The organism is Candidatus Magasanikbacteria bacterium RIFOXYB2_FULL_38_10 (assembly GCA_001783145.1).
GTDB lineage: Bacteria > Patescibacteriota > Patescibacteriia > Magasanikbacterales > UBA10003 > GWC2-40-17.
In genome coordinates, this window is record MFQT01000010.1 from 1 (window position 1) to 47,449 (window position 47,449).

At 41.4% G+C, this 47,449-nt stretch carries 42 protein-coding genes; 8 read left to right on the plus strand and 34 right to left on the minus strand.

Annotated elements, in window-relative coordinates:
- The 12 genes from A2294_03605 to A2294_03660 form a co-directional block, all read right to left on the minus strand.
- A partial coding sequence (locus A2294_03605; protein ID OGH85687.1) for a hypothetical protein occupies positions 1 to 758 on the minus strand: 758 nt, incomplete at its 3' end.
- Positions 759 to 800: 42 nt separating this feature from the next.
- Positions 801 to 1,376, minus strand: a complete 576-nt coding sequence (locus A2294_03610) for a LemA family protein (protein ID OGH85688.1) — start codon at positions 1,374 to 1,376, stop codon at positions 801 to 803.
- A 16-nt stretch (positions 1,377 to 1,392) separates the two neighbouring features.
- Positions 1,393 to 2,754, minus strand: coding sequence for a glycine--tRNA ligase (locus A2294_03615; protein OGH85742.1), 1,362 nt, complete (start codon positions 2,752 to 2,754; stop codon positions 1,393 to 1,395).
- Between the two features lie 29 nt (positions 2,755 to 2,783).
- Positions 2,784 to 3,335 (minus strand): ribosome recycling factor, encoded by a 552-nt coding sequence (locus A2294_03620; GenBank protein ID OGH85689.1) that lies wholly within the window; start codon positions 3,333 to 3,335, stop codon positions 2,784 to 2,786.
- A 9-nt stretch (positions 3,336 to 3,344) separates the two neighbouring features.
- A complete protein-coding gene (locus tag A2294_03625; protein ID OGH85690.1) occupies positions 3,345 to 4,409 on the minus strand; it encodes a hypothetical protein in 1,065 nt (354 codons plus the stop codon).
- A 50-nt stretch (positions 4,410 to 4,459) separates the two neighbouring features.
- Positions 4,460 to 5,428, minus strand: a complete 969-nt coding sequence (locus tag A2294_03630; GenBank protein OGH85691.1) for a hypothetical protein — start codon at positions 5,426 to 5,428, stop codon at positions 4,460 to 4,462.
- Between the two features lie 44 nt (positions 5,429 to 5,472).
- A complete protein-coding gene (locus A2294_03635; GenBank protein ID OGH85692.1) occupies positions 5,473 to 6,591 on the minus strand; it encodes a hypothetical protein in 1,119 nt (372 codons plus the stop codon).
- A gap of 133 nt (positions 6,592 to 6,724) precedes the next feature.
- Positions 6,725 to 7,732 (minus strand): rod shape-determining protein, encoded by a 1,008-nt coding sequence (locus A2294_03640; protein ID OGH85693.1) that lies wholly within the window; start codon positions 7,730 to 7,732, stop codon positions 6,725 to 6,727.
- A gap of 27 nt (positions 7,733 to 7,759) precedes the next feature.
- The gene (locus A2294_03645) at positions 7,760 to 9,196 is read right to left on the minus strand and encodes a hypothetical protein (GenBank protein ID OGH85694.1); all 1,437 of its coding nucleotides are present in this window, start codon (positions 9,194 to 9,196) and stop codon (positions 7,760 to 7,762) included.
- A gap of 27 nt (positions 9,197 to 9,223) precedes the next feature.
- Entirely contained in the window at positions 9,224 to 10,696 is a 1,473-nt protein-coding gene (locus tag A2294_03650) for a hypothetical protein (protein OGH85695.1), read from the minus strand.
- 3 nt (positions 10,697 to 10,699) lie between these two features.
- On the minus strand, positions 10,700 to 11,107 hold the full coding sequence (locus A2294_03655; GenBank protein OGH85696.1) for a hypothetical protein: 408 nt from the start codon (positions 11,105 to 11,107) through the stop codon (positions 10,700 to 10,702).
- Positions 11,108 to 11,109: 2 nt separating this feature from the next.
- Complete coding sequence (locus A2294_03660) at positions 11,110 to 11,715, minus strand: hypothetical protein (protein OGH85697.1); 606 nt, start codon at positions 11,713 to 11,715, stop codon at positions 11,110 to 11,112.
- Positions 11,716 to 11,824: 109 nt separating this feature from the next.
- Between A2294_03660 and A2294_03665 the strand changes: the two genes are divergently transcribed.
- Positions 11,825 to 14,047: a hypothetical protein gene (locus tag A2294_03665; GenBank protein ID OGH85698.1), complete on the plus strand. Its 2,223-nt coding sequence runs from the start codon at positions 11,825 to 11,827 to the stop codon at positions 14,045 to 14,047.
- A gap of 39 nt (positions 14,048 to 14,086) precedes the next feature.
- Here A2294_03665 and A2294_03670 read toward each other — a convergent pair whose 3' ends face one another.
- The 6 genes from A2294_03670 to A2294_03695 all read right to left on the minus strand — a co-directional run bounded on the left by A2294_03670 (position 14,087) and on the right by A2294_03695 (position 18,261).
- The gene (locus A2294_03670) at positions 14,087 to 14,488 is read right to left on the minus strand and encodes a 50S ribosomal protein L7/L12 (protein OGH85699.1); all 402 of its coding nucleotides are present in this window, start codon (positions 14,486 to 14,488) and stop codon (positions 14,087 to 14,089) included.
- A 12-nt stretch (positions 14,489 to 14,500) separates the two neighbouring features.
- Positions 14,501 to 15,031, minus strand: a complete 531-nt coding sequence (locus tag A2294_03675) for a 50S ribosomal protein L10 (GenBank protein ID OGH85700.1) — start codon at positions 15,029 to 15,031, stop codon at positions 14,501 to 14,503.
- Positions 15,032 to 15,199: 168 nt separating this feature from the next.
- A complete protein-coding gene (locus A2294_03680; GenBank protein OGH85701.1) occupies positions 15,200 to 15,886 on the minus strand; it encodes a hypothetical protein in 687 nt (228 codons plus the stop codon).
- A 183-nt stretch (positions 15,887 to 16,069) separates the two neighbouring features.
- A complete protein-coding gene (locus A2294_03685; protein ID OGH85702.1) occupies positions 16,070 to 16,330 on the minus strand; it encodes an exodeoxyribonuclease VII small subunit in 261 nt (86 codons plus the stop codon).
- Positions 16,331 to 16,336: 6 nt separating this feature from the next.
- The gene (locus A2294_03690) at positions 16,337 to 17,518 is read right to left on the minus strand and encodes an exodeoxyribonuclease VII large subunit (protein OGH85703.1); all 1,182 of its coding nucleotides are present in this window, start codon (positions 17,516 to 17,518) and stop codon (positions 16,337 to 16,339) included.
- A 5-nt stretch (positions 17,519 to 17,523) separates the two neighbouring features.
- Complete coding sequence (locus A2294_03695; protein ID OGH85704.1) at positions 17,524 to 18,261, minus strand: hypothetical protein; 738 nt, start codon at positions 18,259 to 18,261, stop codon at positions 17,524 to 17,526.
- An 88-nt stretch (positions 18,262 to 18,349) separates the two neighbouring features.
- On the opposite strand from A2294_03695, the gene A2294_03700 reads away from it, so the two are divergent.
- Positions 18,350 to 18,703, plus strand: coding sequence for a hypothetical protein (locus A2294_03700; protein ID OGH85705.1), 354 nt, complete (start codon positions 18,350 to 18,352; stop codon positions 18,701 to 18,703).
- Between the two features lie 78 nt (positions 18,704 to 18,781).
- On the opposite strand, the gene A2294_03705 is transcribed toward A2294_03700, so the two are convergent.
- The 11 genes from A2294_03705 to A2294_03755 all read right to left on the minus strand — a co-directional run bounded on the left by A2294_03705 (position 18,782) and on the right by A2294_03755 (position 34,840).
- Positions 18,782 to 19,672, minus strand: a complete 891-nt coding sequence (locus A2294_03705) for a hypothetical protein (protein ID OGH85743.1) — start codon at positions 19,670 to 19,672, stop codon at positions 18,782 to 18,784.
- Positions 19,673 to 19,715: 43 nt separating this feature from the next.
- Positions 19,716 to 21,227 (minus strand): hypothetical protein, encoded by a 1,512-nt coding sequence (locus A2294_03710; GenBank protein OGH85706.1) that lies wholly within the window; start codon positions 21,225 to 21,227, stop codon positions 19,716 to 19,718.
- 21 nt (positions 21,228 to 21,248) lie between these two features.
- Positions 21,249 to 24,092, minus strand: a complete 2,844-nt coding sequence (locus A2294_03715) for a leucine--tRNA ligase (protein OGH85707.1) — start codon at positions 24,090 to 24,092, stop codon at positions 21,249 to 21,251.
- Between the two features lie 24 nt (positions 24,093 to 24,116).
- Entirely contained in the window at positions 24,117 to 25,118 is a 1,002-nt protein-coding gene (locus A2294_03720) for a hypothetical protein (protein OGH85708.1), read from the minus strand.
- Positions 25,115 to 25,999 (minus strand): hypothetical protein, encoded by an 885-nt coding sequence (locus tag A2294_03725; GenBank protein ID OGH85709.1) that lies wholly within the window; start codon positions 25,997 to 25,999, stop codon positions 25,115 to 25,117. Before A2294_03725 ends, A2294_03720 begins: the two co-directional genes overlap by 4 nt.
- Before the next feature lie 243 nt (positions 26,000 to 26,242).
- Positions 26,243 to 26,698 carry a hypothetical protein gene (locus A2294_03730; GenBank protein OGH85710.1) on the minus strand — a complete coding sequence of 152 codons (456 nt, stop codon included), beginning with the start codon at positions 26,696 to 26,698 and terminating at the stop codon, positions 26,243 to 26,245.
- Between the two features lie 176 nt (positions 26,699 to 26,874).
- A complete protein-coding gene (locus tag A2294_03735; GenBank protein ID OGH85711.1) occupies positions 26,875 to 27,714 on the minus strand; it encodes a hypothetical protein in 840 nt (279 codons plus the stop codon).
- A gap of 24 nt (positions 27,715 to 27,738) precedes the next feature.
- Complete coding sequence (locus A2294_03740; protein ID OGH85712.1) at positions 27,739 to 30,087, minus strand: hypothetical protein; 2,349 nt, start codon at positions 30,085 to 30,087, stop codon at positions 27,739 to 27,741.
- A 1,271-nt stretch (positions 30,088 to 31,358) separates the two neighbouring features.
- Positions 31,359 to 32,627: a hypothetical protein gene (locus A2294_03745; GenBank protein OGH85713.1), complete on the minus strand. Its 1,269-nt coding sequence runs from the start codon at positions 32,625 to 32,627 to the stop codon at positions 31,359 to 31,361.
- 38 nt (positions 32,628 to 32,665) lie between these two features.
- Complete coding sequence (locus A2294_03750; GenBank protein ID OGH85714.1) at positions 32,666 to 32,980, minus strand: thioredoxin; 315 nt, start codon at positions 32,978 to 32,980, stop codon at positions 32,666 to 32,668.
- Positions 32,981 to 33,004: 24 nt separating this feature from the next.
- On the minus strand, positions 33,005 to 34,840 hold the full coding sequence (locus A2294_03755) for a translation initiation factor IF-2 (protein OGH85744.1): 1,836 nt from the start codon (positions 34,838 to 34,840) through the stop codon (positions 33,005 to 33,007).
- 362 nt (positions 34,841 to 35,202) lie between these two features.
- Here A2294_03755 and A2294_03760 point away from each other — a divergent pair, with 362 nt between their 5' ends.
- The 3 genes from A2294_03760 to A2294_03770 all read left to right on the plus strand — a co-directional run bounded on the left by A2294_03760 (position 35,203) and on the right by A2294_03770 (position 38,237).
- Complete coding sequence (locus tag A2294_03760) at positions 35,203 to 36,030, plus strand: hypothetical protein (GenBank protein ID OGH85715.1); 828 nt, start codon at positions 35,203 to 35,205, stop codon at positions 36,028 to 36,030.
- Between the two features lie 13 nt (positions 36,031 to 36,043).
- Entirely contained in the window at positions 36,044 to 36,781 is a 738-nt protein-coding gene (locus A2294_03765) for a hypothetical protein (protein OGH85716.1), read from the plus strand.
- Positions 36,782 to 36,986: 205 nt separating this feature from the next.
- On the plus strand, positions 36,987 to 38,237 hold the full coding sequence (locus tag A2294_03770; GenBank protein OGH85717.1) for a hypothetical protein: 1,251 nt from the start codon (positions 36,987 to 36,989) through the stop codon (positions 38,235 to 38,237).
- A 213-nt stretch (positions 38,238 to 38,450) separates the two neighbouring features.
- Here A2294_03770 and A2294_03775 read toward each other — a convergent pair whose 3' ends face one another.
- The 4 genes from A2294_03775 to A2294_03790 all read right to left on the minus strand — a co-directional run bounded on the left by A2294_03775 (position 38,451) and on the right by A2294_03790 (position 43,802).
- Entirely contained in the window at positions 38,451 to 39,884 is a 1,434-nt protein-coding gene (locus tag A2294_03775) for an IMP dehydrogenase (GenBank protein OGH85718.1), read from the minus strand.
- A 10-nt stretch (positions 39,885 to 39,894) separates the two neighbouring features.
- Complete coding sequence (locus A2294_03780; protein OGH85719.1) at positions 39,895 to 40,638, minus strand: hypothetical protein; 744 nt, start codon at positions 40,636 to 40,638, stop codon at positions 39,895 to 39,897.
- 178 nt (positions 40,639 to 40,816) lie between these two features.
- Positions 40,817 to 41,491, minus strand: a complete 675-nt coding sequence (locus A2294_03785; protein ID OGH85720.1) for a hypothetical protein — start codon at positions 41,489 to 41,491, stop codon at positions 40,817 to 40,819.
- 268 nt (positions 41,492 to 41,759) lie between these two features.
- The gene (locus tag A2294_03790; GenBank protein OGH85721.1) at positions 41,760 to 43,802 is read right to left on the minus strand and encodes a hypothetical protein; all 2,043 of its coding nucleotides are present in this window, start codon (positions 43,800 to 43,802) and stop codon (positions 41,760 to 41,762) included.
- A 446-nt stretch (positions 43,803 to 44,248) separates the two neighbouring features.
- On the opposite strand from A2294_03790, the gene A2294_03795 reads away from it, so the two are divergent.
- The 3 genes from A2294_03795 to A2294_03805 are packed head-to-tail and all read left to right on the plus strand — an operon-like array spanning position 44,249 to position 46,920.
- Positions 44,249 to 45,775, plus strand: coding sequence for a ribonuclease Y (locus tag A2294_03795; GenBank protein OGH85722.1), 1,527 nt, complete (start codon positions 44,249 to 44,251; stop codon positions 45,773 to 45,775).
- 11 nt (positions 45,776 to 45,786) lie between these two features.
- Complete coding sequence (locus A2294_03800) at positions 45,787 to 46,602, plus strand: hypothetical protein (GenBank protein ID OGH85723.1); 816 nt, start codon at positions 45,787 to 45,789, stop codon at positions 46,600 to 46,602.
- 39 nt (positions 46,603 to 46,641) lie between these two features.
- Complete coding sequence (locus A2294_03805) at positions 46,642 to 46,920, plus strand: hypothetical protein (GenBank protein OGH85724.1); 279 nt, start codon at positions 46,642 to 46,644, stop codon at positions 46,918 to 46,920.
- A 72-nt stretch (positions 46,921 to 46,992) separates the two neighbouring features.
- Here A2294_03805 and A2294_03810 read toward each other — a convergent pair whose 3' ends face one another.
- Positions 46,993 to 47,253 (minus strand): hypothetical protein, encoded by a 261-nt coding sequence (locus A2294_03810; protein ID OGH85725.1) that lies wholly within the window; start codon positions 47,251 to 47,253, stop codon positions 46,993 to 46,995.
- Positions 47,254 to 47,449: the final 196 nt, after the last annotated feature.

Genomic DNA, 47,449 nt, shown 5'->3' on the forward strand with positions numbered 1-47,449 from the left:
TTAGGCCCAACTTTGGAGACTCCATAATCTAAACCTAATCCAAAAAAACCTAAAATCACCACAAACCAAATTATTTTAAGAGTTAGACCAACGACCAATAAACCAAACAATAAACCAAAAACACCTCCCCACACACCTCCGGGCCACCAGCGCTTGCTACGCGCGAAGATTGAAAAAAATATACGTAAAACAAAAAACAAAAAAAACAAAATTAAATAACCATATTGATCAAATTTTTGTTGAAAATTTTTGTTGCCGGGTCTTAGTTTGTCGGAAACATCTTCATTTTTTATAACTGATTCTATTGTTTTAATTGTTTCCACCACGCCTTTGTCGTAATCACCCAGTTTAAAATAATGTGCGGTTATCTGATCAATAATATTGTGAGCTGTGGCATCGGGCAAAGCGCCCTCTAAGCCATAACCAACCTCCAAACGCATTTTTCTGTCGTCCCTTGCAACTAAAAATAAAACGCCATTATCAGCACCCTTTTTGCCAATTTGCCAATCTTCAAACAATTTTACGGCAAAATTTTCTATAGTATCTCCTTCTAAACTGGGAATGGTTATCACCGCTATTTCGTGTTTTGTTTGATTCTCAAAAGCACTAAGCTCTTGTTCTAAATTTGCCTTATTTTCTTGGCTTAACATTCCGGCAAAATCGCTAACAAACCCGGTTGGTTTACCGGGATTATAATAGGCGAAGACGATTTGTGGAAAAAACAAAAATGTAAAAATTACTAAAATTAATCGCCTCATATTTTGAAACAAAATTGGGAGAGGTTTCCTTTTCTTAGATTCCTATTTAACTTCTAAATTAACCTTAGGTGCTGTAGCGGCTTCTTGTACTGCCGCAAACATGGTGCGTGGAGAAAAACCAAACCAACCGGCAACAATATTGCGAGGGAATATTTTAACGGAAACATTGTAGATCTGCACGGCGTCATTATATCTTCCTCTTTCCACACTAACGCGATTTTCCGTACCTTCTAATTGCGCCATGAGCGTTTGCACAGCTTCTACAGATTTTAATTGCGGATAGTTTTCCATAATTACCAGCAATCGAGCCAAAGCACCCTCTACTTGATTAACCGCTCCCACTTTTTCTTCTGTGGTGGCAGCTCCGGCATATTTAGTTCTGGCTTCGGCCAAGTCTCCAAAAACTTGCTGTTCTTGTTTCATTGCCCCTTTAACAGATTCCACCAAATTAGGAATCAAATCAAAACGTCTTTGATACTGATTTTCTACTTGCGCCCAAGATTTGTTTACATTTTCGCGACCGCCAACCAAACCATTATAAATACCAACTAAGGAAATGATGATAATGATTATCACTGCCACCACCGCCCCTAAAACAATCTTTGTTGTTTTGGACATAAAATATAATTAAGAATTAATTAAGTAATTTATTTCTAAAATATTCTCTTAATTCACTCACCGCAATTCTCTCTTGCTCCATGGTATCACGGTCGCGCACTGTGACTTTATTATCTTCCGGGGTTTCAAAATCCACTGTCAAACAATAGGGCGTGCCAATTTCATCTTGGCGTCTATAACGCTTGCCAATAGAACCGGTTTCATCATATTGAGTCATAAATTCACCCCACAGATCAGCTTGAATTTTGCGCGACAGTTCAATTAAAGGCTCTTTTTTAGATAAAGGCAGAATAGCTACTTTAATTGGCGCGAGTGTTTTATGCAGACGCAGTACTACTTCTGTTTCGTGTTTGCCCTCGCTTTCTCCGCTTCTGGTTTCCACCTCTTCAAAAGCATCCAATAAAAACAATAGTGCGGCCCTGTCACACCCCATAGACACTTCGGCAATCCACGGGATAAATTCTTCCCCTGTTTCCTGATCCTTATAGTTCATATCCATCTTGCTGTATTCGCCGTGACGAGATAAATCCCAACTCCCTCGGTTATGCACACCGGCAAACTCTTTCCAGCCCATGGGAGTGTTATATTCAATATCCCAAGCATCCTTGGCATAATGAGCCCTTTCATTTTCTTCATGCTGGCGCCAACGTAAATTTTCTTGATTGTTAACTAATCTTTTATACCAATCCATACTCCACATTCTCCATTCCTGATAAATTTTATCCACTTCTTTGGGATTAACAAAATACTGCATTTCCATTTGTTCAAATTCACGCATGCGAAAAATAAAATTCTTCACAGTGATTTCATTGCGAAAGGCTTTGCCTATTTGAGCAATACCAAAAGGCAATTTTTTTCTCATGGAGTCTTTAACACTTAGATAATCAAGATAAATCCCTTGACAAGTTTCGCCGCGCAAATAAGCTTCACTTTTTTCATCTTCCACAGCGCCTAGCTCTGTTTTCATTAATAAATTAAAATTCTTGGGTGCGGTTAATTCTCCGCCACAATCAGGACAATTAATGTTCTTTATGTCTAAAGGCTCTTCTTTAACATAACCCGGCTCCGCCTGTCTTTCTTCTAACAAATGATCCGCCCTAAAACGATGATGGCATGTTTTACATTCTACCAACGGATCGTGAAAACTGGCTATGTGACCGCTGGCCTCCCAAACAATTCTAGGAGTCAAAATAGAAGAATCCAAACCAATTACATCGTTGCGCTTTTGCACTAATGCTTTCCACCATGATTTTTTAATATTATTTTTAAATTCCACGCCCAGCGGGCCGTAATCATAACTGGCTGAAAAACCGCCATAAATTTCCGAGGAAGGAAAAATAAATCCGCGTCGTTTGCAAAGGGAAATCAATTTGTCCATTTTAGATTGTTCCGCCATAAATTTTAAAATTAAATCGTCATTACTTCTTTTTCTTTTTCGTCAGCTAATTGTTTTAAAAAATCATTTTGCTCTTTCATCGTTTTTTCCAATTTTTCCTGCAAAGCAAAACGCTGATCCTCACTTAATAATTTGGATTTTTCTTGTTCAGATATTTCGTCTCTTATTTTATCGCGCAGTTGACGCAAGGAAATCCTAGAAGCCTCCAATTTTTGATTAACTACTTTTAAAAGTTCCTTTCTAAATTCTTCGGTCATAGGAGGCATTACCAAACGTACCATTTTACCGTCATTTACGGGATTTAAACCAATATTAGAAACCAAAATAGCTTTTTCAATTTCCTTAAGCATGGTTTTATCCCAAGGTTCAATAGTTATGGTTTTAGGGTCAGGAACCGCAATAGAGGCCACGCCCTTTAAATTCATTTTAGTACCATAAGATTCTACCAGAACAGAATCCAAAATGGCGGAATTAGCGCGACCGGTGCGCAAATGGCTTAATTCTTCTTTTAAGTGTTCCTGAATTTTTTTAAATTCCGGTAAAAAATTTTCTATTGTTAGCATAATTGATAATTATTTTTTAATTGCTTGCCCAAAACCCAGATACATTATTTTGGGATCGTTAGAATCGATAAGTAAAAAAGTTGGCGGACGAGAACTGGGCAATTTAGAAGTCATCCACTTTACACCGCCGTCAACCGATTTGTAGAAGGTAGAGGCGGTAGCATAATAGATCTCATTAGAATTTTGCGGATTAACCGCCACTACTTTAATATCCGCACCATTAGGAGGGGTTAGCAATGTCAAAGCCTGCCAACTCACACCAGCGTCCCCGGTTTTAATTAAACCATATTGCGAGGCCAAAAGTAAACCTTCTGCTTTAGGATCAAACAAAATTAAATCATGATAAACATACGCTCCGCCATACTGTTTTAATCCTTGATTTAAATCGGTCCAGGAAACCCCGCCGTCTCCGCTTCTATAAAGTCCTTTTTCTTGTGTGGCCAAATAAATGATCTTGCTATTTAAAGGATTAACAATCATTTTAACGATTGGATTTTCAAATCTGTTTAAAACCACCCAGTTTTTTCCAAAATCAGTGCTTTTAAGAAAATCCCCCACACTGTTGCCGGCATATAAGATGGCGCTGGAAAAATTATCAGTTGCAACGGTGGTTAATCTAACCTCCGGACGCCCTTCTTGATAAATAGGAACATAAGTGCGACTACAATCTTCCGTTTTTAAAATTAAATTGCCCAAAGCCATGTAAACCCAGCATTTATTTTTATAATCAATAGCCACCCCGCTAACCGTTCCAGCCTTAATTTGTTCTGGTTTTTGCCAACCATTGCCACCATTATAACTAAAAAGTAAGCCGGTATTAACGCCGGTCGCGTAAAGAGCGGCGTGATCCTGCGGATCAAATGAAAGGCTTAATACCGCTTCTTTAGAAAAATTCAAAACTTGTCCGCCAATTGTTAAAAATTGTGATCTGGAAACCCAAGTTGCACCCTTATCACCGCTTTTAAAAATCCCACCATCGGTCACGGCTGGCGCAGAACCAATTTGTACGCAACCAACGCCAACTAAAACTAAGGTGGCTATTAAGAAAAAAGAAAAAAGAAAAAATTTACGCATACTGATAAAATTTTCTGCCAGACTTAACCGGCGCAAAAATATGATTTAAATTAATAATAAAAAAGGATTAAATTTTCTAAAATTAAACGCGGATGAATATTCTGTCTTAACATAACCTGGGCTTCTTCTATTTTTTTAATTATTTCTCTTATTTCACCAATTTTTCTTTTTCCTGACTGCGCTCTTAAATCCGGTAAAAAGGAAATATTTTTAATCAAGTCCTCTTTGTTATCTAACTTAAGTAAAAACAAGTCGCGCCAAAAACTTAGCCAAATATCCAAAATGTTTATCAAATTATCCCTAGCCTCTATATGGTCTTCTTTATCTTTAAAAAAACTTTCTAGTATTCGCCATCTTTCTTTTAAAGTCCCTTTTAGTGATTTTAAAAAACGTTCAGCTTCCGTTTTATAAAAATCATAAGTGGCTATATCAATTAATAAATTTTCGGCTTTAGCCGGACGATTAAAAGATAAACCGGCAATTTCTAAAGCCTTTTTTTGATCCACCCCTTCTTTAAGGAGGGATTGATAAATGGTTTTTGTGGCCACGGGTAAAAAACGAATTATTTGGCAACGTGATTTAATAGTAGGCAAAAGTAAACTTTCATCACTAGTCAAAAGTATAAGTAAGGCCTCCTTAGCCCGGGGTTCTTCCAAAGTTTTTAAAAGAGCATTAGCGGCTCCTTTGCTTAAAAATTCCGCCTCATCTACTACTACAATTTGCCGCCCGCCAACCAAAGAAAAATGATTAAGATAATCTCTAATTTTCCGAACACCATCAATAGAGATGTCTTTATGTTTTTTGCCACTTTTTAAATCAATTTCCCTTTTAACTAAAAGCCATTCGGCTCCCCCGCCATCTTCTAAACTAATTTTTCCTTTCTTAAACCAGCCAAGCAATTCTTTGGTCATTTCCCTCGTTCCTGATCCAACAGCTCCTACAAACAAGTAAGCGTGAGATAAATTTCCTTTTTCCCAAGCTCGGTGCAAAAACTCCCTTTGTGCTTCATTTCCTACCATATTTTTAATTCTAGCCAAATATTTTAAATCACTGGTCCATTATATCATTTTATCAGCCTTAAGACAACCTCAAAAACTCCTTTAGCTGTCGCCTTCCAGCTAAAATCTTTAGCCCTAATAAAACCTTTTAAAATAATCTCTCTTTTTAAATTTTCATCTTTAATTAATTCTTCCAAAGCCGTGGCAATTTCTATTGGTTGATAAGGATTAACTAATAAGGCGGCACCATGAGAAATTTCTGGCATAGAAGCTAGATTAGAAGTGATAACCGGGGTTCCTACGGCAAAAGATTCAACAATTGGTATACCAAAACCTTCATAAAAACTGGGAAAGACAAAAGCCTCGGCTCCGGCCATAAGATAAGGCACGTCTTTTTCCTCCACCCAACCAGGAAAAATAATATCTTCTTTCCACGGGGAATTTTCCGCCTCTTGTTTAACTCTGGCAAAACCAAAACCCGGTTTACCTAAAAGTAATAACTGAAAATTAGGGTTGTCTTTTTTAAAAATATTAAAAGACTGAATGATACCGTTGGTGTTCTTTTTTTCTTCCAACCGCCCAATGGTTAAAAAATATTTTTTCCGCAAGCCATATTTTTTCTTTGTGTTCTCAATTAAATTTTTGTCCAGATTTTCTTTAAAAGAAATATTATCAAAGCCATTATAAATTGTTTCCACTTTCCCTTTTTTAAAAATATACTTAATTTCTTCCTTAACAAAATTAGATGGCGTAATAATGGTGGCCCTCTTAAGAGCAAATCGGCTGGCAAAGCGGGAATAAAACCTTTCAAAAAAAGAATAGCCTCGGGGGAAACGCAAGCCGCCCAAATCATGAATGGTGATTAAAGTTTTGATCGGGCAAAAAAGGGGTAAAACATGAGCCGGCACAAATAAAACAACATCACTATGCCGATTAAATCTAAGCATTTCCAAGGAAAGACGCACCTGCGTCCAAAGACGCCGCGGCGGCCAACTTAAAACTTTTTCCTGCCAATTAGGCGGTAAATTGGCTAATTCACCTTTTAATTTTTCACGGCTGTAAAGAATTACTTGCCAGTCGCCAGGGATAATCTTCTTTAGTTCTTGGATGACAAAATAAGCATACCATTCTACGCCGGTTTTTTGTTCATTATTGGCACGGGAGGCATCTATTAAAAATAGCATAATAATATCTTTGTTTAGTGGTACTGAAAATAAACAAACTTGTTATCAGAATAACCTTTTTAGATACCTTTTGGCAAGAGCTAAATAAAAAACCAACACTCACAATTGAGCGCCGGTTTTTTATTTTTTACTTTTATCTTGTAGCTAAAATGGAACGTTTATAGGCGTCTAAATTTTCCAGAGCAATACCCGCCCCTTTGACCACGCAAAGCACCGGATCGTCGGCTACAAAAGCCGCCACACCAATGGCTTTGGAAAAAAGTTGATCAATATTTCTTAATTGCGATGTTCCGCCGGATAGAACCATGCCTTTATTCATTATATCTGCGGAAAGCTCGGGGGGCGTATCAAACAAAACTTCTTTTAAGGCCGACACCATTCCCAGCAAATCATCTTGGATAGCTTCGGTAATATCGTCAGAAGACAAAACAATAGTGCGAGGCAGACCATTTATCATATCACGACCCTTTACTTCCATGGTCAATTTTTTATCTAAGTACGTTGCTGAACCCACTTCTATTTTAGCTTCTTCAGCCGTACGTTCGCCAATTGCCAAATTATATTTACGGCGTGTAAATTCCTGAATTGATTTATCTAATTTATTGCCACCGATTCTGACTGAGCGGCTACAAACAATGCCACCCAAAGAAAGTACGGCCATTTCCGCTGTGCCGCCACCAATATCAATGATCAAATGACCGGAAGCGCTACCAATGGGAATATCGGCGCCAATAGCCGCAACGATTGGTTCTTTAATAATATAAGCAGCGCGAGCTCCGGCAGCAATAGTGGCATCAATTACGGCGCGTCTTTCAGTGGAAGTAATACCACCGGGCACCGCCACCATAACTTCCGGCCTAAAAAGATGCACCCCGCCTAAGGCCTTATTGATAAAATAACGCAGTAAGGCTTCGGTGGCTTTGTAATCAGCAATGACACCGTCTTTTAAAGGACGGCTGGCCACTATAGTATCAGGTGTCCTACCAAGCATATCATGCGCTTCTATGCCCACTGCCAAAATTTTATTATCATTTTTAGAAATAGCAACAACCGAGGGTTCGTTTATTACCACGCCTCTTCCCGGCACATAAACCAAAATACTGGTTGTGCCTAAATCAATGGCCAATTTCTTTAAAAACATAAATTAAGTGAGAGCGGCTAAAACTTCCTATTTAATCTCATTTATTTTAAACTCTCTGTCTACGGTTAAATCCGTATCTTGAGAAAAACTCTTCTCCTCCCCTTCTGTCTTATCAAAATTCAAATCTACTGTCAACGCCGATCCGATAGAACCCAATTGCTTTTGAACAAATAATGTGTACGAACCATTTTTAATTTGTTCGGCAACTCTTGGAGGCAAAAAATATTCAATAGTTAAAGTTTTCTTGGTTTTTGGTTCCACACTTAAAAAACCGCCAAAAAAAACTTTATCCAAATCATTACTCACATCTGCTTCAACTTTTTTATTCTGCTCATTTATAAAACCATCGGCACTGATCAGACGCGAACCTTCCGGAACATAAATTCTAGTATAAGTACGATAGCGCGTAGTTTTCCAATCAAACTCTCCCCCGTGGTCATATTCAATAGATACCCTGGCTTTATAATCATTTCCTTCCAAACTAAGTTCATATTTAATTTTTCGCTTAACGGCCGGATCGGTTTTTAAACTGGCCAAATTGGCATCTACCACCAAAAGATAATCGGAATCGGTTTTCTTGATAGCGCCGGACCAATTATTTCTTTCTAAATTTTTTTGCAACTCTTCGTTGTTGCTAAAAATCATAATTTGTTTTTGTTTAAATAAATCCATTCCCAAACTCAACAAATCCTGCCACTTCCAAGGGGGCAAGGAGGTGACTTTTTTTAACAACTCAAAACTTAAATCTTTAATTATAGATTTACGTTCCTCTTTTTTTGCCCCTTCATCTTTGTAACCGTATTCCACGTGATACTCCAAAGCCTCGGTAAAATTTTCAGCAGAAAATTTCTTATCCCTGACACTTAAAGGCCCTGTAAGCGCCATTAATCTTTCTACTACCGTAGGAGTTAAACCTAAAACACCGTCAATTTTAGAACCGTTTATTCCTCCCTCAAAACGATAAAACCACAAGGAGGTTTTGGCTGAAGTGGGAAAATCCGGCGACCAATTAGAATCTCTAAAAAACCAAAGCTCTTGCTTCAAAAACTTTTTCAAAGGCGCTGGCGATTCTACTCTAAAATCTGTGGGAGCCGCCCAATCCAAATTTTCCGAACCGTCGGTTTTTAAAATATCAATCTTTCCGCTATCAACCTTAACTAAGGCATAACTGCCAATAAAACCCCCGCCGGGTCTAATTTCCGTATTATTCAAAAACAGAACCAAATAAGTCTGAGGTCTGGTAAAACCCAAAAAAGAGGGCACAAAAGAAAGCGCATCTTTAAAACTTTCCGCTTGATTAAAAAAAGTTTCTTCTTGTTTGTTATTAATGAAACTATTTTTATAAAAGAACCAAAAACCAAGACCAAAAATCAACAATGAAAAAAAGACAACGGAAAAAAATTTCCAATATTTAAAACGTCTTTCTCTGTGGGCAAATGGTTGAATCAGGGGTGATTTTTCCATAAAAATATCAAACAGTTAATAACGGACTTATTTCTTTTTGGCAACGTAGAAACCTAAATACTTGCCAAACATCAGTCTGGTTTGAGCATCAATGGCAGGGACAGAACCAAAAATAATTAAGGTGACGGGCAAAAGAATCCACTGCAGAATCATTATTAAATATCCCCAGTGTTTACGCCTTGTCGGCGGGGGTAAAAGAAAGAGACTGAAAATTGAAGAAAAAACAATACCGGCCATTGATAGATTCATTAAATTTTCTAAAGTGAAAGGTGTGTTTTGATAAATGGCCATACTGCGCACGGCTTCTGGAGCAAAATAAAGAGGCAGGCGACCACAAATGAAAATTAAAATTGGCACACTGGCCCAAGAATACATCCCCTCTCCCAAATTAAATAGATACTTAATTTTTTTACCCCAAGAAATATGCCTGTGTTTTTTAAAATGCCAAACCATAAAAGGAAAATGCTCCACACCCCAAGCCCAGCGGCGCTGTTGTTTATAAAGATTTTTTACACTGTCCCAAAAATTTTCTCCTTTAGCCGTGTACATGGAAACCGGTAAATACATAGGCACCACGCGGTAATCCCCACCATAACGTAAAAAGCATTGTAAAAAAATACGCGAATCTTCTGTGACGATATTTTTTTGCCAAAAACCCACATCAACCAAGGCCTGCCAAGACATACTATGTGAAGAAAAAGTAAAAAGCCGATCCGGCCTCTCTAATTCTGTCATAATCCAAAAAGTGGTACCAAAAGCAGTCACTCTAAGCAAGGGATTACTTTCCCAAATATTATTATTGTATAGGGCCACCGGCTGATAAGAAGCTCTCAGGGGATTTTCCACCGTGGAATATAAATAAGAAAGATGGGCAAAATAATTTTTGTGAACTCTAGTGTCTATATCAAAACTGGAAACAACAATATCTTCGTAAGGAATTTGCCATCCATCAATCATTTGTTGCACCAGATGACCGGCATAATTTAAATTAGATCCCTTGCCGGGAATTTCTCCGGGCATATCAACCGGATGAACAGTGACAATAAACTTTTTGAAAAAACTGCCATAAATTTTTTCCAACTCAAAGGCATTTTTTTCAAATTGTGCCTTATCCCTGGCTTCTCCGCACAAAACAATAATTATTTTGTTCAAAGGATAGTTAACCTGGGTTAAATTTTTTAAAGTTGCATCTATAATTTCAAAAGATTCTTCATAAGTGGGCAAGAAAACCAAATGAACTAATTTTTGCCAACCAGGAACTTCGTCCTCCAATTTTTTTTGCCAATCAATTTTTAAAGTTCGGCGCATTCTAAAGCCGGAGAGAAAAAGGTAAAAAATAAAATAACTAACTCTTAAAAACCAATACAAATCAAAAACGATAATAAAATAAATCAACCACAGAGGTTTAACAAAAGATAAAATAACGGACAAAATTAAGGTTGTCCAAACAAGAAACCCCGGGATAATTTCTAAGATTCTATATTTAAAATAATCTGACATAAATTAATTTTTTTGACGCGGCAAGGTAATATTAGGCTCTCCGCCGTAAAGCGGCTTAATAAAAGATGCGGGGTGATTAAATTTTTTTTCTATTTCTAAAATTAATTTTTCATTAGTGGAATTTTTTTTTATATCCAAACCGATAACCTTAATTTTTTTTGCCAAGACTAAAATGTTTAAAACAGCCACGGCCTGGCGTACTCCGGAAAAGCTCCCTTCTCCCTCCAACAAAACCAATCCTTTAATTTTATTCCAAGAGAGATTGTTTTCTTTTAGGAAACTATCCAAAAAAAATAAAAGGTTTAAGCGCCTTCCTTTTTTATTTTTTTCTTTTATTACTTTTTTATCCCGCAAAAGTTTAAGGGTCAGCACGCCCAACTTGGTGACATCAATTAAAACAATGGAAGGCATAATTAAAAAAGACTTTTGGGAACTTTAATTTTATCAATCAAAATCAAGTGTTTATCGCTTAGAACGTCGGACAAAAATTTATCGGCCACATCACGGCGAAAAATAAATTCTTTTGTTTTCATCAAAGTGTAGCGTAATTCTTCTTCTGTTTCTTTTTCAAAATTTTTAATTGTCTTTTCCGCCTCTTTGGGTAAAATTGTGCCCACCAGCAAAATATCCACCGAGGATCCCTTATTTTCCACAAAATGGCCGCTTAAAAGCAAAAATTCTATTCCGCTTAAATTTTTTAAAGAGGAAATAAAATTTTGTTCTTTAGAAAACCTATCCTTAATTAAAAGATTTTCCAATTCCTTATTTAAGTGACCCCCGGTGTTTAATTTGTAATATTTTCTTTTTTCTGCCCCCGGAGACTTATCCAGGGAATCCTTTTTGTCGCTATCCATCACCACTTGCAAGGCGGATAAATTACCTAATTCGCGCCTGATGGCATTAATAGGCAGGCCTAACTTCCGAGAAAGTTCCCTAACAAAAAAATCCTTGTCCGGATTAGCCAAAAAAAACTTTAAAACTTTAAGTCTGGTTTTTGAACCAAAAAGATGTTCAAGCATGTTTGGTTAAATTAAAAGCACTTTTCTTGTGCCTTGACTTTAAATTTAGTATAATACAAAAAGATTTAAACAGCAAGACAGCTTATTTATTTTTCTAGATTGTCCCCATATGCTGGACAAGCCGGAATTGAATACTTTTTTAATTCAACCACCCGCCAGAGACAGATCACAGATAATCATTTTTTTAGGTCCGGCAATTCACGGCGGAGCCAATAAGGAAAGAATTTTCATTCTAGGAGAAATCTTGTCCTCAAATTTGGATTTAAAAAATAAAATCCAAATTTTTATTAATCAACTGGCTAAAAAATACCAAGAATTGGAAAGGGAATCTCCTTTAATTGCTTTTGAAAACACCCTGGAATGGGGCAATAATTTTTTGCGAGAAAATTTTGACAGTCAACAATTATCCACTATCAGTATTCTTTTTGGATCATTGCGCAATGAACAAATGCAATTTGCCGTAGGAGGAAGAATCGGCGCCCACATTTTTTATAAAGAAAACGACGAATATAAAAACATTGATCTGATTAAAAATTATTCTGTGGAAAACGAGGGAAACGTTTTTTTTCCCAATCTTGTCTCCGGAACCATTCATCATAATAATTTTACTTTATTTGCCACCCCAACGACTTTTAATTATTTAACCACAGATCGTTTACAAAAAATAATTACTGGCAATAAATTAGAAGATATTTGTCCGCGTTTGGAAACTCTGCTTAATGAAATTGAAAATCACGCTGCTTTTGGAGGAATTTTATTGGCTTGGCCGGAAAACAATGAAACAATAGAAAGACCGTCTGCTTTTAAACTAACCCCCAATGAATCTGTCCGCCAACTAATGACAAAACAAAAAGAAACAGCACAGATTATGTCTCCAGCTCTTTTCAATAGCATCAAAAAATATTTGCGTGAAAGAAAAAACAAAAATTCAGGGACAGCTAAAAAAGAAGACACAGAAACAATTAAAAAAATCACCAAAATTTATACCCGGTTAACTGGCTGGCAAGGAAAGTTAAGAAATTTAGTGCAAAAAATCTTAACAATTTTGGGCCAAACAATTTATAAATTTTACTTAGCTTTTAAAAAAACAATCATTTTTCTATTAAAAATAGAGTGGCGAACACCAAACAAAGCCAAGGAAACTTTGAATCTGGGAATAAAACAAACTGCGGCCCAAATTAAAATTCCTTTTATTTATTTAGTTAAAAAGTATTTAGCCATCGAAATTAAAAAAAGAATTTTGTGGACTCTTTGCGTGATAGCTTTGATAGCTGTTATTATTAACCTTTCTTTCAACTATCACCGCCAAAAAACAGTGCAGGAGACAGCCTCCTACATGCAAATAGTCACTTCTATAAAAGAAAAAATAGATGAAGCGGACTCTAATCTTATCTATAAAAATGAAGATCGGGCGCAAGAATTATCCAAAGAGGCCAAAGAGCTACTGACACAGCTTCCTGCGGTAACAAATAACCAAAGAAAAACTTATTCCGATCTTTCTAACGATCTTAAACAAATCATCTACAAAATGCAAAAAATTCAAACCGTTGTTCCACAAGATGAGCTGAATTTAAAAGCCCTTAAAATGGAAAAAGGTCCCGAGGCTTTCTTTAAAACTTCCACTGGATTTATTTTTTTAGCGGTTAATTCCCCCACACTTTACATTTACAATTCCGCCACACAAAAAACCAAAAAAATAATCAATGATAAATTATCCGATTTAATTTATGCAGGCGTGCAAAAAGATAATTCCATTCTTTTAGTTTTGAAAAATAATGAAATCATTCAATTTGACCCCGATAATGAAACTTTTTCCTCCAGCCAAATTGTTTTACCCAACCAAAGTAATCAAATATCTTTAGCCGCCACCTATAATGCCAAGCTCTACTCTTTAGACATTCAAAACAATCAAATTTTTAAGCATCTGCCTTCTACCACCGGTTTTGGCAAAGGGGAAGAATGGCTTAAAAAACAAACCAAAGTGGATTTCACCGGCGCCACTTCGCTAATGATTGACGGTAATATTTATTTATCAAAAAATAACGGTCAAATATACAAATTAGAAAATGGGGTATTACAATCATTTGATTTAAATTTGCTGGATCCGGTTTTATCTACCGCCACAAAAATTTATACTAAAAACGGTTCAGATAATTTTTTTGTCTTGGATCAAGATAAAAAAAGAGTAATTATTTGGAATAAAATAACCAATAAATTATTTTCTCAATTAACGGCTGCCGAATGGGACGATCTTAAAGACTTTTCCGTTGATGAAAAACAAAAAAAAATTTACCTTTTAAACCACGATAAAATATACAGCGCTAAATATTAAAAAAATCTCCGTTGAAACGGAGATTTTTTTAAAACCAATTTATTTTAAGGCAACTTTTCCGCCGGCTTCTTCAACTTTCTTTTTGATGGATTCGGCAGTGGCTTTATCAGCGCCTTCTTTTACCATTTTAGGAGCACCATCAACCAAAGCCTTAGCATCGGCAAGTCCCAACCCGGTAACTTCACGCACAACTTTAATCACATTGATTTTGTTGGCGCCGGCTTCTAATAATTCCACATTAAAAGAAGTCTTTTCTTCTTCGGCAGGAGCGGCAGTGACGGCACCAACGGCCATAGCCATAACTGGAGCGGCGGCGGAAACACCAAACTTTTCCTCCAAGACTTTAACCAATTCGGCTAAGTCTAAAACCGACAATTTCTCAATTTGTTCAACGAGAGTTTTAAATTTCTCGGGAACAACTACATTTTTTTCTTCACTCATAGTTGTATTAAATTAAGCTGTTACTTTTTTATCTTTATAAGCGTTAAAAACTTGTACAAGTCCGCGTAAATTTCCGGCCAAGACATTTACAAAACCGGAGATTGGGGCTTGGATAGAACCAACCAATTTGGCCAAAAGTTCTTCGCGAGAAGGCAAGGTGGACAAAACTTTTACTTCGTTGGCGGAAATAAAAGAATTCTGCCAAAGGCCTCCTAAAAGCGCCATTTTGTCATTGGTCTTAGAAAACTTGGTAATTATTTTTACCGCATCTAATTTATCACCAAAGTCAAAATTTAAACCAATAATGTGGCCCGGTAAAGTTTTAGCGTCATAATTGATACCGGCTTCTTTAAAAGCCAAATTCATTAAGGTTTTTTTAATAACAGCGCATTCAGAATTATTTTTGGATAATTCACGTCTTAAATTGGTAATGTCCTTAACTTTTAAACCTTTGAAGTCAGTCAAAATAACCATCTTGGATTCTTTTAAAGCCTCCACTAAGGTTTTAATTACCGACTCTTTTTGATTTCTACTCTTAGGCATAATTGTAAACAAAAAATCTGTGTTCTGCCACAGACTTGAAAACGGGTTTGCTTCGACCTATTTTGCCTTATTTAAGACAAAATTAGCTCACCTCGGCAGGAAATTAAAGCCTTAAGGGCTACCTGCTATCTATGGTTAAAGATATTATAGATGAGAATATAAAAAATGTCAAGTAATAATTGTGCCCTTAAAAGGCTTATTCAAAATGGCTTTGACCACTTCTTTTAAATTTAAACCATTCATTACAACTACCTTGGCGCCTATTTTTTGCGCCTCGCGACTGGCGACCGGATCAAAAGGCCAATTGGCCCCCGGCTCCCAAACATCACCTACTATTTTTCTATAATCGCTCCAAGATATTTTTTCAAATTTTACGGCATCAGAAAATTTACGCGGATCTTTGTTATAAACATATTCGGTGTTGGAAAGATTAATCACGGTTTTGGCCCCATAAAGTTCCGCTAATTTTACCGCGTCATAATCTGTAGACCAACCCGGCTTCCAACCAGCGGCAATTAAAATTTTTTCCGTCCATTTTATTTTTTTTGTCGGATCTTTAATTACAGCCGGATGTGCTACATCACGAAAAATTGTTCTCATTAAATGGGCATTCAGTCTGGTAGAGTGAATACCTATCCAATCTATATCATCTGTTTCCAAATCTCCCAAGTCATAGGCTACTTTTTGATAATTTCTGGCAGTTTGCCCACCGCCGCAAACAATTATGAACCGACATTCTTTTTTAAGAAAATCTAAAATCAATTTTTTAAAACCTTGTAAAAATTCCAAATTAAAACCCTCTTTAGGAATAATTAAAGATCCGCCTAATGATAAAACAATAATTTTTCTGGGCATAATTAGCAAGAACACCTGCCTTTTAAACCACTCTTGCAACAACCGGCCTTAACATCTCTTACTTCAATAGAACGATTGGCTTGACTGCGGCTGGGAGAACGAAAAGCCACCTTGCCCGCCGTGGATTTTTTGCGTGAATAATTTTTCATACTTTTAAAAAAGAATTTTTAATTATAAAATTTTTTAAAACAAAGTAGCCGTATCCTCTTCGTCTTCTTCATCTCTTTCTACTGCTTCATCTTTTTCAAATTTTATTTTAATTTGTTTTACTTTATTTTCTATATTGCCCAAATATTTTTTTAATTCCTGAACTAAAATTATACCCTCTTCAAATTTTTTAACACCTTCCTCCAAATCCACATTACCCTTTTCAAACCATTCCACAGTTTTTTGCAAATCGTTATAAGCTTTAGCAAAATTTATTTTATTTGTTTTAGCAGACATAAAATTTTAATTATTAAGTTTGGTCACTTTGGCTCCCAGGTTGCCTTTTCCTAATTCTATCATAAGATTATCCCCCAAAGCTACCTCTTTAATACTTTTAACAATTCCTTTGGGGCCATGCACGATACCATAACCTCTTTGAAGCAATCTTTTAGGATCTAAATTATTTAAAAGCCGGTCAAAAGAATTAAGATTATCAAAATAATTTTTAATCTGATAAAAAAATCCGTCAAAATTATTTTGAAATTTAATTAAAAGCTCGCGGCATTTAATAAGAGGTTCTCTAATTCCCTGTTCAATAAAAGAAAAAAGTTGATCAACCTGATGATTTAAACTTTTGATTTTAAAATTTAAAGTACTTTCCATTTGCTCGAAAGTAAAATTTAATTCCGACAAAATTTCTCCGCGACTAGGGACAACCAATTCTGCCGCATTAGACGGCGTAGAGGCCCTAACATCGGCCACATACTCTGCCAAGCACTCATCGCGTTCATGACCAATACCGCAAACCACTGGCAGACGAGTGGCGTAAACAGCACGAGCCACTTCTTCGCTATTAAAGGCAATCAAATCTTCCATAGATCCTCCTCCACGCGTCAAAACACAAACGTCATAATCAGAAGCGTGCACATTTAACCATATAAAAGCCTGCAAAATTTCTTCCACTGCTGTTTGTCCTTGCACACTTACAGGGAGAAAATCCACCTCCACTCCACCCCAACGATTGTTTAAAATCCGTACAAAATCTGTGTAAGCAGCAGCCTCGGGCGAAGTTATCAAAGCAAGACGTTGGGGAAATCTTGGCAAAGGCCTCTTGCGGGCCTCATCAAATAATCCTTCGGTTTGCATTTTTTTCTTCAGCGCCTCATAAGCCTTTTTTAAAGTCCCTTCACCCACCAGTTCTAAGGTATTAACAGTAAAAGACATTTTGCCGGATTTGGGGTAAACCTTGGGATAACCGGTGACACGAACTTTCATGCCATCTTCCAAAGGAACCTTTAGCGTCCAAGTTGTGGCAAAACAAGATAACAATCCGTTTTCATCTTTTATATCAAACCAAATCCATTTTTGTTGAGAAACTTTAAAACCGGTTATCTCGCCTTCTACCACAATAGTACGATAAGGATCAAGAGAAATTAAAGTATCATTAAGAAATTGTAAGTATTCGGAAACGGAAAAAATTTTCATAAAAACTATCTTATAACCACTTTTGTGCCTACTTCACTAAAATTATATAAATCTTCCATATTACTATAAGCCACATTAACACAACCATGGCTCATAGGGTGACCAAAATTATTATGCCAATAAGCTCCATGAACAAAAACACCCAGCCCTCCTTTGTAAGTAAAAAGCAAATTCCATTTGGTGTTGGGAAGATAATATCCAGGACCACTGTAATTGATTATTGGTTTTTTCTTTAAAATTTCAAATTGCCCCTTAGGAGTAGGCAGACTGGGAATGCCCGAAGAGATTAAGAACTCGTCCATTTTTTTATCCCCAAAATAATAAACCAGAGTTTGCGTTTTTAAATCAACTTCTATTTTTTTGGCAATTTTTTCTGTGCTAGAGTTTAAAGGATCAAAGCCCCTATCCACCTCTAAACCATCTGAATAACCATCACCGTCAGTATCGGCTTTTCCTAAATCACTACCCACAATTAATTCTTGGGCGTCATTTAAGCCGTCATTATCTGAATCAACTTCTTTTAATTGTTTACCGGCTACTAGCGACGAAAAACCTTTAGAAACCTCTTGATTATCTAAATAACCGTCGCCGTCAGTATCGGCCAGCTGAGGATCAGTATGATAAATGTACATTTCATCTACATCAGAAAGACCATCCTTATCCGAATCCAAAACTTCGGCTTTAGCTGGTAAGACGATAAGAAAAAAAAAGATAAAAGATGCAAAAAATAAGCGTTTCAACATAACTTAATACATTTTAGCACACCTCTTGACAAAATGCCTAAAATGTGCTATAATTTTAGGTTAAAAGTGGACCTTAAAATCGCCTTAAATGGAGGAGCAAAGGATGAAGACCTTGGAAGGACTACAAGGACGGAACCTGGAGGGTGCGGTTATCGTGGAGCACCAGACTTTCGGCCGGGAGCCAGTGCACGGCCACATTGAGAGCGCGGCCGTGGAGGGTTACCCGGACACGGTCTTCGCCATGCGCTGGCAGAGCTACCGCAAGGATGGGAGATCATTCGATCGAACCACCTCCTTCCCCGTGCACAAATGGGCGTTCTCCGAGGGCGAAGGCGGGGTGATCAACCTGCACCGCCTCTTCGACAACGGCGCCGGAGAGGTGTTCGATGCTCCCTGGCCAAACGCCGGCCTGTACACCATCATCCCCAAGGAGCAACACTAGCACTTGCCCCCTGACAGAAGCCTATAACAAAGGCTTTCTGTCACGGGGCTTTTTTATTATCAAAAAGAGCCGTTCAAATTATTTTTTCCCCACTTTTTCCCCATCGCTCAACAATTCTACACTTCCCATTTCATCCGTTCTTAAAATTTCCACTCCGTGTCTTTCTAACCGCCGCAGTGTGCGTAAATGTGGATGGCCGAAATCATTATTTTTGCCAACAGAAATTATGGCATATTTTGGATTCACAGCCTTTAAAAATTCTTCATTGGTAGAAGAATTACTGCCATGATGGCCAATTTTTAAAACATCAGCCTGCACATCTGCATCTTGAGCAAACAACTCTTTTTCTACCGGAACTTCCGCGTCACCCATGAACAAAAAACTTGTTCGACCAAAAATCAATTTAAAAACAATAGAAGTATTATTTAAATTACTAAGCGCCAAACTTTTTAATTCCGGCTTGTTCAAATCAGCCGGACCCAAAGCCGATAAATCTCTTATAGGATACAAAAAATCTAATTTAACCCCACCAACCTTTACATCTTCTTTTGTTTTAACAAGATTTAAAGTAATTTTTTGTTCTTTAATCATTTTTAGCCACTCCAAAAAAGTTCCTGTAGTTTGTAATACTCCTGTATAATAAATACGACCCACTTCATAACGTTTTAAGACCTCCACCAAACCATCTAAATGATCGGCATGCGGATGGGTTAAAATCATTACGTCAATCTTTTTTTGGCCAAGCGGCAAATAGGTACCTAAACGCGACAGTACTTTATCATCCGATCCACCATCAACTAAAATGGTTTGGTTCTCTGGCGTCATAATCAACGCCGAATCCCCTTGCCCCACATCAAAATAAATAACTCGCAAAACAGATTTAGACAAAGACGGCGGGAGAGAAAAATTCTGCGCGACAGCAGAACAGCCTGATAAAAAAATAGTTGATAATAAAAAAATTAAAAGCACACCAGATTTGGTTAAACATAACCGCTGTGGCCAAAAAATTTTTCTAGATTTTGCTTTTTTTAGAATTAACATAAATTAAATAAACTAAAAATAAATAAAATAACGCCGCGAGCCACCAAGGCAGGGATAAATTTAAGGCAGAAAATTTCCAACCGGCCAAATATTCCGCCACCTTTAAAATATAACTTAAGACGGCCCAGGCCGCATAGGCAATAATTTTTCCCAAAGGCAGATAAATTATGCCTAAAAATAAGCACAAAAAACCTAAAAGCATAGCTAAAGGAACGACCGGCAAAATTAACAAATTAGCCAAAGGTGCTACCAGGGAAAATTGTCCAAAAGTATAAATAATTAAAGGCGAAGTAAAAATGATAGCGGAAAAAGTAGCTATAATAATTTCTTTTAGCCCCCAAAGAGCTGAAATTTTAACCAAAATTTTTTCCAGAATTGGTGAAAAATAAATTAGGCCCAGGGTGGATAAAAAAGACAATTGAAAACCAACATCAAATAAAAGCAGACGCGGATTAAATAATAGCATAATGGCGGCCGCTAAAATTAAAACTCGGCCGGCTGAAGATTGGCGCCCTATTTGTCTACCCCATAAAACCAAAACACCCATAAGGCCGGCACGAATTACCGACGCCGAGGCACCGCTTAACAAAATGAAAAACAATATTACTCCCAAGATTAGTATAAAGGCGCGGCGACGGCTAAGACCAAAAAATTTTAACAACACCAAAAGACCAACCACGATAATAGTAATGTTATAACCGGAAATAGCAATAATGTGAGTGACTCCGGTTTTACTAAAAGCATTTCTCAATTCCGGTGGAAAAGTAGTTCTGTCGCCGTATAAGAGCCCTCGCAAAAAAGAAGATTGCGGCTCCGGCAAAAGATAATTTATTTTTTGGTTAAAGTAATTTCTCAAATCCAAAAAAATTTTATAAAAAGAAAAATGCCGAGGTTGAAGATTGCTAATAATTTGGGCATTAAAACAAGCCGTCCAAACTCCTTCTTTTTGCAAGAAAGCCGCATAAGAAAATTGATCGTCTTTTAGTAATTCCTTAGGATCTGTTAAATTACAACGCACTTCCACCTCTTCACCAAAATCATGTAAAGGATATTTTTCTAAATATAAAATGGTTTTTCCTTGAATTTTTTTATAATTATCATCAACAAAAAATTTTAAAGCTTGAGAGTTTAGATAAACTCTTTGATAATTGCCGGAAATTTCCCCAGCACTAATAAGTATTCCTTTAACAATTACTAAGTGGCCGGTAAAAAAACGCAAATTTTGCGGACTTTTAGCAGGTTCCGATAAAACAAAACGCCAAACCCCTAAAAACAAAAAAATGGAGAGCACAATTAATACTCGCCATTTTTTAGAGATTGTGATTCCTAAAGATACCAAAAGCAAAATTAAACAACAACTAAGAAAAAATAAATTTTTTCTAGTTAAACCCAAAACAGAAGCACCGGCTATCCCTATAATAAAACTAACCAAACCGAACAAAAAAAATTTGGATTGAGATTCGGCTATTTTTTCTAAGAACATCTCCCCCTTAAATTAAATTGATTAAACAACAATACTTAACAGCTTACCCTTAACAAAGATAATTTTTTTAGGTTCTTTGCCTTCCAGCCATTTTTTAATTTTTTCGCTAGATAAAACAATTCTTTTGGCCTCTTCTTCTGTAATATCCACCGCCACCTCTAAAGTATCACGCAATTTACCATTAACTTGCACAGCCAAAATAAAAGTTTCATCTTTGGCCAATTCGGCGTTAAACTCTGGCCAAGCAGATTGAAAGATTGTTTTCTTATTACCTAGTTCCTGCCAAATATCCTCTGCCAAATGCGGAGCAAAAGGAGCCAGGAGTTTAATAAATTTTCCAAAATCGTCTTGGCTAATGATGGAAGAATCATTTAAATTATTAACAAAAATCATTAATTGCGAAACGGCTGTATTAAATTTCAATTCTCCAATATCATCGGTCACTTTCTTAATTGTTTTTTCAATTTCTCTTCTCAATTCTTTATTTGTCTCTTTGGCCCATTTAATTTTTTGTGAAAAGTTCCAAATTCTCTCTAAAAACCTTCTCATGCCTACCACGCCTTTGGTGCTCCAAGCACAAGGCTGACCAAATGGCCCCATAAACATTTCATAGAGCCTCATAGCGTCAGCGCCATATTCACCCACAACATCATTAGGATTGATAACATTATTCCAACGCTTGCTCATTTTGCGGCCATCCTCGGCCAAAATCAAGCCGACGTGTTGTAATTTAGTAAATGGTTCATCATAGTTTACCGCGCCGATATCAAATAAAAATTTATGCCAAAAACGCGCGTAGATTAAATGCCTGGTGGCATGTTCTGCCCCACCAACATACAAATTTATGGGCGACCAATATTTTTCTAAATTCTTATCAACCAATGCTTTTTTATTATTGGGATCCTCATAGCGCAGATAATACCAACAAGATCCGGCCCATTGCGGCATAGTGTTAGTCTCGCGCTTGGCTGGTCCGCCACACTTGGGACAAGTTGTATTCACCCACTTTGTGATATTAGCTAGTGGAGATTCCCCTGTTCCTGTCGGCTCATATTTTTTAACTTTGGGCAATTCTAATGGCAAATCTTTTTCTGGCACGCTCACCCAGCCATCTTTCTCACATTTCACCAGCGGAATTGGTTCTCCCCAATAACGTTGCCTGGAAAAAACCCAATCACGGATTTTGTATTGCACCTTTTTTTCTCCCAAACCTTTTTCTTTTAGCCAGTTAATTATTTTTTCTTTAGCCTCTAAAGTTGAAAGCCCATCCAAAAAATCAGAATTGATTGCGATGCCTTCACCAGCAAAACATTTTTCTTTAGGATCAATTGCGCGACGAATAAACTCCACTTGACCTTGTATATTATATTTTTCAAATAAAGATAAGGCATCTTTTAAATTTTGCCACTCACCGGTGTAATCCTCAAGATCTTCCATCTGCGGTGGTTGTTGTTTTTCTGATTTTAAATTGACAATATATCCTTTTTGATATTTTAAACGTTGTATTTTTAAATCCTCAATATAAAAATTAGCCTGAATTGTTCCTAAAAAATCCCCCCTCTCAAAATCCAAAAATCCTGTCTCTTCAATTATTTCTCTTCTAAGTGTTTGTTCGTCACTTTCTCCTTTATTATATCTACCAGCCGGCAATTCATACTCGCCATTCGGGCGTTTCAACACATAAATCTGTCCTTTTTTATTTAACAAAACACCTGCCACGCCATCGGCGCGGATAAAATTGGTTTCAACTTCACCAAATTGTTTAGCTACCACCTCTTTAATCCCCAATCCATACTTCTTAGCAAACTCATAGTCCCTTTCATCATGCGCGGGCACGGCCATAATGGCGCCGGTGCCATAACCCATCAAAACGTAATCCGCCACCCAAACCGGCAGTTCCTCTCCATTCACTGGATTTATGGCCACCACGTCTTCCAACTTCACGCCAGTTTTTTCTTTAGCCAAATCAGTCCTCTCCAATTCTGATTTATTTTTTGCTAGAGCAACGTAATCTTTTACTTCCACCAAATTACAAATTTCCCCTTCTAAACTATGTAGCAAAGGATGCTCTGGCGTAAGGACAACATAAGTAGCTCCAAACAAAGTGTCGGGACGAGTGGTAAACACTTCCAAACTTTCCTCCTGCCCACCTGCTTTTAATTTAAATGTCACCAAAGCCCCTTCGCTTTTCCCAATCCAATTTCTTTGCATCTCTTTTATGGATTCTTCCCATTCAGGCAAATTATCCAAGCCCTGCAATAATTTTTCTGCGTAATCGGTAATTCTAATCACCCACTGACGCAAGGGCTTGCGTTCTACAACAGAACCACAACGTTCACAAAGTCCTCCTTCCAAATCTTCATTAGCCAAACCGGTTTTACATCCCGGGCACCAGTTAATAGGCTCGTTTGATTCATAAACCAAACCTTTTTTAAACATTTCCAAAAACGCCCACTGCGTCCATTTGTAATAAGCCGGGTCGGTAGTATTAACTTCTCTGTCCCAATCATAGGTAAAACCCAAAAGTTCCAACTGCTTTTTAAAAATTTTGATGTTTTTTTCCGTAGCCACCGATGGATGAACTTTATTCTTGATAGCGTAATTTTCCGCTGGCAGACCAAAAGCGTCCCAACCCATTGGATGCAAAACATTAAACCCCTGCATCATTTTCATTCTGGCAATGACATCTGTGGCAATATAGCCCTTAGGATGGCCCACATGCAAACCTGCACCGGAAGGATAGGGAAACATATCCAAAACATAATATTTTGGTTTGTCGCCACCTTCTTTGGTTTTATAAATCCCCTTTTTAATCCACTCTTTCTGCCACTTCTTTTCTATTTCTTTGTGATTATATTTTTTCATAAACTAATCTTAACAAAATTGTACCTATTTAGACAACTCCTCTTTAAAAATTTGTTTGGCTGTCCACCACATAGAATCATCACTCTTTTTTTCCTTTAACCAATACCAGTATTCCACACCCCAAAAATAGGCCTGACCAAAACCCGTGCGCCTGGCAAAACTAGCCGTCTGTTCCAATTTTAAAGCATTCATAGAGCGACGCTGTTCCACCAAAGAAACCTTGCTAATATCCTCTCTTAACCAGGGTTCGGCTTGCAACTCTGCAATTATGACACTAGCGGGATAAAGACCATTCACACGCGCTTTTAAATTATAAAACGCCGGCGGAACCAGATATTTATATTCAAAATAATTATTAAACAAACTGTTCCACACCACCCTATACATAGTGGTACCAAAAAAATCTCCGCCCAAATGCGCCGCCCTCCACCAAAAAGATAATTCCCCACTATCGGTAATTAAGATTGGTCTAAAATCATTGGCTTTGACAAACGCAATTTCACTTTTAACAAAAACGGGATCAGGCGGTGGACAAGTACCAAACCAATTTACCAGCGGTTCATTATCTACTTGCCACATTATAATAGAGCTTTCTTTTTTGTACCTATTGATGATTTCTTTTTCCAATCTCAAAATTTTTTCTTGCAGCTGATTTTCTGGATATTTGTTTGCCCATTCTGGCACATGACATTCGGGCCAATGAGGCAAACGCCGACCAATAACTAAAATGATTCTAGCTTGTCTTTTTTTAGCTTCCTTAATTTGCCAATCCAAACTGCCAAAATCATACCGCCCCTCTTCTTTTTCAATTTCTGGCCAATAAGCTAACAAACGCAAACGGCGCGCACCCAAATCATCTAAAATTTGAGTGTAAGTTTTCTGCCAATCCAAACCTAAATACTCGGCCTGGGGCTTGCTAAAAGTGACTCCAAACTCCATTGATTGATTTTTACCAAAATTCCAAAACCACAAAATTGCCCCCAAAACTATAATAATTATTAAAATCAAAAATAAAAATTTCTTCATACTAATAAAAACAAACCCCAGCCAATTAAAATAATCGCCAAAATCTTTTGCACTAAAACCCAACCTTTTATTTTTTCTTCCAAAAGATTGGGGCGCCATTTAAATAAAATTAAAACTAAAACAAGCAAAAAAGCATATTGCAAACCCTGCAAGGCATTAACCAAAGTGACACTGGCGAGTGAAATAGCATAATTGATAAGCAAAAAACTGGCCGCTCCGGCAACCTGGCCAAACAAAAATAAAAAACCTGATTGACGCGCTATTTTTTTATCTTGATGAAAAATATCATGTCGGTTTTGAGCGCTAAGTAATAAAAATAAAGCCCCGACAAAAGTGGTTAAGCGCAGCCAAACAAAAGCATTGACAAAAGATAAATTATTAAAGAGATACTTGGTTAAAGCATAAGACAAGCCAAAAAAGAAAGCGGAAAAAAGAGCCAACCAATAAACGCGGCGAGAATTAGATTTTCCGGTTTTGCCCAAAGAAATTAAAACTGTGCCTAAAATAATCACAACAAAAGCCATAATTTGTTTAGGGTTCAACCTTTCATTCAATATAAAAAAAGAAAAAATAAAAACAAAAATCGGAGAAAAGCCGCCAATAAAAGGCGTGATGCGTGAGGATTCAGAAATTTTTAAAGATTTAAAAAGATAAAGTAACGCCAAAGCAAAAGAGATGCCGGCAATTAAAGAAACAAATAAATTCCACCAACTTATTAAAGCCAAACCCCAAGGCGCCAGCACCAGACCAAAGAGTCCCAATAAAGAAATATAAAAAACATATACCGCGGGGTTGGAAATTTTTTTGGAAATCAAAATTTTATCTACCACAGCGGAGAGAGCATTTAAAAAATAGCCTATTAGGGAAATTAAAAGCCACATAAATATAGATACTGAAATTATAACAAATTTGAGGAATAAAAAAAGAGGACACAAGCGTTAACTCGTGTCCTCGGAGGTTCGTGCTTTGTCTTTGGAGTTATCCTTAGACTGGCAATCCTCTTGACCGTACGGTTTTACGGCCACTTTATTTGGCTGACCTCCGCCTATGGAGCTTTCATTTACCCTTTTGGGGATGGTTAAAGCAGAAACCGTTAGATTGTAGATGTCGTAGCCCTGCTACGACTAGGCCGCGGCGGCCTTCTTCTTCGGGGCGGCCTTGGCCTTCTTCCCGGCCTTGGGCTTGGCCGGCGCCTTCTTGCCCTCGTCCGCGGGCTGGGTCGGGGCGGCGGGCTCCGGCTTGGGCGGCGGGGTGTAGCCCGTGGCCTCGTGGAACCAGCTCGGCGCCGCGTCGTTGACCAGCACGCCCTTCTCACCGGCCTGGATGCCGAGCGCCTTGACCGCGCGCACCAGCACCATCTTGACCTCGGCGGCCGTGGTCAGCACCTTGGAGTAACGCGGCTGGTCGTCCTGCCCCGGCTGCTTCCAGTCGTACTTGGCCGGGAAGCTGGACTTGAGGTCCACGCCCTTGGCCGGCTCCACCCGCACGCGCACCTGGTGCCCCAGGTCTCGCACTCCGATCCTGCCCTTGGGGGTCACCGCCAGCACCAGGTACTGCCCAGTGCTCTCGGTCCCGCCCATGAAGAACGGGTTGACCTTCTTGCCGTCCTTCTTGACCACCTTCAGTGGCCAGTCCGGGAAGCCGAGCGCCTTGAACGCCTTGCTCATGTCCATGGGGTTCTCCTTCGGCGCCTTCTTCTGGGGCGCCGCGCCGGTGGTGGGGGTCTCTCCGCACGCCATTGTTGCCTCCTCGGAGCCTACTTTAGCTCCTTATCAGTTGGGAAACTTTCCTTTACACCCGTACCCGAACCGAATGCTCCAAACGTCCCCTGGCTTCCACCAGGCAAACGTGCTTGATCCAAATAACCATAGCGCGATGATCCCGGAGGATTAAAGCTGTCGTCTGCCAAATCCTCCAAGTAGTAAACGCCACTCTTTCCCCCGGTTCCGTAGTTGGTGATGCCAAGGGAGTAATCCCTCAAAGAAGGATCGTTCGAGTAGCTCTCGGGAAGATCTTCTCCCCGCAGAGCGAAAATCGCTTCCGCTTGCTCCAGCGTTTCCACCGACTTGTGGCAATGACGCTTACGAGCGGCAGAGATTGGATCCGGAGTCTGCTCCCTGTTCTCCAACAAAGCGATGAGAGACGCTAGGAACGTCCCTGTTCGCCCGTGAGAGCCGATGCAGTACACCATCACCTTTTTACCAGCCTGCAACAACGGAATGACTTTGTCAAGCAAGAACTCTTCAAAGCCATCCGGTGGTGGACTAAAGTCAGGCCAAGGGCAACCCAAGACCTGAACTGTCTGCCCCAGTTCCAAACGGATCGCCCGAGTATCATCCAGGGGTATCAAGACATCAAACCCGTCAAAATCCCCTTCTTTCAGATACCGTGTCCCGCCCGGATAGATCTGGTAAGGGCCAACCTGCACCGCCTTCTTACCGCGGTGTGCAGGGTGGCTATCTTTTTTAATCTTCAATTTTTTGGCAGAACCACCGCTTGCTGGGACAAAGCCCTTCTCGGTCCAATCCCAGGCTTGGTCAGAACCCTTACGGCCATGTCCAGTTGGCAGGCCGCCCTTTCCTCCTTGCTCTATCATCATCCCCTCCTTTCGGCAGCCTGCCTAAGCTGCTTTTTGTAAAATCTTAGTCTTCCAAAGGCCAAGATTTTTACCCCTTTCAAACAACTCCTGAACTTCTTTACTAAATTCCCACCGAGCCAAACCTTCGTAGAGAGAAGCAATGCTCGTAGCGTTCTTCTTAATCTCCAACTGCTCTTGAACCTCGTATCTGTCTCCGGACAACATCTCGTGCTTGTCAAAGACATTGCCCGTGTTGTGCTGAAGATCAAAAACGTGATCGGCAAAAGCAGAGTGATTCAGCTTGCCACTGAGGAACAAAAGGCCGGCCGTAGCAATAACAGCCCACTTGGGACCGCCAAAGCTATAGCCGCGCCATTTTCCCTTTTCAAAGGCTTCGGCGTTAAGGCGGAAGAATTCAATTGCCTCGGCCAAGTCCATCTTCTTTAAGGCCTCTTTCAGAATCTTCTGGGTATTCTCTCTGTTACTGGGACTAGTGCCCCAGTAGTCGTTCGGAAGATGATACTTAGCCCTAAGGATAAAGTAGGCCGGTGAGGCAGCTGTCACTTTGCTTTCATCGGCGAATTCATCATCCTTTTTTTGCGGAGAATAATGCCGCGATTCGGCACCAACGGCCATGGCCAGGTAGGCCACAAAACGCTCGGCCGTTTCAATATGGATCCGCCGACGCAAGCTGGCAACGGCAGATTCCAACGCTGTTCCCTTGGACGCTTGGGTCATGGCGTCCACCAGGTAAAAGTCATTGAGAGTGGTATTGACGGAGACACGGCTCTCAATGTACGCGGGATCAAGGCGGGGCTTTGGCCAATACAAGTTGCTCTTTTCCATCCAGCGCAAGAAGATGTTGGTTTCCTTCTTGGGCACTGGATTAGCCATTTCCACCACGCCATTCATAACCATTCCGGTTGCTCCGTCTACCGAAATGATCTGTCCTTGCTTCACCAAAAGATCTTGGACGCCGACCACCGCCGGCTTGCCAAAGCTTCTGGCTACGACAGCCGCGTGCGATGTTGCTCCGCCAACCTTAGTTACCACGGCGGCAGAAATGAGCAGTCCGGGAAGATCCGCTGGTGATGTCTCGTCGCGCACCAGGATCACCTTGACTCCGTTGTTTGCCAACTCAATGGCTTCAGCAGAACTCAAGGCAACTGTGCCCACGACCGCACCAGGCGAAGCCGGCAGACCCTTGGCTAAAAGTTTGGCTTGCGCCGCCCTCGCCAAGGCCTCTGGCTTGAACACCTGACGGCTCACCGCCTCTATCTGCTCTGCAGTAACCCGCCGCAAAGCTTCATCCTTGGTCAACAGCCTCTCCCAAACCATGTGAGTGGCAATAATGACCGCAGCTTCGGGGGTGCGCTTAGCTGCCCGATACTGCAGGATGTAAAGACGGCCGTTTTCCACGGTGAACTCCACGTCCACCGCGTCTTTCAAATGGGCCTCCAGCTTCCGCACAATCTGCTGGAGTTCGATGAAGAGGTGGGAGTTCCACTCCTTCATCTTAGCAATTGGCAACGGGGTGCGGATCCCGGCCACCACGTCCTCACCCTGGGCATTAACCAAGAACTCGCCGTAAAGCTCAGGGTTGCCAGTGGAGACATCGCGGCTAAAAACGACCCCTGTGCCAGAGTCGTTGCCACGGTTGCCAAAAACCATGGCCTGCACATTGACCGCCGTTCCCCACCATTCGGGAATCTCGTGCGCCTGGCGGTAAGCCTTGGCGCGCTCGCTATCCCAAGAGAGAAACACGGCCGTGATCGCCATCTGTAGCTGCTGCCAAACATCGTCCGGCACCGAACGCTTAGTCGCACTGGAGATAAGCTCGCGATAATTCTCGCAAAGCTCTTCCAGCGACTTAATGGTCAGCTTGCTGTCCTCAGTTATGCCTTGCTTGCGCTTGGCCTTGGTGAGGATTTTCTCAAAGCGCTGACGATCAATACCCAGGACCACGTCACCGAAAAGGCTTAGAAACCTCCGGTAAGTATCCAAGGCGAAACGCTTTGAGCCGGTATCCTTGGCCAGACCCTTAACGGTCTTAGGATTCAGACCAAGATTGAGCACCGTGTCCATCATACCGGGCATGGACTTGGCCGCGCCCGAACGCACGGACACGAGAAGCGGAGAGGAGTTGCCCCCAAACCGCTTCCCGGTCCGTGCTTCCAGCGCCTTTACACCTCTTTGAAGCTGCCCGGCGAACCGGGCAGGAAAACCACCGTGCTCGCCAAAAGCGCGGGCAACAGTCGTCGTCACCGTGAACCCGGGCGGAACCGGCACGCCAAGGCGCACCATTTCCGCAAGACCCGCTCCCTTACCGCCCAAAACCTGGGCAGTACGGGCTACCTCTCCAAAGAGGTAGACCACTTGTCCGTTCCTCATGTTCTCCTCCTTGCGAGAGTGGGATTTTTGGGTTTTGTCACAGCAGGGTCACCAGAATAATTCCGGAGGTTTTCCTTATACCGGCCACACCCATTCGCCCGGATTGGATTTTTGTCCAGAATTTTTCTTTTCAATGGCTATTCCAGTTTTATCTCCACTAGTTAATTAGTTAAGGATTTACACTCACCGAAGTGAGTCCTTGCTAAAATTCCAGTGGCTTAGACTGGTATCACCATCTAGGCAAGCTTATACCCGCTATCTAGGTTCACCCAAGGCTAAAACCTTTAGCTGATCCCGGTTGCTGATCTGCGGATTTTTCAACCCTTCAATTCAACCTTTCACAGCCTCAGGCCATAACTGCATTTGCTACAGCCGCGGTCGCCAACCGCTCTTTACAATTGCCTAGCCACCGGGGCTAGGTTACCTTTACCAGCAAGAAAACAGACAGCAAATATCTGTAAACTTGCGACCATCACCGCCCAGGCCGGCTTGATGATTTCCAACTCCTAGAGACCCTCGAGCCTCTTTAGAATTGGAGGTGTAGTAGAAGGACCCAATCTGTTCCTTTCCTGCCACACAGGTAGATCTTGCAGAAGGCATGCCCGGTCCTTTCCGCAAGAGTCTGTTTCTCCCCCTTCCCAGTCAGTCCCTTTCAGGAAGACTCCAGGGGAGAAAGAAGAACTACCAACAGGGTCAGACCAACCTGCTGGCAAACGTTTTAACCTAGGGGTGGCCACCCCCATGGTCGCGTGGTGCACCACAGGACGCGTTACCGCCCCACAACCAACCCCGCGTCATTGCCAACGCCGGGAAGGTTGATTTTTAAACTTAACAAAAATTTAGTTTTATTAGTGTCTTTATATCAAATTTTGATATAAAGACTTCAGGCACTGCATACTACCCCCTTGCTAATTCCGGCAATTGAATTAGCAGGGTTGCTGATTTATTTTTGCGAGGTGGGTTCAGCTCCCACCGTCTGTTGCTTAAGGCAGTGCATTTCTTCCTCCTTTTTGTTGATGTGTTGAATTGTCAACGAGCACGCAACCACGGTTTTTCACTAACCATAGCGGCGAATATAATTTGGATATCTAAACAAACGAAGGTAGATATCAAAACATTATTTGCCACTAATTTAAGCTTAAAATTATATTTTTTAGGAAACGTATTATTGTATCACAAATTTTAACTTTTGTCAAGTCCCCTGTGGTCGTCCCAGATAAAACATAAAACCAGCCCAAACAAGGGCTGATTTTTATGTCATCAATTAAATATTAAACAGTTCCCCTGCCTTTTAATGATTCCGCCAACCTCTTTAAAGCCACAGCAAAAGCAGTGGTACGCAAAGGTAGTTTCTTTTCTAAATGCATTTGCCAAATACCCTCCAAAGCGCTGTGCAATTTATCTTTCATCCTAGAAATTACTTCGTCTTCTGTCCAAGAATAGCCATACAAATTTTGCACCCATTCCATATAGCTACCCACCACGCCGCCGGAATTAGCCAAAACATCGGGAATTACCAAAACACCTTTTTTATTCAATTTTTCATCAGCCTCAAAAGTGATCGGGCCGTTAGCCAGCTCCAAAATAATTGGAGCTTTGATTCTGCCGGCATTTTCTTTAGTAATTTGATTTTCCAAAGCGGCCGGAACCAAAACATCGCAAGGCATTTCCAATAATTTAGCATTGCTCATTCCTTGAAAATTAGAACAATCACAAACCGAACCACTGCAATAACAACCCGCTAATAAGCCTTTGTTCTTTTTTGTTTCCATGATTTTATCTAAATTCATACCCAGGCCGCGCTTATCATAAATTCCACCCTGAGAATCGGCCACGCCAACAATTTTTAAACCGGCTTTTTCCGCTTCTTTGGCAAACCAATAACCAACATTACCTAGTCCTTGAATAATCACCTTAGTTTTTTTAGGATCTTTTTTTAATTTTTTTAAAATTTCAGCTAAAACATAAAAACCACCGGTACCGGTTGCCCTTTCCCTGCCTTCGGATCCGCCCAAAGCCAAAGGCTTGCCGGTCACTACCGCCGGTTTGAATTCACCGGAGAGATTGCCAAATTCATCAACAATCCAACCCATAATCTTGGCATTGGTGTTAACGTCCGGCGCAGGAATATCTGTTTTAGGACCAATATCAGCGCGCAAGGCTCTGGTGTAACTTCTGGTCAAATGTTCCAATTCATGTTCGGACAAAGTTTTAGGATCTAATTTAATGCCGCCCTTACCGCCACCGTATGGCAAATCCGCCACCGCGCATTTTATGGTCATCCAAAAAGCCAAGGCTTTAACCTCATCCAAGTTGGCTTGTGGATGAAAACGAATTCCACCTTTAAAAGGACCGCGAGCATTGTTGTATTGCACGCGATAGGCCTCAAAGACTTCCACAGTTCCATCATCTTTTTTAAGAGGCAAAGATAATTCTATGATGCGCTGAGGTTTTTTTAAAATTTCCCAAACTCCCGGGTCAAGATTTATAGCCTCAGCCGCGGTTTTTAACTGTTCCAAAGCAGATTTAAAAACTGACATATTTTACACGTCTTTAAAATTATTTGATTTTTTACAAATTATTTTTTCAACAACTCTAAAAGAGCTGCTTTGGCTTGGGCGCCCATTACTCTTTCCACTTCCTTGCCTCCTTTAAACAAAACAAAACAAGGAATACTCATGATGCCGTATTCTTCGGCCAATTCGGAATTTTCATCAACATTAACTTTGGCAATTTTCATTGCGGCACTGCCCTCTATTTCTTTGGAGATTTCTTCTACGACAGGCAACATCATTTTGCAAGGTCCGCACCAGGGAGCAAAAAAATCTACCAACACTGTGGCGGTAAAATCTAAAACTTCTTTTTTAAAATTATCTTTATTTAGTTCTAGCATAAAAAAATAATTAAATTTTAATTTTTAGAATCCTAATTTTTTAATTTTAATTTCTTCGCGATACAATTCTAATTTATCCCCTGCTTCTATTTTTTCTTTGGTTTCAATTTGCAAGCCGCATTCTTGTCCGGTCATAATATCTTTAACTTTTTGTTTGCCGGCCTGCAATTCCGTCACCTCTCCATTACCAATAATTTCTCCCTGACGAAAAATGCGTACTTTCACATTATTTTCCGCTTGGCCATCAATCACGCGTCCGCCTACAATTTGGTATTTTTTTTCGGTTCTAAAAATCGCCAAAATTTCCATTTTACCAATTTCGTGCACTATTACTTCCGGCGGCAATAATTTTTCCAATTCTTTTTTAACATCACCTAACAAATCGTAAATAATTTTATAATGTTTAATAGTAACCTTTTTTTGTTTAGCTAATAATTCAGCCGCCGGAATAATGGGAACATGAAACCCTAAAATATGAGCGCTGGAAGCCTCGGCACGTAAAACCTCTGCCTCGGTAATAGAACCCAATCCCTTGGCCACCACCTCTACTTCTACTTCTGGATGAACCATTCTTTGCAAGGCTCCCAAAATAGCTTCCAAAGATCCCAAAACATCCACCCGCAAAATAATGGCGTACTTCTTTTTTTCTAGGCCTTCTTCACCGCCAATACCGGCGCTGGTTGTAGCAGTGATGATATTTTTTTCTTGCACCAAATAAGTGGGTTTAATTTTTTTCTCCAAACCTTTAATATCTTTGGGAACCTCTAGAACGTCCCCCACAGCCGGAGCAATTTTAAAACCCAAAATTTGTACCGGAGTAGAAGGCGGAGCAGTTTTGACCATTTCACCTTTCCAATCCTTTAGGGCCTTAATACGTCCATACCAAGCAAAATTGATTGCCAATTCATCGCCTACTTTTAAAGTACCGCTTTGCACCAAAAGTGTAGCCACTGGGCCAGCCTTGGGATCTATATGGGATTCCACAATTGTTCCAACGGCGAGCCGTTTAGGATTAGCGGTAATTTTGGATTTATCTAAATCCGCCACCAATAAAACCATTTCCAATAATTTATCTATATGCAAATTAGCCTTAGCTGAAACAGGAACCATTACAACCTTACCACCCCATTCTTCTGGTTGCACGCCCAATTCTGATAGTTGAGTTTTAACTCTGTCCAAATCTGCCTCGGGCTTATCAATTTTGTTTAAAGCCACGATGAAAGGCAACTTAGCCGCTTCAATAATTTTAATGGCTTCTTTGGTTTGCGGTTGCACACCATCATCGGCGGCCACTACCAAAATGGCTACGTCAGCCACTTTAGCGCCGCGGCTGCGCATAACAGTAAAAGCTTCGTGTCCCGGGGTATCAATAAAAGTCATTTGTCTTAAAACTTTTTCTCCAGCCTCGGTAGTAAAAGGCACTTTTACTTGATAAGCGCCAATGTGCTGAGTAATTCCGCCAGCCTCACCGGCTACTACATTGGTACTTCTGATAGCATCCAAAAGTTTGGTTTTGCCATGATCAACATGACCCATCACCACCACTACTGGCGGACGTGGTTCCAGATCCTCTTCTTTTTCACTTTCTAAAATATTCTTTAAACGATCTAACGATTCTCCATTTTCTATCGTCTCTTCTTTTTTTTCTTCTGGCGTCACTTCAAAACCAAAATCCTGCGCGATAATATTGGCAGTATCATAATCAATGCGTTCATTCATGGAAGCCAAAATACCATTTTTAATTAGTTCGCGAATAACATTGGTGACGGGCAAATTCAACTTAACGGCAAAATCACGCACGGTGATAGCTTGAGGTAATTGGATTGTTTTCTTTTCCGCCTCCGCCCCTTCGGTAGCCACTTCCGCGGTTTTAGCTTGGTCTTTAATAAACTGATTTTCTTGAATTTTTCTCCTAATCTTGGGCCAGGCGGCAACAATTTGACTGGCTACACGATTATCAACTTTAATGGCGCGACGGCCAATGTCAAAACCGAATTGCGGCAAAGTATCATACAATTCTTGAGGGGAAGTTTTAAGTTGTCTGGCTAGTTCCGAAACATTCATAACTTATAATTAGTATCTTAAATATACTCTTATTTTAACAAAGGGTCAAATTGCAGACAGATAACCGACCATAGAGACCGCCTGCAGGCTTTTGACTTTTTTAAAGAAAAAAGCTAATATTTAATTCAAGACTACTAAAATTAATATTATTTAAATATATGGCAGAAACAGCCAAAGCACCCTTACCACCCGCCGAAGTTTCAGAAAAAAGATTTCCCGAGTTGAAAGAATTAAAAAATCCGGAAACATTGAGACCAGTGGAGCTGATAGAAAAAGAAGTGGATTCACTTTACGTCCCCACTTGGATGCGCACCGGCAAAAAATTAGAACAGCAACTTTACTGGCCGATTGGAGCTTTAAATATAGAAAAATCCATATCTCCGGAAAATCTCCCCAAAAACTTGGTTGAACTTTTTAAAAACCCCAACGTGGCCAGGGCTTTTTTGCTTAGCCAAAATTTATTAAAAACTCCTAATTTTCAAGGCGGCCTTGTTTACATTTGGCCCACTCGGCTTTGTCCCTTAGGTTGTTCTCATTGTATGTTCGGCGCTCCTAAATCAACAGAAAGATTGCGTGGTGCCTTAGGGAATAGATTAACTTCCGAACAAGCCGACAAAGCTATACAATTTACCAACGACATGAAAGCGGACGTGGTAGCCTTAAGCGGTGGCGGTGAACCCTTGGAAGAACGCGACACCACTTTTAAAGTAATCAGGGAAACCCACGCCACCAACATTCATCTAATCACCAACAGTTTCTGGGCCGGAGAACAAAAAGGAGCTGCGGAATTTTTTGATGAACTGGAAAAAAATTTTCAAGATCGTGAAGCGTCCAAATTACCCAAAGCTAAATTTGTTTTAAAACTCAGTTTGGATGAGGCTCACCTGCATCATTTGCCCATGGCTAATATGCATCACATCCTTACTGAATTTTTAGCCAGAAATTTTGCTTTTGATTTTGAATTAAGCCAGAAATTTTGCTTTTGATTTTGAATTAAGAATGAAATCCATCTTTAAAGAAGACAAGGCGGTGGCCCAATTTGTTAAAGAGTTGCAGGAAATGCATCACGGCGCCAAAATAGAAGAAATTAATCCTTACAAAGTGCGTATTTTGTTGGCTCCTGGCAAAGAAATTTTCATCACTTTTAAAAATAGCGTACCTAGCGGAAGAGGCAAGGTGGCGCAAACAGATGGAATTACAGCTAATTACAACCAAGGCTATGTTGATTTTATTACTTCACAGTTGCCACATAAAAAAATCAACCCTACCAACCAAGCTTTGGGCGGCGATAATGTGGAATATCCTAATGGCGCAAATTACACTATTGAATATGACGGCTCCACAAAATTATTAGAAGGCTCTCCTTTAGATAATGTGCCTAACATTGATGATTTTAATTTTGTTGATGCCCAGGCTATGATTTTTAAAGACCCTATTTCTTATTTATCCAGATTGGAAGGACCGGAAGCTATTTATGCCATTGCCGCAGAAATAGATGCCCAAAAATTGGCGGATTTAAGATACCAAAATGCTTTGTATTATAACTTGGAAAGATTATTAGATACACCGAATAAAAGAGTTTATGCCACCATCAGAGCCTTTCAAGTCTTAAAATCAACTCATCCGGAAATTTTTAAGGAAGAAATTGATGATCCCCAAAAGAAATTTTGGTTAGAAGCAGAAGTACCTACTTTAAAAGAATTACTGGGCTTGGACAAAACAGAAAGCGGGAGCTAAAAGTTTGATAAATTAAAATAAGCTTATTTCAGCAAAAATAGGCTTATTTTTATTTTGGCTTAATTGAGTGTACGGAGGGCTGGGGTTGACAAAAAGGCTAAAAAGTGATATAATAAGCAGTTGCCAGAATGAGTTTTCTGGTGATTGCATTTAATTTGGCGATCTTTAACAGGGCCATAATGGCCACCACAAGGAGGGCGACGAGATGACGAAGCTCCTCAACATCAAGGGCGATTTCCCAATCCTGAGAGAACCCAGGGGAGACGAAGGTGTTTTCCTGACCTACCTGGACAGCGGGGCATCGTCGCAGAAGCCCGAGGCGGTGATCAAGGCGGAGGAGCAGTTCTACTGCGCCTCCAACGCCAACATCCACCGCGGTGCCTACCGGCTGGCCCGCAAGGCCACGGAGATGTACGAGGCCGCGAGGGTCACGGTGGCCGCGTTCATCGGGGCCGGCGATCCCCGGTCCCTCGTCTTCACCAGCGGCACCACCATGGGCACGAACATCGTGGCCCACGCCTGGGCCGAGGGCAACCTCCAGGACGGCGACATCGTGCTCTTCACGGAGATGGAGCACCACGCCAACATCGTCCCTTGGCACCTGCTGGGCAAGCGCCGCGACATCAAGACCGCGGCCGTCAAGGTGGACGACCGCGGGGTGCTGGACATGGAGGATCTGAAGGCCAAGCTCACGGCCGGCGAGGGACAGGTGAAGCTGGTGGCCGTGACCCACGTCTCCAACGTGACCGGGGTGAAGAACCCCGTCAAGGAGATCACGTCTCTCGCGCATCAGTTCGGCGTGGCCGTGCTGGTGGACGGGGCGCAGTCCGCCCCCCATCTGCCCGTGGACGTGGAGGACATCGGGTGCGACTTCTTCGTCTTCTCCGGCCACAAGATGCTGGGGCCGACCGGCATCGGCGGCCTCTACGTGCGTCCCAGCCGCTGGAGCGAGATCTCCCCCTTCTTTGGGGGCGGTGACATGATCACGGACGTCACCCTGGAGAACTCGGCCTTCAAACCCATGCCCAGCCTGCTGGAAGCCGGTACGCCCAACATCGCCGGAGCGGTGACGCTCGCGGCGGCCTGCGACTACCTCAAGAGCATCGGCATGGAGCGGGTTGAGGAGCACGTCAGGACCGTGGGCACCTACGCCTGGAACAAGCTCAAGGCCATTCCGGGCGTAAAGGTCTACGGACCCGGCCCGGGAGAGCACAGAACCGGTTCACTCGTCTCCTTCACCGTGGACGGCGTCAAGAACGACGAGATCATGGCGGAGCTGGACGAGTACGGGGTGGCGGTGCGCGTAGGCCGGTTCTGCGCCTGGCCCATCTTCAAGCGCCTGGGCTTGGGCAACAACGGGGCGGTGCGAGCCTCGTTCCACATCTACAACAACTACCAAGACGTTGATCTGCTGGCCTCGGTCATCCGGGGACTCGCCGAGCAGGCGCACCAGTAACCTTAGAGTCTCGGCAACCCTTGAACAAAAGAACCAATCTCAAAGGGTGGATTGATTCTTAACCTAAGCTAACCCTAAACGTAAGGCGTGTGTTAACCGGCCCCTAACAGGACTGGAAAGCACACGCCTTTTTTTAATTCTTAGCAAGCCTACAGGCGCAAATTTATTTGCATCTGGGGCGAGCGACGCAAGGCACAAGCGCCATATCAGTTCTTATTTCACCTCTTGCAAATCATGTGGGCCACTTTCCTGCAATCCAGCGTTGGTGATTTGAACAAATTCTGTGTTCATCTGTAATTCCCCTACCGTGCGAGAATTAGTATAGCTCATGCCGGATTTTAATCCTCCAACAAGTTGTCCTAATAACTCATCAACCGGTCCTTTATAAGGAATAATAGATTCCACGCCTTCTGGCACTACTTCATTTAAATCCTTTTTTTCTTGATTAACAGTCTTACGGCGCTGGGCTACGGCAAAAGAAGCCGAACCACGATACACTTTGTATTTTTTGCCTCCCCTATTCATTAAAATTCCCGGAGACTCATCGGTTCCGGCAAACAAACTGCCAATCATTACGCTGTCGGCGCCAGCACCCAAAGCCTTCACAATATCCGCGGATTTTTGAATACCGCCATCGGCAATCACCGGCACGCCAAATTTTTTAGCCACTTCCGCCGCTTCCAGAATGGCAGTTAATTGCGGCACTCCAGCACCGGCCACAAGGCGGGTAATGCAAGCCGCGCCCGGACCTACACCCACTTTTACCGCGTCCACTCCCCATTCGCATAAATCTCTAGCCGCCTCGGCTGTGGCAATGTTGCCAGCTATCAATTCCACCTCTGGCACCACTTCCCGCACTTTTTTAATGGCATTAAACATCATTTCTGAATGTCCATGAGCAATATCAATTACCAAAACATCAGCTCCGGCCTCTACCAAAGCCTTGGCGCGTTCCAAATAATCACCGCGCACGCCAATAGCTCCACCCACAATTAATTGGCCCTTTTCATCAGTGTTAGCCAAAGGATAATTGGTTAAGTGCCCAATATCCGCGCCGGTAATGAGTCCTACAATACAATCATTTTCATCTACCAAAGGCAATTTTTCAATTCTATTAACCCTAAGTAGTTCCCTAGCCTCATCAAAAGTGGTGTTTTTGTTGCCTACAATTAATTTGTCCCGGCCAGTCATAATTTCATAAACCAACTGGCTGTCATCATGCGCTAAATTCAAATCGCGGCGAGATAAAACGCCTTTTAATTTTTTATCGCCATTGGCTACCAATAAACCGCTGATGCCTTTTTCCGCGCTAAATTCTTTGGCTTCTTTAATGGTTCTAAACGGATCAATAATGTAGGGATCTTCAATGATAAAATTTTGCGCGCGTTTTACTCTTTTAATTTCCTGCGCATTTTCTTCCACTGTCATAAAACGATGGATAATGCCGATGCCTCCAAGACGCGCCACGGCAATAGCCATTTTCGACTCGGTGACGGTGTCCATATTGGCTGTCACCACCGGAATATTCAAACTGATTTTTTTAGTGAGTTTAGTTTTGGTAATGGCTTCGCTCCTGGAGAGCATAGAAGTTTTTTTGGGACGGATTAAAACATCATCATAAGTAAGGGCAAGAGGTATGTGGCGCATAATTTTAAAATTAAATTTCTACAATTAAATCATCATGGGCGGCAGTGGTAGCAGGAAAGATTTTTCTGGCCCGCTCTTCGGCCAAGGCGCGAGACTCCAAAGTAGTAAAGGAATCGGGCCCAAAATGCACTAAGTATAACTGCTTTACCTTGGCTTCCTGCGCCAACTGCGCCGCCAATTCCGGATTCAAATGGGGCCAAGCCGGATTGGGCGTGTTAAGAGTGGAACATTCGGAAATTAAAACATCAGCCTTTTGCGCTAACTTTTTAAAACTGTCGCAAACTCCGGTATCAGTACAAAAAGTAATTGCCTTTCCTTCCAGCAAAAATCGATAACCAAAACAAGGATCGGCATGCACCAAATAACTAGCCTCTTTTAAAAAGGGCAGATTTTGCGCGCCCGGTAGCAACTCTTCTACGCTCACCGGATAAGGCAAAAATTCAAAAGGTGCAGCAAAAGGATGGTTACAAACAATGTTTAAAATTTCCTTGGTGCCGGGCTGGCCATAAATGGTAAGGCCATTTTTAAAATCAAAAGCCGGCAAAGTGTGCAAACCAAAAACATGATCCAAATGAAAGTGGCTTAAAAAAAGACGCACCGGTTTATTTGGGTTGGTAATATATTGTTGGGCTTTAAAAAACCCACTGCCAGCATCCAAGATAAAATATCCTTCGGCGGCATCAATTAAAATGCTTAAATTCTGACCGGTGCCAGTGGGGCACCAGCCATTGGTGCCTAAAAAAATAATTTTCATAAATGTAGTGAGCGGAAATTTTAAAAATATTTTAGCCAGGGACCTGTTAGGAATCTTTTTGGGCCCTTACAATCTTACAGGAAATTCAGATTTAAGAAAAGAGATAATTTTTTTAAAAAAAGCAGGCGTTGGGTGCCTGCTGGTTGGTTGCTGATTTTAAAAGACTTGAATTTTAAATCTATCTGGCCACATCTTTCGGCTGAGGAGCGGCCTGTCCGTCAAAATATCCTTGTGGATGTTCTGGCGGACATTCCAAAGCTATCTCAGTTGGCGACTCTGCCAAAGGTTCAGTCGTTTCTTTCAAACCCAAAATCTCGCGCAATTTATCCAACAGAGAAAAACTGTTGGCTTCCTCAACCTTTACGGCTTCTTCGCTAAGACCCAAAATCTGGGCGGCCTTGTTGGCAAAATAGAAAAGATCAGGAAGATGATCAAAAAGAACCAAGCTGGCAATATCGGAATCGCCGTCCACCAAAGTATACTGACCGCAAAGACCAAGATACCTTAGGTGATAAAGTTGCTGAAATTCTTTCCACCCCTCATAGCTGGTAAAAGTATATTGGATTGGCCGGGTACTGGCACAGTGAGGTTCCAAATACTTTTTTTCCAAAGTCACTCGCAAAGAATCACCCTCGCCCCTAATGATTCTTCCTGTAATTTGGGAAATACCCAAAATATCCTGGCCGTGTCCAGTAAAAGTGGCATCACCTTGGAGTCGCAAGAACATCATTGTACCAAGGACTTGGGCTTTGCTGGGCATACAGCCTGGACAGCAAGCGCAAGCCATAGGATGCAAAAGAGAATTGCGAAAGAAACCAATCGCCAAAACCGACTTACCCAAAGCTTCTGACATGATGCGACTCCCTAGGGTTAAATTTAAATATCAACTGTTTTCAGTTTAGCCTATTTGGCCTGTTTGGTCAAGGAGGGAGACAAGACAAAAGTGAATGATTTTTTGGACGCAATTGTTGGAAGCGAAAGAAGATATAAAAATTAGATGCAATAAAAAAACCGGCAATCGCAGATTTGTCGTTGTGACATTTCTTTGATTGCCGGCGTTAGCGCTTAGTTGTTGTGCTCAGCGCTCTACCCTTTACAGATAAACTGCTTGGGGGAAAGAGTTAATTTTTGCCGAACGCACCAGCCACAGCTTTGGAAAGGTTGCTGTGCCCCAGAATTGCCGCTGCGGACGAAAAATCCGAGCCACCCCCCTCCACAAGTACTTCGGGCTGTTTGACCATCTCCGGATGGTCCTTTAGCACCGTCAAGAGCTCACGGAAAAGAGCCAACTCAAGAGTCTTATCCTGACCAAGAACGGCCACCTGAGCACGCTGGCCTTGTGCCTCGGCTTCCAGTCGCGCCTTGGCGCCCAAACCAAGCTGTTCATCAGCCTGCTTCTTGATCTGAGCAGCGATCAGCGTCTCCTGCTGATCAGCTTCCGCCTTCTCCTTCTCAGCCTGGATACGCGCAGTCTGTGCGATCTTCTCCTGCTGGAAGGTTTCGTTCATCTGCTGAGCAAGCTGCATGCGCTTGCCGGGGATGAGCAGTTCGGGAGGAACGTAGGGATCACCAAAACGGACATCCCTTGCGATGAGACCGGTCTTGAGAGCTTCCGGCTTGACTCCTCCTTCAACCAGAGCCTCCATCTTCTGCCGCTCATAGATCACTTGCAAAACCTTCACGTCGCGGTTGCCCAGGATATTCCTCGACACCGAACGGTAGAGCGGAGTGATTATGCGATCTTCCACCTGCTTCAAATCCCCGACATACGCCACCACAAAGGGAGCGTTCTCGGGCGTAACCTGAACCAGGATTCGGGAATCGAGCCAGACATCCCATCCTTCAACCTTGTGATTGATGGCTCCATCGGCCGCTCCCTCCGGAATGTCAACCTTCTCTTCCGACACGGTCTGCACGATGGATCCATCCTTGTCCACCGTGAGGTTGAACGTCCTGCGGATGTAGCCACCCTCGTACCGCCAAGTTTGTACCCTGGTGTCGATCTTGGTAACCGTGTACGCAAAGGGATTCAAGTAATACTTGCCGGGCAAAAGTACACTTTCCCAGACACCAATATCGCCCTGCGGAACCAAGGGATTGGACAGATTGGTGAGCGCCATGATGCGCGCTTCTTCCTCGGAAACAGCCTTCAGTCCGTCCAGTTCGGCCTTGATCTTGTCCTTGCTCACAGGTCCTTCAAGCGACAAGAAGGTCGGAATGGCAACCGGCGCCTTATCATCAAGTTCGGCCTTGGCCGGTTGCTCGGTGGGGGCAATGGCGGTCTTGGAGAGAACCAGCTTGGACTTCCCGGCTTCCTCTTCTTCCCGCTTGTTAATCTCTTCCAACATTTGATTCAGTCTGATTCGCCTCTGACCGATCTCAAGTCTAGACGCTTCAATATATGAAGCGACAATAGACTTGGGAACAATGGGGTCGCCAATGTACTTCTGTCCCACGTTGGACTTGACCACGCCAACGAAACCAGCATCAATCTCGGTCTCGTCCACGGGATCTCCAACATCAAACAGGTACCTGTTGACACGGTAAGTACCGGGCTTGAGGACAGTCAACTGAAGACCCTTGTATCCTCGCGGAAGGCCGTTTTCAGTATCAATACCCATGAAGTACTGGGCATCCAGGTACTGTTCAAACTCCTTCTCCGGCCAGCCATCAGCCATATACTGACCATCGGGCAGGGCACGACCATCCTTGGCCGTCAGAACCCTCAACTTGCCAGCTGCCACTTCCACCGTGTTCAGCTCTTCAATGTCGTTCAACACCTTGAGGAAGAAGCTGAACTGGAATCCGGGAGGCAGGATCTCGGCGCGAGGCCCCTTTTGCCAACCAGTCGCAATGACGCGGCCGGTAGGCATGTCCGTACCATAGATCCTCTTCAAATGCCCCACCTTGTCCGTATCAATGTAGGTGAAGCTGGTCATGAAAACTAAGAAGCCGGCCAAAACAAAAGCCGTAATGGAAATGGCTCGCGTAAGCAAGGAGGACGGCTCTGCGGGAGGGAGATCCTTCTCCACCTCTCCACGCCTGCGCCTGGTCTTGTTGGCCTCTTCTACAGATGCACGATACTCTTGGTGGATGTTTCTCAGCAATCTGGGAGCGAAAGCCCCCACCAGCACTGCGAGAACTGCCAGAATGAGCAAGGACATGTGTGCCTCCCCAAAAAAGTTAAGGAACCTCTGCCTCTTTTAACTCACCTTGAGCTAATTTAGGCAGTACAAGTCATCTTGACATAATTTACCATTTTATGTCAAGATATTATAAAGTAGTTATTGACAAAAATCTTAAAGTTTGCTACAATAATCTTATACAACATAATTAATCATTTCGTCTTGATTTTAAAAGCAGACGGCAAAATTAGTCTAAAATTGGCTGAATAAACAAGCTTGTTTCTTAAAATCACTGGTAAAAGCCTAAAAACAAGCTCAAATCAGAATCGGTTGTTATCACTTATGAAACTAAACTCTGGAAAATTAAACTCAAAAGTTTATCTTCCAAACCGCAAATCAGGCGGCAATTTTTTGCTAATCATTCCGCTTCTCTTTTAAAATCTCCTTAAACAAGGCCCTTTGGGGGACGGTTTAAAAAGAGATTTATGCAAGATTATCTTTCCATCATTACCGTGGGAGGCAGTGTTCTCCTCGGTCTTATAATTGGCTATTTTGTTCGCAAACAAATTGCCAAAACTCAAGCCGATTCCATAGAAGCCAAGGCGGAAAAAATTATCGCCGAGACCAAAACCAAACAACAGGAAATGCTTATCCGCGCCAAGGAAAAGGCCCTGCAAATGATTGACGATTCCAAGCGCGAAGATGAAAATCGCCGCAAAGAATTGCGCGTCATTCAACAACGTTTGGAAAAACGCGAAACTTTGTTTGATCAAAAACTTTTGGAGTTGCAGGACAAACAACAAAAAATTCAAGAAAAAGTAGAAAAGATCAACCAGATTCAAGCCGAAGTGCAAACAATTAGAGAAGAAGAAATTTCCAAATTACAAAAGATTGCGGAACTAAGCCGCGAAGAAGCCCGCGACGAATTATTTAAAAAAGTGGAGGCCCAAATTAAAGATGATTTAATGGGCCGCATTATGAAATTGGAGCAAGAATCTTCCGAGGCTTTTGAACAAAAAGCTCGGGAAATTGTAGTGGATGCCATTCAACGTTATGCCGCGCCCCAGTCTGCCGAAACAACTTCCACTGTAGTGGACTTGCCTAATGACGAAATGAAAGGACGCATTATTGGCAAAGAAGGACGCAACATTAAAACCTTAGAAAAAATGACAGGTTGTGAACTGATTATTGATGACACTCCCAATGCCATTACTGTTTCCGGATTCTCTCCTATCCGCCGCCAAGTGGCCGCCTTGGCTTTGCGCAAACTCATTGCCGACGGCCGCATTCAACCAGCCAGAATAGAAGAGTTTGTGGAATCAGCCAAAATTGATTTATCCACCGATATTAAAAAAACTGGTGAAGCCGCAGTTTATCAGTTAGGCTTTACTGGACTTGACCCCAAGTTTGTACAAATCATTGGTCGTTTAAAATACAGAACCTCTTTTGGCCAAAACATTTTAAATCACTCTTTAGAAGTGGCTTACCTTTCCGCTATGATTGCCGAGGAACTTGGTGCTGACGCCATTGTGGCTAAAAAGGCTGGTTTCTTTCATGACATTGGCAAAGCCATAGATCATGAAACACAAGGCGGACACCCGGAAATTGGTTATCAAATTTTAAAGAAATTTAATTTTGATGAAGAAATTGCCTACGCCGCCCTGGGTCATCATGAGGACAAACCCAAAACTTTGATTGCTTGCATCGTTAAATCCGCCGACGCCATTTCCGGCGCTCGCATTGGTGCACGCAAAGATACCTATGAACAATATATTCATCGCCTAGAAGAATTGGAAAAAACCGCCAGTGCTTTTGAAGGCATAGAAAAAGTTTATGCCATTCAAGCCGGACGCGAAGTGCGCGTGTTTGTTAAACCAGAAGAAATGGATGACACTAAATCCTATAATTTGGCGCGCGACATTGCCAAAAAGATTGAAGAAGAACTGCAATATCCGGGCGAAATTAAAGTGACTGTGATTAGAGAAAAAAGAATAATTGAGTACGCGAAATAAAACCAATTCTCATGTTCAAAGTTTTAATCTTTGGCGATATAGTGGGCAAAACAGGCCGTCAAGCTGTGGCAAAAATCTTGCCTAAGCTCAAAAAGCAGTTTCATCCCCATCTTATCATCGCCAATGTAGAAAATTTAGCTCACGGCACAGGAGTCACGCCTAAAACTTTAGCTATTTTAGAAGAGGCCGGTGTGCAAGTGTTTACCGGTGGCGATCATATTTTTGCCAAACCAGATGCGGCGAAAATTTTTGAACGTGAGGACTCGCCACTGATCCATCCGGCCAATATGTCCGTGCCTTTGGGCCAGGGTGAAAAAATGCTAACCGTTGCCAAAAAACGGGTACTTGTGGTAAACTTATTAGGAAGAGTCTTTCTTGGGGAAAAGTTAAATGAAAAAGGCATTGCCATTAGCAATCCTTTTAAAACTTTTGATGAAACCCTTAAAAAATATCAAGATCAAAAACCGCAAATAGTAATTGTGGATTTTCATACCGAAGCCACTTCGGAACAAGTGGCTATGGGTTATCACTTAGACGGCCGCGCCAGCGTTTTGTTTGGCACCCACACTCACATCCCTACCGCCGATGCCCAAATTTTAGATGAAGGTTTAGGCTACATTACAGATGTGGGCATGAGCGGAGCCAAGAATACGGTTTTAGGAGTTGATAAAAACATCATCTTAAAAAGATTTTTAGAAGATGCCAAAGAAAGCTTTGACTGGCCGGAATTAAGTGAAGCGGTAGTTAATGCTTTATATGTGGAAATTAGTGAAAAAACCGGCCGCGCCAAAAAAATAAAACTAATTCAAAAAACCATCAAAATTTAATTTTTAATTTAAACCCGTGATGGCGGGTAAAAAGAAACTATGAATAAAGCAGAGCTCATCAATTTAATAACAGAAAAATGCACTGTTACTAAAAAACAGGCAGAATGTTTTGTGGATACTTTTGTAGACACAACCATTAACACTTTAAAAGCCGGTGGCGAAGTGACCATTGCCGGTTTTGGTACTTTTTCCGCTCGCAGAAGAGCCGGCCGCATTGGTGTCAATCCCCAAAAACCAACAGAAAAAATCCAAATTCCTTCCGTGATTGTGCCTAAATTCAAAGCCGGTAAAACCTTAAAAGATGCTTTGAAAAAATAAGCGCTATCCCTTTTAATTTCCAATTTAAAACACCCCTGCGCAAACGGGGGTGTTTTTGTTTTTACTAATTGGCTAATTCATTGGTGCAGAAGGCGGAGTATTTTTGGGTGACTCCATTTTCTTTTGTCCAAACTTTTCTCCACTAAAAAGAAAGATATAGACAATCTCCAAAATACCTACGGTGTTAAATATGAGCAAAGCACCAAACCAAATTTTTTGGCCTTTGCGGGCGGCTAGCCAAAGAGCCCAAGCTTTCCAAAAAAGACTCCAGAGCATTAAAGGCACCAGAAGCCCTATCCCCCAACCCCAGCCTCCGTAGTTAAAATTGTACATCATATTGTACATATTAGTGAAGGTTAAGAATTAAAAATCATCTTTAATTTTCTAAATATATTATAGCACAAATTTAAAAATAATCCATTTGCATGGATTATTTTTATATGTTTATATAATTCGGCTCGGACCTTTTTCCTTAACCCCGGACTTGCGAAACGGGCTGACAAAGAGGTTATTTTCCCGAACTAATTTA

Coding starts and splice junctions, on each gene's coding strand:
- A2294_03610 (OGH85688.1), bottom strand. CDS start 1,376: ATGTCCAAAACAACAAAGATTGTTTTAGGGGCGGTGGTGGCAGTGATA.
- A2294_03615 (OGH85742.1), bottom strand. CDS start 2,754: ATGGACAAATTGATTTCCCTTTGCAAACGACGCGGATTTATTTTTCCT.
- A2294_03620 (OGH85689.1), bottom strand. CDS start 3,335: ATGCTAACAATAGAAAATTTTTTACCGGAATTTAAAAAAATTCAGGAA.
- A2294_03625 (OGH85690.1), bottom strand. CDS start 4,409: ATGCGTAAATTTTTTCTTTTTTCTTTTTTCTTAATAGCCACCTTAGTT.
- A2294_03630 (OGH85691.1), bottom strand. CDS start 5,428: ATGGTAGGAAATGAAGCACAAAGGGAGTTTTTGCACCGAGCTTGGGAA.
- A2294_03635 (OGH85692.1), bottom strand. CDS start 6,591: ATGCTATTTTTAATAGATGCCTCCCGTGCCAATAATGAACAAAAAACC.
- A2294_03640 (OGH85693.1), bottom strand. CDS start 7,732: ATGTTTTTAAAGAAATTGGCCATTGATTTAGGCACAACCAGTATTTTG.
- A2294_03645 (OGH85694.1), bottom strand. CDS start 9,196: ATGGAAAAATCACCCCTGATTCAACCATTTGCCCACAGAGAAAGACGT.
- A2294_03650 (OGH85695.1), bottom strand. CDS start 10,696: ATGTCAGATTATTTTAAATATAGAATCTTAGAAATTATCCCGGGGTTT.
- A2294_03655 (OGH85696.1), bottom strand. CDS start 11,107: ATGCCTTCCATTGTTTTAATTGATGTCACCAAGTTGGGCGTGCTGACC.
- A2294_03660 (OGH85697.1), bottom strand. CDS start 11,715: ATGCTTGAACATCTTTTTGGTTCAAAAACCAGACTTAAAGTTTTAAAG.
- A2294_03665 (OGH85698.1), top strand. CDS start 11,825: ATGCTGGACAAGCCGGAATTGAATACTTTTTTAATTCAACCACCCGCC.
- A2294_03670 (OGH85699.1), bottom strand. CDS start 14,488: ATGAGTGAAGAAAAAAATGTAGTTGTTCCCGAGAAATTTAAAACTCTC.
- A2294_03675 (OGH85700.1), bottom strand. CDS start 15,031: ATGCCTAAGAGTAGAAATCAAAAAGAGTCGGTAATTAAAACCTTAGTG.
- A2294_03680 (OGH85701.1), bottom strand. CDS start 15,886: ATGCCCAGAAAAATTATTGTTTTATCATTAGGCGGATCTTTAATTATT.
- A2294_03685 (OGH85702.1), bottom strand. CDS start 16,330: ATGTCTGCTAAAACAAATAAAATAAATTTTGCTAAAGCTTATAACGAT.
- A2294_03690 (OGH85703.1), bottom strand. CDS start 17,518: ATGAAAATTTTTTCCGTTTCCGAATACTTACAATTTCTTAATGATACT.
- A2294_03695 (OGH85704.1), bottom strand. CDS start 18,261: ATGTTGAAACGCTTATTTTTTGCATCTTTTATCTTTTTTTTTCTTATC.
- A2294_03700 (OGH85705.1), top strand. CDS start 18,350: ATGGAGGAGCAAAGGATGAAGACCTTGGAAGGACTACAAGGACGGAAC.
- A2294_03710 (OGH85706.1), bottom strand. CDS start 21,227: ATGTTCTTAGAAAAAATAGCCGAATCTCAATCCAAATTTTTTTTGTTC.
- A2294_03715 (OGH85707.1), bottom strand. CDS start 24,092: ATGAAAAAATATAATCACAAAGAAATAGAAAAGAAGTGGCAGAAAGAG.
- A2294_03720 (OGH85708.1), bottom strand. CDS start 25,118: ATGAAGAAATTTTTATTTTTGATTTTAATAATTATTATAGTTTTGGGG.
- A2294_03725 (OGH85709.1), bottom strand. CDS start 25,999: ATGTGGCTTTTAATTTCCCTAATAGGCTATTTTTTAAATGCTCTCTCC.
- A2294_03730 (OGH85710.1), bottom strand. CDS start 26,698: ATGGGCGGGACCGAGAGCACTGGGCAGTACCTGGTGCTGGCGGTGACC.
- A2294_03735 (OGH85711.1), bottom strand. CDS start 27,714: ATGATAGAGCAAGGAGGAAAGGGCGGCCTGCCAACTGGACATGGCCGT.
- A2294_03740 (OGH85712.1), bottom strand. CDS start 30,087: ATGAGGAACGGACAAGTGGTCTACCTCTTTGGAGAGGTAGCCCGTACT.
- A2294_03745 (OGH85713.1), bottom strand. CDS start 32,627: ATGTCAGTTTTTAAATCTGCTTTGGAACAGTTAAAAACCGCGGCTGAG.
- A2294_03750 (OGH85714.1), bottom strand. CDS start 32,980: ATGCTAGAACTAAATAAAGATAATTTTAAAAAAGAAGTTTTAGATTTT.
- A2294_03760 (OGH85715.1), top strand. CDS start 35,203: ATGGCAGAAACAGCCAAAGCACCCTTACCACCCGCCGAAGTTTCAGAA.
- A2294_03765 (OGH85716.1), top strand. CDS start 36,044: ATGAAATCCATCTTTAAAGAAGACAAGGCGGTGGCCCAATTTGTTAAA.
- A2294_03770 (OGH85717.1), top strand. CDS start 36,987: ATGACGAAGCTCCTCAACATCAAGGGCGATTTCCCAATCCTGAGAGAA.
- A2294_03775 (OGH85718.1), bottom strand. CDS start 39,884: ATGCGCCACATACCTCTTGCCCTTACTTATGATGATGTTTTAATCCGT.
- A2294_03780 (OGH85719.1), bottom strand. CDS start 40,638: ATGAAAATTATTTTTTTAGGCACCAATGGCTGGTGCCCCACTGGCACC.
- A2294_03785 (OGH85720.1), bottom strand. CDS start 41,491: ATGTCAGAAGCTTTGGGTAAGTCGGTTTTGGCGATTGGTTTCTTTCGC.
- A2294_03790 (OGH85721.1), bottom strand. CDS start 43,802: ATGTCCTTGCTCATTCTGGCAGTTCTCGCAGTGCTGGTGGGGGCTTTC.
- A2294_03795 (OGH85722.1), top strand. CDS start 44,249: ATGCAAGATTATCTTTCCATCATTACCGTGGGAGGCAGTGTTCTCCTC.
- A2294_03800 (OGH85723.1), top strand. CDS start 45,787: ATGTTCAAAGTTTTAATCTTTGGCGATATAGTGGGCAAAACAGGCCGT.
- A2294_03805 (OGH85724.1), top strand. CDS start 46,642: ATGAATAAAGCAGAGCTCATCAATTTAATAACAGAAAAATGCACTGTT.
- A2294_03810 (OGH85725.1), bottom strand. CDS start 47,253: ATGTACAATTTTAACTACGGAGGCTGGGGTTGGGGGATAGGGCTTCTG.